This window comes from Paenibacillus spongiae, assembly GCF_024734895.1.
GTDB lineage: Bacteria > Bacillota > Bacilli > Paenibacillales > Paenibacillaceae > Paenibacillus_Z > Paenibacillus_Z spongiae.
The window spans coordinates 696200-753870 of the sequence record NZ_CP091430.1 but is presented as its reverse complement, the minus strand read 5'-3'; the positions used below and the strand labels follow the sequence as shown (position 1 = coordinate 753870).

The window sequence follows — 57671 nt, the reverse complement described above, 5'->3', positions numbered from 1 at the left end:
CGATATACTCTATCTCCTCATGAAACCGATGATGACTAGTGTTTAAAATGACGAACGCCCGTAACCACCATCGCAATATTGTTCGCATTCGCTACGGCAATCGACTCTTCGTCTTTAATGGAGCCGCCCGGCTGGATAACGGCCGTGATGCCTGCTTTTGCCGCCAGCTCCAGCGTATCGCCCATTGGGAAGAACGCATCGGAAGCGAGCACGGCGCCGCGCGCTTTCTCGCCGGCCTGCTTGATCGCGATGTTGGCCGCGCCGACGCGGTTCATCTGGCCCGCGCCTACGCCGACGGTCATATTGTCCGCCGCGAGCAGAATCGCGTTCGACTTCACGTGCTTCACGACCTTCCAGCCGAACAGAAGCTGCTTCAGCTCTTCCTCGGTCGGCTTGCGGTTCGTCACGACCTTGAGGTCATCCATGGAGAGGCTGTGCACGTCGCTCTCTTGCACGACCATCCCGCCTTCTACCGTGGTGATGTTCCATTCCGGCTTGCGTTCCTTCGCGGATTGGATCGTGCCGAGCTTCAGCAGACGGATATTCTTCTTCTTCGTCAGAATGTCCATTGCGTCCTGCGTAAAGTCCGGCGCGATAATGATCTCCAGGAAGATTTCGCTCAGCAATTGAGCCGTCTCCGCGCCGATTGTACGGTTCGCCGCGACGATTCCGCCGAAGATCGAGGTCGGGTCGGCTTGGTAAGCCTTTTGATACGCTTCATGAATGTCGGCGCCGATGCCCACTCCGCAAGGATTCATATGCTTCACGGCAACGACAGCCGGCTCTTCGAATTCCTTCACGATGGCAAGAGCCGCATTCGCGTCGTTAATGTTATTGTAGGACAGCTCCTTGCCATGCAGCTGCTCGGCTGTCGTGATGTTGCCTTGAGCCGCCAGCGGCTTGCGGTAGAACGCGGCCTTCTGGTGCGGATTCTCGCCATAGCGAAGGTCCTGCACCTTCTCATAGGTGACGGTATAGCTCTCCGGAAGCGGGTCGCCCTGCAGCTTGGAGAGATAGTCTCCGATCAGCGCGTCATAAGCGCCCGTATGGCGGAATACTTTGGCCGCGAGGCGTTTGCGCGTCTCAAGCGTCGTGTCGCCAGCGCCTTTCACTTCTTCAAGCACGCCGGCATAATCGGCGGCATCGACCACGACCGTAACGAACGCATGGTTCTTCGCTGCCGAGCGAAGCATCGTCGGCCCGCCAATATCGATGTTCTCGATCGCGTCCTCATACGATACATCCGGCTTCGCAATCGTCGCCGCGAATGGATACAAATTCACGACCACCAGGTCGATGTAATCGAGGCCGAGCTCCTTCATCGACTGCTGATGCTTCTCGTCGTCGCGAACGGCAAGCAAGCCGCTGTGAACGGCAGGATGCAGCGTTTTGACGCGGCCGTCGAGAATTTCCGGGAAGCCCGTCACGTCCGAGATGCCGACAACGGGAACGCCTTCCTTCTCCAGCAGGCTTGCCGTCCCGCCCGTCGAAATAATTTGCACGCCAAGTCCCGCAAGCGCCCGTGAAAACTCAACAATGCCTGTTTTGTCCGACACACTGATTAATGCTCTGCGAATAGCCACAACAAAGTCCCTCCTATTAGTTGAAAAATACCCTCTACATGCTTCCGCGAAGCTAATGGTCCAGCGGCTTTCGCGCCTGTCCGGCGCCACTAAATTGCATTACTAGATAGCCCGCCGGTTCCTGCTATAATGTCGTCACCGTCACATGACGGCCATCGAGCGATACCGCGCCCGATGCAATCCGTTGAACGACCCAAGGGAACACCTCTTGCTCTACCGCATGAATGCGAAGCGCAAGCGTCGCTTCCGTGTCGCCGTCCAACACCTCAACCGTACGCTGGGCAATGATCGGCCCCGTGTCCATGCCGCCATCGACGAAATGAACGGTAACGCCCGTCACTTTCACCCCGTAGTCCAATGCCTGCTTGATACCGCCGACGCCCGGAAAAGCCGGCAGCAGCGCCGGATGGATGTTGATCATCCGCCCCGCGAACGCATCGACCATAACCGGCGTCAAGATACGCATGTATCCGGCCAGCACGACCAGCCCGATGCCGCGCTTCTGCAGCTCCGCCAGTATCTCCCGCTCATAGTCTTCTCGGGACGCGTACTCCTTCGGCCGGAAGAGAAACGTGTCCACGCCGGCCCGCTTGGCGCGTTCCACGACGGGCGCCTCCGGCTTGTCACAAACAAGAAGCTCGAGGCTTGCGCCCTCGAGCCGGTCTTGTTGTGCCGCATCCGCCAATGCCTGGAAGTTCGTGCCTTGCCCCGAGGCGAATACCGCGATTCGAAGCCCTGCCATTACACGTCCGCTCCGGTAAACGTCACGATACGGCTTCCTTCGGTCACCGTACCGATCCGGTACGCGTCCTCGCCAAGCTCGCGCGCCACGCGCAGCGCTTCGTCCGCCTGCTCCGCAGGTACGACGACGACCATGCCGACGCCCATATTGAAGGTCGTGAACATGTCGCGGTTCGTGATGGAGCCCTTCTCCTGCATCAGGTTGAAGATCGGCTGAATCGGCCATGAGCCGTATTCGATTTCAACATTGACGCCTTCAGGCAGAACGCGCGGAATATTCTCGATAAAGCCGCCGCCCGTAATATGCGCCATGCCCTTCACTTGTACCTGCTTGATCAGCTCAAGCACCGATTTCACATAGATACGCGTCGGCTCCAGCACGACATCGCCCAGCTTCTTCCCGTCAAGCTCGGATAATACGTCATCCAGGCTGTAGCCCGATTGCTCAAGCAGCAGACGACGCACAAGCGAGAAGCCGTTGCTGTGAATGCCGCTGGACGCGAGGCCGATTACCGCATCGCCTGCGGCGATCGACTTGCCGTCGATAATATTCTTCTTATCGACAATGCCCACCGTGAAGCCTGCGATATCGTACTCGTCGCCGCTATACATGCCCGGCATCTCCGCCGTTTCGCCGCCGATCAAGGCGCAGCCGGATTGCAGGCAGCCATCCGAGATGCCCTTGACGATCGCTTCGATCTTCTCCGGAACGACCTTCCCGCACGCGAGATAATCCAGGAAGAAGAGCGGCTCTGCGCCCTGGACAATGATATCGTTCACGCACATCGCCACAGCATCGATGCCAATCGTGTCATGCTTATCCATGGCAAACGCGATTTTCAGCTTCGTGCCGACACCGTCGGTGCCGGAGACAAGAACCGGTTCCTCGTACTTGTCCTTGTTCAGTCCGAACAACCCGCCGAATCCGCCAAGATCGGTGAGCACTTCAGGACGGAACGTCTTCTTCACGTGCTTCTTCATCCGTTCGACCGCTTCGTTGCCCGCCGCGATATCGACACCGGCTTGTTTGTACGCTTCTGCCACTGTGGTCACTCCTTAATAGTTGTTGCGGGTATCGCCGATCTCCTTGAAGATCAAGCGATGCTTGCATCGCAAGCGTTCACCCGCTTATTTGATCCCGTGAAGGGTTAATGTTCTAAATTTAACTTCCCGATGTACTGCGCCAGAGCCATAGCTCCCGGCCAACCGGGTCTTTCACACCGTGCAAAGCTCCGAGCATGCGGTGCTGCGTCGCATGATGTTCCCGCTCCTAGCAGCTGCAGCTCTTGTCCGAGCTGAAATCGACCGGCGTCGGGTAGTCGTTGTCGAAGCAGGCCATGCACATGCCGCGGTTGAATTGACCTTCGTTGCCGCCGACCGACTCGATCAAGCCTTGATGCGTCAAGAAGGACAACGAGTCCGCATTGATCGCCTGGCGGATCTCCTCCACGGTCTTCTGGGAGGCGATCAGCTCCTTGCGGTCCGGCGTATCGATGCCGTAATAGCAAGGGTTCATGAATGGAGGCGATGTTATGCGAACATGCACCTCTGTCGCACCAGCCTCGCGCAGCAGGTTGACGATTCGCAGAGAGGTCGTGCCGCGCACGATCGAATCGTCGATCATGACGACACGCTTGCCCTCGACCACCTTGCGGACGGCCGACAGCTTCATCTTGACCCCTTTTTCGCGAAGCTCCTGCGACGGTTGAATGAAGGTGCGTCCCGTATATTTATTTTTGATGAGGCCCAGCTCGTATGGAATGCCCGTTTGCTCGGCGTATCCGATCGCGGCCGAGATGCTCGAATCCGGCACGCCCGTTACGACGTCGGCGTCGACGAACGCTTCCAGCGCCATCCGCTGCCCCATCCGTTTGCGTGAAGCATGAAGATTAATTCCATTAATATCGCTGTCCGGACGCGCAAAATAAATATATTCCATCGCGCATGTCGCGCGGCGCTCAAGCTCCACGAACCGGTCTTGGCGCAGGCCGTCCCGGTCCAGCACGAGCATCTCGCCCGGCTGAACGTCGCGCTCATAAATAGCGCCGACCGTTTCCAGCGCGCAAGTCTCGGAAGCGAAGACATAACCATTGCCGAGCTTGCCCATGACGAGCGGCCGAAGTCCGTGCGAATCGGAAGCGACGAGCAGCTTGTCGTTGGTCATGATGAGGAACGCAAAGCCGCCGACAAGACGCTGAAGCGCATCCTTGGCCGCCTCGACGAAATCCTTGCTCGAACGCGCGATCAAATGCGCAATCACTTCCGTATCGCTCGTCGTCTGGAAGATCGAGCCCAAGTTCTCCAGCTCTTCGCGGATACCCGGCGCGTTCACGATGTTGCCGTTCGTCGCGATAGCGAGGTCGCCGGCGCGGTATTTGAATACGAGCGGCTGTGCATTCGCAAGCTTGCTCTCTCCCGCGGTCGAGTATCGAACGTGACCGATCGCCATATTGCCCGCCAGTGTGTCCAGCTTATCCTGGTCAAAAACCTCTTTCACAAGGCCCATGTTGCGATGGTAGTTGAATGTGCCTTCCTGTTCCAAATCAACGGTGCAAATTCCCGCGCTTTCCTCGCCCCGGTGCTGGAGCGCATGCAAGCCATAGTACGCGAGCGTCGAGGCGTGCGGGATGTTGTACACCCCGAACACGCCGCACTCTTCACGCAGCTTGTCGAATATATCGTCGCGCCCTATTCCCTCGTTATAATGAGAACCTGTCCACAGCTTCGGAAGCTGCATCACTTCATCAGACATGGAATCGCATCCTTCCAAACCTTCTCCAGTTGTTCAACCGGCGCTGCAATGCCCGGTTTGCCGTTGATGTTAAGGGTCAATGCGCTGCCGCGTACGACGCCGATCTCCGCGTTCGGTACGCCCTTCTCCGTCAGCAATGCCGTCAATTTCGCCGCTTGCTCCGGTTTGGCCGACAGCAGAATCCGCGATTGCGATTCGCTGAACAGCGCCGCGTCGGCGCGAAGCGAGGTCGTCACATTGACGTCCGCGCCCTGCTTGCCGCTGATGCACGATTCTGCAAGCGCCACGGCAAGGCCGCCTTCGGATAGGTCATGCGCGGAAGCGACAAGACCTTGGCGAATTGCTTCCAGCACTCCGTCCAGCAGCTTCTTCTCCGCTGCGAGCTCGATCTGCGGCGGACGCCCTTCCGACTTGCCCTGCAGCACGTACTGCAGCTCGCTGCCGCCCAACTCGTTCTTCGTTTCGCCGAGCAGAATGATAACGTCGCCTTCGGATTTGAAGCCTTGCGTCGTAATATGGTCCACGTCTTGCACGAGTCCGACCATGCCGATAACCGGCGTCGGATAAATCGCGCCTTTCGCATTCTCGTTATACAGGGATACGTTGCCGCCGATAACCGGCGTTTCCAGCACGCGGCAAGCATCGGAAATGCCGTCGGCGGCCTTCTCGATCTGCCAGAATACTTCCGGCTTCTCCGGGCTGCCGAAGTTCAAGTTATCCGTAATGGCCAGCGGCTCGGCGCCCGAGCATACGATGTTGCGCGCCGCTTCCGCGACGGCAATGCGTCCGCCCACTTCCGGATCGAGGTAAACATAGCGCCCATTACAGTCGGTCGTCATCGCCAGCGCCTTGCGCGTGCCGCGGATTGTGACGACAGCTGCGTCGGATCCGGGTTGAACGGCTGTGCTCGTGCGCACCATATAGTCATACTGATTGTATACCCATTCCTTGCTCGCTACTGTCGGAGAGGCAAGCACCTTCTTGAGCGCGTCCGTCAAATCGGTCACTTCGGCATAAGCCGTTGTATCGATTGCGCCGTTCACCGCATAGTAAGCAGGCTCTTGGGACGGCTTGTTATAGACCGGACACTCGTCAACGAGCGCTTGAACCGGCATGTCAGCCACTTCCTCGCCTTTATGGAACAGGCGGAGACGGCCGTCGTCCGTCACTTTGCCGACCTTCGCGCAGATGATGCCCCAGCGGTCGAAAATCTCTTTCGCCTGCGCTTCATGCTGCGGCTCGACGACGAAGAGCATGCGCTCCTGCGACTCCGACAGCATCATTTCGTAAGGGGTCATGCCTTCCTCGCGCTGCGGCACCTCATCCAGGTACAGCTCAAGGCCGTTGCCTGCTTTGGATGCCATCTCCGCACTGGAGCAGGTCAGACCCGCGGCGCCCATATCTTGAATGCCGAGTACGATACCCGAGTTAATGAGCTCCAGCGTCGCTTCCATCACAAGCTTCTCCATGAACGGATCGCCCACTTGAACCGCCGTACGCTTCTCCTCCGATTCCTCGGACAGCTCGACGGATGCGAAGGTCGCCCCGTGGATGCCGTCGCGGCCCGTTGCAGGACCGACATAGAAGACCGGGTTGCCGACGCCCTTCGCGACGCCGCGCTGGATCTTGTCATGATCGATGAGACCTACGCACATCGCGTTCACGAGCGGGTTGCCTTCATAGCTCTCGTCGAACATCACTTCGCCCGCTACCGTCGGGATCCCGATACAGTTGCCATAGCCGGCGATACCGCTCACCACATTCTCGAACAAATATTTCACGCGCGCATTCTCCAGGCTGCCGAAGCGCAGGCTGTTAAGCAGCGCCACCGGACGGGCGCCCATGGAGAAGATGTCGCGGATAATGCCGCCCACACCCGTTGCGGCGCCTTGATACGGCTCAACCGCGGACGGATGGTTATGCGATTCGATCTTGAACACGACGGCTTGATTGTCGCCGATATCGACGATTCCCGCGCCTTCGCCCGGTCCCATGAGAACCTTCGGTCCCGTGATCGGGAACTTCTTCAGGATCGGCTTGGAGTTCTTGTACGAGCAGTGCTCGGACCACATGACGCTGAATACGCCGATTTCCGTGTAGTTGGGTTTGCGGCCGAGAAATCCGCAGATAAGCTCATATTCATAATCGGTTACGCCGAATTGCGTGTAGATTTTCTGGTCCGCAATTTGCTCCGCCGTCGGTTCTTTAGCCGTTAACTGCTGCGCCATGCTGTTCCCTCCATGCGTTCAAAATCGATGTAAACATCCGTTTGCCGTCTTCCGAGCCAAGCAGCTGATCAATTGCGCGCTCCGGATGCGGCATCATGCCGACGACGTTGCCGCGCTCATTGCAAATGCCCGCGATATCCTCGAGCGACCCGTTCGGATTCGCTCCCGCTTTATAACGGAACACGATTTGGTTGTTCGCCTTCAGCTGCGCCAAGGTGGCGTCGTCGCAGAAGTAGTTGCCTTCGCCGTGCGCGATCGGAATGTCGATGATCTCGCCTTGGCTGTATTGATTCGTAAACGCCGTATTGTTGTTGACCACTTCCAGCAGCGCGCTGTGGCAGCGGAATTTCATGCTATTGTTACGAAGCAGGGCGCCAGGCAGCAGGCCCGCTTCCGTCAAGATTTGGAACCCGTTGCAGATGCCGAGGACGAACTTGCCCTGCTCGGCTGCTTTGACCACTTCGTTCATAACCGGAGCGAAGCGCGCGATTGCGCCGCAGCGCAGGTAGTCGCCATAAGAGAATCCGCCGGGAACGAGAATGGCGTCATACTCGGACAGATCGGTTGCCGTGTGCCATACATAGTCGACCGGCTGGCCGATTGTGTCTTCCACAGCCTTGTAGCAGTCAATGTCGCAGTTGGAGCCGGGGAACACGATTACCGCGAATTTCATCGCCTTAACCCTCCAGTTCAAAACGGTAGTCTTCGATGACCGTGTTGGCCAGCAGCTTCTCGCACATCGCTTTCAGACGGGATTCGGCTTCCGCGCGGTCCGTCGTGTCCAGCTCAAGCTCGAGGTATTTGCCGATGCGCACTTTGCCGACTTCGTCAAAGCCCATCGAGTGCAGCGCGCCTTGTACGGCGCTGCCTTGCGGATCAAGCACGTTTTGTTTGATCGTTACGTAAACCGTTGCTTTCATGGGGGGTCGCCTCCTAATAGTTAGGGCTGGATGCTCAAAGCCGCTTACAGCGACTTGCCTGTCAGCCGTTCGTAGATATTCAGATAGTTGTTTGTCGTTGCGTTGACAACCGAATCCGGAAGAGGGTCCGGCTTGCTGTTCTGATCCCAATCGGAATTCAGCAGATAGGCACGTACCGGCTCTTTGTCCATGCTGTCGATTTCGATATCGTAAGCGTATTTATCCTTCGCCCAGAACCGCGAGGAGTCCGGCGTGAAAATTTCATCGATAAGAATGACTTTACCGTCTATAAGTCCGAACTCGAATTTGCAATCCGCCAGTATAATGCCCCGTTCTTCACAATAACCATGCGCAAATTCATACAGCTTCAAGCTATGATCGCGAAGCTCTTCAGCCAGCTCGGCTCCGATCAGCTCCTGCATCCGCTCGAATGGTATATCCTCGTCATGTCCGACATCGTTCTTCGCGGCCGGCGTAAACAGCGGCTTCTCGAACCGTTCGTTCTTGCGAAGGCCCGCCGGAAGCTCAATGCCGTTGATTGCCGATGTTTTCACATATTGTCGCCATCCGCCGCCCGTAATATAGCCGCGTACGACGCATTCAATATCGATCCGCTGCGCCTTCTTCGTGACCATGATGCGGTTGCGAAGCAGCTCGGGATCCGTGACGACATCGCTCAGCTTGTCGACATCGGTATGAATAACGTGGTTCGTAAGAATGGAAGCCGTCTGCTCGAACCAGAATGCGGATAGCCGGTTGAGCACATTCCCCTTCTGGGGAACCGCCGGATCAAGCACGTAGTCGAACGCGCTGATGCGGTCGGTGACGACGATCAAATAATGCTCGCCGAGATCATACAGCTCGCGCACCTTGCCCTTGTACAGCAGCGGCGCCTTCACAACATCCACAGCGGTGGATAACGCTTGTTCTGTCATCATCATTCGCTCCTTCGCACCGGCCCCGCGCGCCCGATCAGGCGGCAGGACCGATACCTTCATATCGAATCGGCTGCCGCTCCTAAATCAGTTCCAACCGTTTGAAGATCGTTTCCACATGCTTCAGATGCCAAGCCGGGTTGAATGCATCGTCGATTTCTTCGCTGGACAGCATGTCCGTAATTTCCTTCGTCTCGCCGATGATGTCGCGGAACTGGCGCTGCTCTTCCCATGCCTGCATCGCGCGCGGCTGTACCGTATCGTAAGCCTGCTCCCGGCTGAAGCCCTTGTCGATCAGCTTCGTCATGATGCGTCCGGAGAACGGCACGCCATAAGTCGCCTTCATATTCCGCTTCATATTCTCCGGGAATACCTGCAGATTCTTGATGATGTTGCCCAGACGGTTCAGCATATAGTTGAGCAGCATCGTCGCATCCGGCAAGATGACGCGTTCCACGGAAGAGTGGCTGATATCGCGTTCATGCCACAGCGTAACGTTCTCGTAAGCCGAGACCATGTGGCCGCGGATGACGCGCGCCAGGCCGGAGATGTTCTCGCAGCCGATCGGATTGCGTTTGTGCGGCATTGCGGACGAGCCCTTCTGTCCTTTGGCGAACGGCTCCTCGACCTCGCGGAATTCACTCTTCTGCAAAGCGCGGATCTCCGTCGCGAACTTGTCGAGCGAGGTCGCAACCAATGCCAGTGTAGCCATATACTCCGCATGGCGGTCGCGCTGCAGCGTCTGAGTCGAGATTGGCGCCGGCGTGATGCCCAGCTTGCGGCACGTAAACTCTTCGATTGCCGGATCGATATTCGCGTAGGTGCCGACCGCGCCGGACATTTTGCCGAATTGCACGCCGTTTGCCGCATGGCGGAAGCGCTCCAGGTTGCGCTTCATCTCTTCGTACCACAGCGCCAGCTTCAGACCGAACGTCGTCGGCTCCGCATGAACGCCATGGGTGCGGCCCATCATGGCCGTGTCCTTGTAAGCAACCGCTTGTCCGCGAAGGATTTCAATGAAGTTCTCGATATCCTTGTCCAGAATTTCGTTCGCTTGACGAAGCAGGTAACCGAGTGCGGTATCGACGACATCCGTCGATGTCAGTCCGTAATGCACCCATTTGCGCTCCGGGCCGACCGTCTCGGATACGGCACGCGTGAACGCGATTACGTCATGACGCGTTTCCTGCTCGATTTCGTAGATGCGGTCAATATCGAAGGATGCGCCTTTGCGCAGCGCCTCCACATCCTCCCGGGGAATAACGCCCAGCTCCGCCCACGCTTCGCAAGCGCAAAGCTCAACCTCCAGCCAAGCCTTGAATTTATTCTCTTCCGTCCAGATCGCTCTCATCTCAGGTCTGCTGTAACGTTCCAACATGCTTATTTCAACCCTTCCATATATTCGTCTCGGAGATCCAGGCAAGCGCAGCTTCCGTATCCGCGGCAAGCACGTTTACATGCCCCATCTTCCGTTTATGTTTCGCTTCATGCTTTCCATATAAATGAACCTTCGCCGCGACGCCGAGCCGCTGCGCCGCCTCATCCGTGTCCGGCAAGCGCGCAAGCAGCGGTTCCATATGCTCGCCAAGCACATTGACCATCACGACAGGCGTCATGAGCGATGTGTCGCCGAGCGGCAGGCCGCAAACCGCACGCACATGCTGCTCGAACTGCGAGGTTCTGCAGGCTTCCATCGTGTAATGCCCGCTGTTATGCGGCCTTGGCGCCAGCTCGTTAACGAACAGTTCCCCGCCCTCGGTCAAGAACAGCTCCACGGCGATCAGGCCGACAACGCCAAGCCCTTCCGCAATTCGCGCCGCGAGCGCTTCGGCATCGCGCTGCAGAGCCGCTTCGATTCTCGCCGGAACGATGGACAGGTGCAGGATGTTGTCCACATGAATATTCTCAGCCGCCGGAAAAGTACGAATTTCGCCTTGCGGATTTCTTGCCGCGATGACGGATAATTCTTTCTCGAACCGGATAAACTGCTCCAGCACCAGCTCTGTCCGCGCTCGGCTCAGCGTTTCATAAGCTTCCTCGATCTCGGCTTCGCTGCGTATGACCCACTGCCCCTTGCCGTCATAACCGCCGGTTGCGGTCTTCAGCACACTCGGCAGACCGAACCGCCGAACCGCCTCGCGCAGCTCCTCCACATTGCGAATTTCAGCATAGGGCGCGACCTGCACGCCTGCAGCTTCAATCGCGCGCTTCTCGCGCAGACGATGCTGCGTGGTATACAGCAGCTCGCTGCCCTGAGGCACATAGGATTCGTTCATGAGCATGGCAGCGACGCCAGCGTCGACATTCTCGAATTCGTAGGTGATGACATCCGCCCGCTTCGCCAGTTCGCGCGCTGCCTCGCGGTCGTCATAAGCGGCGACGATCTGCTCCGCTACTTGTCCGCAAGGCGCATCCGATGTCGGATCGAGCGTGACGAAACGATAGCCCATTGCGCTGCCAGCGTTAGCCAGCATCCGGCCGAGCTGACCGCCGCCGAGGATGCCAACCGTAGAACCCGGCAGAATAACTTTCGCCTTGTTCGCGTTGCCGGATTCATTCGTAACGGGGACGCATCCGTCGATACCGCAGCTTTCGCCTTCCATCCCGCCAATGAGATCGTTCAGAGGTATGAGGCCTCCGCCAAGTTTGCCGGATTCACTCATAGCGTCTCACTGCTTTCCAGCACTTCCCGCTGAATTCGGTCGCGCCGCGCTTGCACGCGCGCCTGCACGTCCGGATCGAATGCGCCCAGCATCTGCGCAGCGAGCAATCCTGCATTCGTCCCTCCGGCATTGCCGATCGCCACGGTTGCCACAGGAATGCCGCCCGGCATCTGCACGATCGATAGAAGCGAATCGAGTCCGTTCAGATTGGACGACTTTACGGGAACGCCAATAACCGGCAGAATCGTTTTTGCAGCGACCATGCCGGGCAGATGAGCGGCTCCGCCCGCTCCCGCGATAATGACCTTCAAACCGCGGGCTGCGGCGCTTTCCGCGTATTCAAACATCAGGTCCGGCGTGCGATGCGCCGAGACGACCTTCTTCTCATACGGAATTTGCAGTTCGTCCAGAACGTCGCAGGCCAATTTCATCGTTTCCCAATCCGATTTGCTGCCCATGATGACGCCCACTTTCGCTGACATGCACCTAACCCACTTTCGTATCTAAATTGTTTGTATTCACGATAGAAATAAAAAATGTCCGGCTTCAGCCTTCGATAGCGAATGACTGCGGCTGGACACGAACAAAAGGGGAACATTGACGCCTAAAGACAGGCGAAGGCTGCCCCGCTAAGGGACAACCTGAATTTCCCACTTTCACGCTCGTAGTCCGAAAATTTAAGGTTTTCGGGTAGAGACTTTCGGGCCATATTCCCGAACTTATACGAGATTAGCAGCACGAGACGGATCACGTCTCAGGCTTCTCTAGTTTACCGAATCGGTCAGGAAACTGTCAACCTTAAATACGAACATTAATTCAGTAAACTTTTATAAAAGTTCGCTTTTGCGTCACATGGAATCCTCCTATAGCCGAACATGCCTGCTTCTTAAGGCGAATGTCTGTAATGACGGGAGGAATGCTTGCAATTTCCGTTATTCTTATGACCATTAGCTTGCTCGCTGGATTCCAACTCCATACAAGTTATTTGACAAGTTCGGACAAGTCCCCGCTGAAGGGGTGGCTGCCGGGGCCGGCGTGGATGACGCTTCTGGTGTATACGTGCGGCTCTGTATGACCCGAAAACGCGGAAAACGGACTAATAGGTTCGCCCGTCACTTCGATGCGCCGCTGTAACGCCGTTTTTCGGTCTTACAGCTTTAAGTTCCGACGGAGCTGGTCGAGTCTCCGGCGCTGATCGGTCAGAAAACACAACATCTGTCTCCCGCGCCGGTCCGGGCAGATGGGCCGCGCCAGCCGCGGTACGCTGAGATAGCTGCTGCCCCTTTTACCATACATCGTAACGCGTCCGATAACCGCACCATCTCCCGCGCCCGAATATCAGCAAATAAAAAACAGCGCCGGTCCAAGCGCTGTTCTTATCTCTCTATTAGCCCGCGCCAAGCATCCCGTAACGCAGGACGATCAGAATCGCGAGAATCCACATTAACCAGTGGACTTTATATTTGCCCTTCTCGGACAGATTTCCAAGCGTTGCCAGGATCACGTAAGCCACAATACCGAATGAAATCCCGTTCGCGATATTGTAAGTGAAAGGCATGAACGCAACGACGAAGAAGGAAGGAATGGCATAAACCATATCGGTAAAGTCGATTTCCTTGACCGATTGCATCATGAGCACGCCGACGATGATTAACGCGGCAGCAGTAGCCGAACCCGGAATAAGGGAGATCAGCGGCCACAGGAACAGCGCCACCAGGAATCCGACACCTGTCGTAACGGCCGTCAGACCCGTACGTCCGCCTTGGGCAATACCCGCGGAGCTTTCAACGTAAGCCGTCACCGTACTCGTACCGAGCATAGCGCCGCCGCTGACGCCGATCGCATCGACCATCATGGCTTTACCGATTTTTTTCTTGCCTTTTTCCGGATCCTTCATGTATCCGGCACGTGTCGCCGTTCCGACGAGCGTACCGAACGTGTCGAACAACTCGACGAAGGTGAAGGTCAGAATAACCGAGATCAGACCGACTTCGAAGACGCCGGCAAAGTCGAAGTCCCAGAAGTTCAGCTTGGAGAAGTCCGGTAACCACGACTGTCCGGAGAGACCCGCGCTAACATTAACGTCGCCGGTAATAATCGCGATCAGCGTCGTGCCCAGGATCCCGAACAGAATAGCGCCCGGAACACGAAGGACCATCATTACCGAAATAAGCAGCAGGCCGATCAGCGTCAAGTATACGCTTGGGCTGGTGACATCGCCCATGTGGAATACCGTTTCGAAGCCTAATACATTGGTGAACACGCCCTTGGGAATGTCCGTCACCGTATTCTCGACCGCAACGGTAAGAACGCCGCTTGTTTTAAGCCCGATGATCGTAATGAACAGGCCGATCCCGACCGTGATCGCATGCTTCAGGCTGTCCGGAATTGCCGTAATCAGCATTTGGCGGACTTGGGTAAGCGTCAGAATGATAAAGATGATACCGGAGAAGAAAACGGCCGTCAGCGCCATTTCCGGAGATATCGTACCGTTAGAAGCCAAAACCGTTGCTGCAAAGTAGGCGTTAAGACCCATGCCTGGAGCAAGCGCAACCGGAAAGTTAACGAACAGCCCCATCAGAATGGTGAAAATGCCCCCCGCGAGCGCAGTAGCCAGGAAGACCGAGTAAACGTCCAGACCCGCGCTGCCCAGCAAGCCGGGGTTGACAGCCAATATATACGCCATCGTCATGAAAGTCGTCAGGCCTGCCATAATCTCTGTTCTTACATTTGTTCCGTGTTCCTTCAAACGAAAGAAACCGTCCATTTTTTAATGCCCTCCCCAAAAAATGTGTAGAACAAATAAAAAACCTAAGATTTATATGCTGATAGCAGCATATGTCCTCCTAGGTTCCGCGCAAAACAGGAAAAATATACACAGCGGACCGGTGCCATGGATATTTCCTGCTTTTCGTAGCCAGATCATTACGGTGACCTCGTAGAGACTCCCAGGCCGATTCCCGGGATTATACGAAAATATGCAATTGTGTTCTTTGTTCTTATTCCTACTCATCTTAAAAAGAATGGGACAAATCTGTCAACAACAATTTGTTGGTTTCTGTCGACAAATCGATCTACAAATCTTGCAAACCCGTTCCCTGCCCAGCAATGCCGCGGCTGTGGGAATTACAGCCAATCCACAACCGTTAGCTGCCCGTTCAGCGCCGATTATAAGCATAAAAAAAGCACCTCTTCCTTATCCATACAGGTTAAGAAAGAGGTGCCTGATCATCGGTCTATTTCAAAAGGTACTTATTCCCACTCGATCGTAGCCGGCGGCTTCGACGTGACATCGTAGACAATCCGGTTGACGTTGTCGACCTCATTCACGATTCGAACGGAGATCTTCTCCAGGATATCCCATGGAATACGGGCCCAATCGGCCGTCATGCCATCGATGGACGTAACGGCACGGATGCCGACTGTGTAGGAATACGTGCGGGCATCGCCCATAACGCCGACGCTCTTCATATTCGGCAGCGCCGTGAAGTACTGCCAAATTTCTCGGTCCAGTCCGGCTTTAATGATCTCGTCGCGAAGAATAGCATCCGAATCGCGGACAATCTTCAGCTTCTCTTCGGTCACTTCGCCAAGGACGCGGATCGCAAGACCCGGACCCGGGAACGGCTGACGCCAGACGATTGCATCCGGCAAGCCGCACTCTTCGCCGACTTTGCGCACTTCGTCCTTAAACAGCGCCTTCAGCGGTTCAACGAGCTTGAATTGAATGTCTTCCGGCAGCCCGCCCACATTGTGGTGGGATTTGATGGTTTGTGCGGTTGCGGTGCCGCTCTCGACGATATCGGTATACAACGTGCCTTGAGCAAGGAACTCAAAGTCGTCGAACTTCGCGGATTCTTCTTGGAAAACGTAGATGAACTCGTTGCCGATGATCTTCCGTTTTTGCTCCGGATCGTCCACGCCCTTCAGCTTGCCCAGGAAGCGCTCGCTGGCGTCGATCTTCACGACCTTCATGTCGAATTTGCCGACGAAGGTTTCCATTACGCCTTCGGCCTCGTCTTTGCGCAGCAGGCCATGGTCGATGAACATGCACGTCAGCTGATCTCCGATCGCTTTGTGCAGCAGAATCGCCACGACGGACGAATCCACGCCGCCGGACAAGGCGCAGAGCACTTTGCTGCTGCCGACCTGCTCGCGAATGTCGCGAATCGTGTCCTCGATGAACGTCTCCATGCTCCAATTTCCTTCGCAGCCGCAGATGTTGTACAGGAAATTGCGGATCATTTCGTTCCCCTGGATGGAGTGGCGCACTTCCGGATGGAACTGAACGGCAAACAGCTTGCGCTCCGGATGACTCATCGCCGCGATCGGAGCATGGTCGGTCGAAGCGTCGACGCGGAAGCCCGTTGGAAGCTCGACGACGTGGTCGCCATGGCTCATCCACACCGTTTGACGGTTCTCCAGTTCATGAACCAGGTGAGAACCCGGGTTGAATTCCACTTCAGCTTTGCCGTACTCGCGCTTGCCCGCGCGTTCAACCTTGCCTTGCAGCTGATGGGACATGAGCTGCATGCCGTAACAAATACCGAAGATTGGCAGACCCAGTTCATAGATGGCCGGGTCAACGAGCGGTGAATTCTCCTCGTACACACTTGCCGGACCTCCCGAGAACACGATGCCTTTCGGCTGCAGTTCGCGGATCCGTTCCGCCGGCGTGTTGTATGGCAGAAGTTCGCTGTATACGCCCAAATCCCGGATGCGTCTTGCAATTAACTGGTTGTATTGTCCGCCGAAATCGAGGACAACGATCATTTCATTTGGCTTATTCATGTAGTGCCGAGCCTCCCTCAAATCATTGGATTAATTATAATAACAGCGTTTGGGACAGTCAAGGCGGAAGAGCACCAGCCGCTTAAGCCTGTCCCGAATCCTCGGCAAATCGGTTGAAAACGATGGGCACGCCTTAAAAAGAAAGCCCCTTCCCAAAATTTGGGCGGAGCTTTCGGATGGCTAATTCGCGGATTTGGCGTCTTGGCGGCGAACGGCTTCCATCAGCCGGCTCAGCTGCTCCCTCGAAGGCCGTTCCGGCCAATCCGCGCCAAAGCGGGCCTGCTCCTCCCATCGCACGAATTCGGCGATCGGTTCCAAGGCTTGCGGCGGCAGCTGCAGCGCCGCAGCGTACTCGCGCGCGGTGCGGCCCGGCGGCCGCGGGCCGCACCGCTTGTGCAGCTCGCGCCAGAGCCGGTCCGCGAGCGCAAGGAACTGCCCGCGGGCCTCGGCGTGCCGGCCCGCGTCAAGCGCGCTGCCGTACCGGCGCAGCGCGATCGCGAACGCCGCGCGTTCGCGGCTGCGCCATGCCGCTGCCGCAAGCAGCGCAGCGGCTGCGGCGCCCGCGGCCAGCCCGGCCACGGCCCACGGCCGTGCCGCGGCTGCGCCGCTGGCACTGCGCGCGAGGGCATGCGCATCTCGCGCAGCAGCTTCGGCGGCCCGCACCGCGGCCGCCTGCAGCTGTGCCGCAGCGCGCCCGGCGAAGCCTAGGGCGCGCGCGGTTCCCGCGGCGGCGCCATCGCCCGCCGCGGCAGGCCCGCGGGGCGCGGCGCCTTCGCTGCCGGCGCCGCCCTCGCCGCGGGCAGAGCCGGCACCGGCATCGCCCGGTGCCGCGAAGCCCGGGGTCGGCTCGAACGGCACCCAGCCGATCCCCGCAAAATAAACCTCCACCCATGCGTGCGCATCGCTTGCACGCACGGTGTAGGTCTTGGCGGCCGATCCGTCCGTCGAAGCCGCCGCAAGCGCCCCGCCTGCCGCATTCGCCCACGCTCCGGCCGCACCTTCCGCCGCGTCTTTCCCGGCTGTGCGGACCTCGCCGCCAATGAAGCCGGGCGGCAAGGCAGCCAAGCTTGCGCCAGGCCCCTCAAGCATCGCTAACGGCTGAGACGATTCCGCATCGCCCGATCCGGAATCGGCGTCGTGCTCGACCGCGCCCGGAGCGAAGCCTTTCACATATCGTGCCGGAATGCCCTGCGTGCGCAGGAGGACGACCATCGACGTCGCAAAATGGACACAGTAGCCCTGATGCTGTTCAAACAGAAAATGATCGACGAAGTCCGCCCCTTCCGGGGGCTCCTCGGTTTGACTGAGCGTATAGGTAAAACCGTTCCGCAAGTAAGCTTCGATCCCCTTCGCCGTATCGTAGCGCCCTTTGCCGGCACTGTCGGCAATTCGAGACGCCAGCTCTCTTACACGCACCGGCAGCGCAGCAGGAAGCTGCGTATAGAGCGCGGCAATCGCCTCCGGGTCCTCGTATTGCCCGGCCTTCCGCAGCAAGTCCGGATCGGTGGGAGGCAGATTGGCAGCTATTGTATACTGCTTAATCACTTCATCGGGCTTGGACGCAAATAACGCATCCGTCATCTCGTCCTTCCGGTACCGGTCCAGACGGTTCCACGAGCCTTCCGCGAACAGCTCCGTTACCGCCGCATCCGCTCCGGCAGCCAGGATCGGCCAACCGCTGCCGGGCCGCAAGGCCGTAACCGTATGAAGCAAGGTGCGTCCCTCGGGACGGACTGCAGCTCCGTCCTTCTGCTCTCGAGCTTGGCCGTCACCCGCATTTCCCTCTTTAATCTGCCCCATTCCTCCGGCGCTTTCTTCAGCATTCTCCGATTTTGCAGCTGTACCCGGTTCCAGCTTCTCCGCTTGTTCCGCCCGCTCCTCCGGATTCGCGTCCAAGGCCGCAATCAGACGCTCCTCTATACGCCGTCCTTCCTGAAGCCAGCCGCGCCCATCGTAGACGTCCCTGCTGTCCCCGCGCAAATAGATCGGCTCGCCGCTTCGCACCGTGAACAACGGCGTATCATCCGGTTCAATCGGTCCCCCGAGGACGGAATCGTCAAATCCGTAGCCGGTCCAGCCTGCCCCTCCCCGCTTCTCATCGCCCGAGCGCAAGGCATCCAGACTCCGTTCGCGCAAAATCGTCGTGACGGTATCCCCAGTAAGGTTGTTACCAGCCCAATCCACCGCCGACAACGCCCATGGCGCCGGTCCATCCGACGCCGGCTTGCCGAAGGAAGCCGCCGCCCCGATTGCAAGCAGGACGACCGTCGTCCAAGCCGCGCCGCTCCACCATCCGATAGGCCACCCCGCCTTGAAGCGGCGCACCGTGCTTGCCGCAGCTTCCTCTCCGCTTAACCGGTCCAGCCTCGGAATGAGCAGAAGAGCGTTCAGGAGCAAGCCTTCGGCTAGTGCCCGGACAAGACCGGCGAACACCTCGATGCCGAGAAAGCTGTGCAGCAGGAGCAGGTAGAGCGCCGTCAACGCGGTTAAGCCAAGACCCCACTGCCTCATCCATACCAAGGACTGGATCGCGACCGCCATCATTCCAAGACCGGCGATTAGCAGAAGCGTTCTCGACTCGCCGCCCAGCATCAGCTGCCCTTCCATCAGGCGCATGATATCAAGCTGCACCGCATCCGCAAGACGGAACAGCGCATCCAGCATCGACGGCGAGTGAGAGCTGTAGATATATGCCGCGGAGCCAATGCAAATCGCGCTGTTCAGCAGCAAAGAAACCCAAAGCGGCGGCATCCGCAGCCCGACCGCCAGAAAGCCTCCTACCGCAACCAAGATCGGGCCGATCGAATATAGCTCCGTGTACGCGGTCAATTGATTGAGCGGCAGCAGCCATTCGATAATAAGCCCGAATAACAGCAGCGTCGTAATGAAGCGGCGCGTCCTATTCTCGAAAAATACCGGCAACTCGTTATCTGGATGATCGGCCTTGGATGCCGCATCCGGCGCTGCAGTCTGGCTTCCGCCATCTTTGCCGTTCCCAGCGGCTGCCGGCTGTCCTGCCCGATTATTGGACCATGAAGCCATCGCGCTCTCCTCCCTCCATAACGACCGGCTGTCGCATGTAATCCGCCGGCATCGGCAGGATCGACAGGCGGCAGTCGGCATTCTGCAGACTGCTTCTCCATATCTGTTCCCTGGCTGCCGGATCGGACCATTCACACCCTAGCCAGAGATACAATGCGCCGCCGCGGACAGCTGCAAGCCTGGCCGCCTGCCGGATCGCTTCCACGCGATCGATTGCGGCTGCGTCCGCTGCCGTGAATGCATCGCTATTTGTCTCTGCTTTAGCCCTTGATCCTAACCCTGCATCTGCACCTGTCCCTACCTTAGCCCTTGATCCTGAACCTGAACCTGCGCCTGTCGCTGCCTTAGCCCCTGATCCCGACCCTGAACCTGCACCTGTCGCTCCTTCAGTCCCCGCACCTGTTACCGTTCCTCCCGCCGGCTCCCCGTCTTCCTCTGCCGTAATGCAGATAATGTCGGCTCCGCGCGGCAGCTTCGCCATTATTTCACGCAGCCGCTCCGATAGCGGCATGACGTCTTCCGCACGTATTCGCGCCAATTCTTCCAATGCCCGGCGCAGCTGGGCAGGGTCGTCCGCGCGCACATGCAGCCGTATTCCGCTATACAGAACCGTCACACTGCGGCCCGCCCTGACAGCATAATGAATAGCCATAGCCGCGCGTCCGACCGATGCATCGAACAGTCGGCCATCCCTTCCGTACGCCGCAAGGGAAGTGTCGAGCAGTATGACCGATTCGCCCGGCTGCCCGGGCTGCTCGACCCGGGTTTGCATGCCAAGTCCCCTCGCCATTGCCCGCCAGTTAATCCGCCGCAGCGGATCGCCGGGGACGTACGTCCTGGAATCCGGTCCGCTCCCGGCCTGCAGAACCGGAAGGGCTGCCGATAACGGCGAAGACGCAGCTATTCTTGCCTGGGAATGACCCAGCGGCATGGGGCCCGGCGCAGCGCCAGGCATCGAAACCACGCGCTCGCCTTCCGGCGGCTTCGGAAGCACCACCGCTTGCCCCGGACAAGGCACGGTGAATGTGCGCACGGTCATGCCCAGCAGATCCCCCACCTCGATCCGGACGGGCTGAAAGGCAAGCACGCCGCGCCGCAAGTCCGTTACCGTATACGTAATGGTTCTGCTGCGGGCTAACCAAGGGATATATACCGTTCGGAACGGGATCGAAATTGTGCGGTCGCGATCATGGGCCACATTCGCGAGTTCCTCGCGAACGGATACCCACATGAACGGAAGCGGACGGCTGGAAAGAAGCTTAAGCCGGATACGCATTTCTCCTCCATCCTCGTATGCCGTTTGCTCGATTTGCTCGCGGTGCACGGTCCATGTACCGGCGAGCGCATATGGCAATACCCAGCCGATAAATGCAGCCGCGCTTGTCACGGAGAAGAGCAGCCATTCCGCAGCGCCGCTCCGCGCATTCAAGGCAAAGCCGCATCCAATTGCCGCCGCCAGCAGCAGCAATCTTGCGAAGTGCCGGCTTCGCAATCCCGCTGCCGGGGATCCGGGCAGGCCGGAAGCAAGCACGCCGAAGCCTCCGCTCCCGTCGGCTCTCGCAGCCGCACCGTTCGCAGCAAGGCTTCCGTTCTGCGATCCCCTGCCATTTTGCCCGGCTATATACGGTCCTCCGATTATCGCTTTCCGTTTCTTCACCGTCTTCGCCCGCTCTCCGCATTAGGAGTCGGAACCGGCACTTCCGCGACGAGACGCCTCAGCACGATAATCGTATTGGCACCGCCGGCGGCGGCTTCGTCATGCAGCATGAGTCTATGCGCAAGCACAGGTTCCACAGTCGCCTTCAGGTCGTCGGGCAGTATGAACCGTCGACCGTCCAAGTAAGCCGTCGCTTGCGCCGCTCTTATCCAATCTCGTGTCGCCCGTGGGCTTGCGCCGAGCGACAGCTCGGGTGCCGTGCGTGTGATCCCGGCAATATGCACCGCATAGGCGAGCAGCTCCGGATGCACATGCACCGACTGCGCATCACGCTGCATGCGCATCCATTCTTCGGGAACAATGACCGGCTTCAGCTGCTCCGGCTGCGGTCTCGGCGGTATATTCTCCAGCATCTGCACCTCGTATTCGGGAGCCGGATATCCGATCGACAGCCGCATCAGAAACCGGTCCAGCTGCGCCTCCGGCAGCGGGTAGGTCCCATCGTCGCGGAGCGGGTTCTGGGTAGCGATGAGCATGAATGGCATCGGCAGCCGCATCGTCTGGCCGTCGGCCGTTACGCTTCGCTCCTCCATCGCTTCGAGAAGCGCCGACTGCGTGCGCGGCGGCGTCCGGTTAATCTCGTCGGCCAGCACGACATTGGCCATCAGCGGCCCTTGCCGGAAGACCAGCTCCCCCCGCTTGGCGTCCCATACTAGACCGCCGACGACGTCGGCCGGGAGCAGGTCCGACGTAAACTGGATTCGCTTGAACTCCCCGCCCATCACGCGCGCGATCGCCCGCGCCAGCATCGTCTTGCCGACGCCGGGCACATCCTCCAGCAGCACATGCCCGCCCGACAGCAGCGCGGCGAACGATTGCTTCACGACCTCCGTCTTGCCCAGCAATACCGTATTCACCCTCGCCATCATAAGAACCAGCAGCTTGGCCGAAGCTTCGGGCCAGCCGTCCGTCTCCCGGCGTTCGTCCTCCATTTCATTCAACCATGGTTGCGGAATCATCCTATCACGCATCCTTCCTCTACTGTTCCTGCTATATCTATCAGTTTCGCCAGCTGCGACCCTATTTACACCTGCTAGATTGCAGAAGTCGGCTGCGTATTGGCAAGGAGTATTCCTTACCGTTCACGGTGTCCGCTCATGCCAAAGAGCGCCAGGCTATACCCCTCTGGCGCTCCATATGAACCGTATGATGGATCTGCGAATGTGCATTCTTTCTCTTATCAGGTACAAAAAAGAGGCGCCCCGCCTGATCACGAGCCATTACAGCCCATTATTCATGCAGGACATCCTCTATTAAAGCTTCGCATTCAGCTACTTCTTCGTCTTGCCAGCAGGCTCGCAAGCGGCTTGCAGAACCTCCTGCACATGCCCCTTCACCCGTATATTGCGCCATTCGCGGATCAGCTTGCCTTTCTCGTCGATGAGAAACGTAGAGCGCACAAGCCCCATATACTCCCGACCATACAGCTTTTTCATCTGCCAGACGCCGTATAGCTCGCACACCTTATGCTCCGTATCCGCCAGCAGCTCGAAGGGGAGCCCGTACTTCTCGATAAAACGGTCATGCGTCTCCGCCGTGTCGATGCTGATGCCGAGAACGACCGTGCTGCAGCCTTCGAAATCCGCATGCGCATCGCGAAAATCACATGACTCCTGCGTACAGGCCGGCGTCAAATCCTTCGGATAAAAGAACAGCACCACCTTGCGCCCCAGATAGTCGCTCAGCTTAACCTCGCGCCCTCCGGACGCGGGCAGCGTAAAGTCCGGCGCCTTTTTTCCTACGAATGCTTTCGGCTTTATTGTCGCCATTCACACCTCTCCCTTTCACTTCCACTTGCTGCTTTTGCCAAGCAGCACCCGCGTTCCCCTCTTCTAGGAGCCCGCTCCGCGGTACCGTTTTATACCCCGGTTCCAGACGAACAACCCGATTGACAGCACGACAATCCCGACGAGCGGCGTGAGCAGCGCCAGCGATGACAGCCCATCCTCGTTCCGGTCGAGAAAATAAGAAGCGGGAATGACCCCGACGAATGCGAACGGCAAGATCCACGTCAGCAGAAACCGGATCGTCTTGTTATAAATATTGACCGGATACCGGCCGTAGTTCTGAATATTGTACATGAGCGGCAGAATGCCGGTCGGCGCGTCCGAATAGAACGAGATCGCCGTCAAGGCCGTATACAAGCCAGCATAGATCAGTACTGCGCCAATGACGAAAATAACGAGCATGAGCGCATCCAGCGCTTCGAACGGCAAGCCTAGCGACGACCAGCTCACCGCCATAATAATCCCGCCGACAACCGAGCCGAAGAGCGAGGGCGGATCCATATTTTCGAGCAAAATCTGGTAAAGATTATAGGCCGGACGCGTCAGCACGCGGTCCATCTCGCCCTTCACAATATAACGTTCGCTGAAGTTCCACAGGTTGAAGAAGGTTCCGAATATGCCGTACGGGACCATGAAGAACCCGTATACGAACACAACCTCCGCCTCCGACCAGCCGCCAAGAGTTGGCGTATGCCGGAAGACGATGAGGATGAAGATCAGGTTCAATGCTTGAAACATCAGATCCGACAGCACTTCGATCCAGAAGTCGAGCCGGTAAGTGAGCCGCGTCTTGGCATAGTTTTTCATATATTCCCAGCAAAGGGACGCATAGAACATCATGTTTGGTTAACCCCCCTGCACGAACAGCCGGTAACGCGCCTGCCGCCATACCCATGCGATTGGAATGATCAGCGCGAGAAACCATACGACTTGGAGTCCAAGCACGCGGAAAGCCTCTTCGCCCGCCGTTCTGCCCGTGAACACGGAGCTCGGCAAATAGGTGATCGCTTGGAACGGAAGCCATTTCATCGTCGCCTCGAGCCAGCCCGGGAAGAACGAGATCGGAATAATGACCCCCGAGAACAGATCCACCAGGACGCGCTTCATGCGCAGCATGCCTTCATTATTCTCGACGAAGAACGCGAACAGTCCGGCCAGCATATTGAGCTGGGTATTGATCAGAAAACTCAGCACGAGCATGACGAGATATAGCACCCACACGCCCGGATCGGTCGGCAGATGAACCGGAAACAGCAGGCAGACGATAATCATCCCCGGTACCATGAACAGCAGCAGACGGAAGAGACCTTCCCCTAAGCCCTGCATTAATTTCACGAACAGGTATGAATACGGACGGATAAATTGAATGGCGACGCTGCCGTCCCGGATTTCGTTGGCAATTTCCCGGTCAAGGTTGTTGAAGTAGAACGCGCGCGCCATCCACGATACCGCGACGTAGGTTGTCATCTGCGCGAGCGTGAACCCGCCGAGCTCCGTCTGCGTGCCATAGATCGCCTTCCACAGGAAATAATAGGCGCCGATATTGATTGCATATATCGCAATTCCGCTGTAATAATTGACCCGGTACGCCAGCATCGTGAGAAAACGTATGCGAATGAAATCCAAATATGCGCTAGCCATGATGCACCGGCTCCTTGTCCGCATGTTCGGATGGCTGCGCCAGCTTCTCGGTCGCTTCCTTCGACGCCGTTCCCGATTGGTAAATTTCACGGACGATCTCGTCCGTATTCGTCTCGATGATCTTGATATCGCGGATATCCGCCCCGCCGCCGACAACCCTTGCGAGCGCATCCGATACATTGACCGCATGAGGGAGCCACATGGAAGCCGTCAGTTCATCGTCCAACGCCCATGCAACGCCGGCCAAATCTTCCGTTAAGCCGCGCAGCGCATCAAGATCCGGCCGTTCCCCGAATTGAAAGCGGATCTCCCGCCCCTTGCTCCACCTGGACTTCAGCTCATCCAGACCTCCGTCATATATAATGCGGCCGTCATCCAGCATAATAACGCGTGAACAAAGCGCTTCAATATCCTGCAGGTCATGCGTCGTAAGCAGAATCGTCGTGCCCTGCTCCTTGTTAATCTTTTTGAGAAAGTCGCGGATCTCCGTCTTCACCATAATATCAAGACCGATGGTCGGCTCGTCCAGAAAAAGAATCGACGGATTATGCAGCAGGGAAGCGACCAGCTCGCAGCGCATCCGTTGGCCTAGGCTAAGCTTGCGCACGGGGCGGTTCAGCAGCTCGGACAGCTGCAGCCGTTCGACAAGCTCATCAAGCCGCTTCTTGAATTCCGCCTCCGGCACCCGGTACACCTTGCGCAGAAGCTGGAACGATTCGATGACGCCGATGTCCCACCACAGCTGGCTTCGCTGGCCGAAGACAACGCCGATTCCACGCACGAACTTCTCCCGTTCTTTGTGGGGAATGAAGCCGTTTACCCTTATATGGCCGGATGTCGGAACGAGAATGCCGGTCAGCATCTTGATCGTCGTTGATTTCCCCGCGCCGTTCTCGCCGATGTATCCGCATATTTCCCCCTGCGGAATTTGGAACGAAATATCTTTGACCGCTGTAATCTGGTTGTACTCGCGCTTGAACAAATCCTTGAGCGCACCGCCCAAACCTTCACGGTTTTTCTGCACCGAAAACTGTTTGCGTAAGTCCTTTACGTCGATGGCTAGCATATGACGTCACATCCTTTCTGTGAGGACGACATTTCCTGGGAAATATCTGTCTCATTCGCTTCTAGTAGATAAAACTTGCGCCAATACGACTTCCCATTTTATAATTTTATGATATGTAATACTACAACAGTTTTAAATTGGCGTAAATGTCGCTTCTTTTTGGTCAGGCTTTTGAATAAGAGATTACTAAAAGCAAACGAATGGGAGGAGCAGCATGTCTCGGGTTGAAGAGCATAAGCTTAAGAAAGAAAGCAGACGGAAGAAACCGTGGAAATATACACTGCTCGGTCTTGGCGTCGTTGTTCTGATTATAGCCGGATACGCCATCTACCAGGCTGTCGGGGTCTATAACGGGCTCGATAGCTTAAGCAAACCGAAGGATAAAATTCCGATCGGCGAGTTTAAGGAAGACGAAAGCTTGAAGCCTATCGAATGGGAAGGCACTGAACGGGTCAATATCCTGCTGATGGGCGGCGATAACCGCGGCTTGAAGGAGAATGACCAGGCCCGCTCCGATTCCATGCTGGTTGCCTCCTTCGATCCCGTTACGAAGAAAGCGCATCTGCTGTCCGTGCTGCGCGATACGTTCGTGCCGATCGAGGGGCATGGCGAAGGGCGGATTAATACGGCGCTCGCGCTTGGCGGACCTAACCTCGCGATGAAGACCATCGGCGACATGACCGGACTCGATATCCAATATTATGTGTATACCGATTTCGAAGGATTCAAATCGCTGGTCGATGCCATCGGCGGCGTCGATTTTTATGTCGAGAAGAACATGAATTACAAGGACAACGCCGACGGCAACCGTTACGACATCCATCTTAAGAAAGGGCAGCAGCACCTTGACGGCGATAAGGCGCTGCAGTATGTCCGGTTCCGTCACGATGCGATGAGCGATTTCACCCGCACCGAGCGGCAGCGCAACCTGCTGTCGGCCGTCGCGGATAAGCTGAAGTCCGGCTGGAACATCGTCCGGATGAAGGAAATTCTGGAGAGCGTGTCGCCTTACATCAAGACGAACCTTGAAGTAACGGACATGCTCGAGCTGGCTACACTCGGCGTGAAGAGCCATATGGCCGGCTCCGCGCAGGTTCCGCCGATGAACCTCATCGGCGACAAGAAAGTGGGCGATGCCGCCGTACTCAGCGTGCGCAATGATGAGAGGCTGCGCGAATTTGTCCAGGATGAGCTTGCGAAGGACAGCACCATGCCCGCCACTGCCAACACCGAAGATAAGAATGCAAGCGAAGGCAGCAAGAGCAGCGGCAATACCGGCAGCGCAAGCAGCAACAGCAATTAAGCGGCTTAAGAAATAAGGGGGACCCGTGTTCGGCAGCGAACGGGGCTCCCCCTCTTTCGTTGCCCGCCGCTTTATAATCATATCAAATACCTGGTATACCGTGGAGAATCATCGTCTCATTAACTGCCTGGCATTCCGGGGAGAACTTTCATCTCATCAAATACCTTGCTTTTCGGAGGATAGCTTTCATCTCATCGAATACCTGGCATTCCGGAGGAGAACTTTCATCTCATCAAATTCCTGGCATTCCGGAGGAGAACTTTCATCTCATCAAATTCCTGGCGTTCCGAGGGAGAACTCTCATCTCATCAAATACCTGGCGTATCGAGGACTACTTCAGCCCATCAGCTATACGTCGCAGCACCTCGGCAAATTTATTTAGCCCGCGACACTTCGGTGATCTTTTTAGCCTCGTCAATTATCCGCCGTACTGCGGCAAACAATAGAAAGGGGATTTACCATGTCCATTCAACGTCCACGTTCCGAGCAGCTGTATGGTGAAGCGCTGCAGCATATTGTCGGAGGCGTCAACAGCCCGTCCCGCTCGTTCAAGGCGGTCGGCGGAGGCGCGCCCGTCTTTATGAAGAGCGCCAAGGGCGCGCATTTCTACGATGTCGACGGCAACCGTTACATCGATTATCTATGTGCCTATGGCCCGATCATTACCGGGCATGCACATCCTCATATTACAGCGGCGATCACGCAAGCCGCGGAGAACGGCACGCTATACGGCACGCCGACAGAGCTCGAAATCGAGCTGGCCCGCATGCTGAAGGCGGCCATTCCGTCCATGGACAAGGTCCGCTTCGTCAACTCCGGCACGGAAGCGGTCATGACGACCATTCGCGTCGCCCGCGCCTATACGAAGCGCAACAAGATCATTAAGTTTGCCGGCTGTTACCACGGCCACTCGGATCTCGTTCTCGTCGCTGCCGGTTCCGGTCCGTCTACGCTCGGCATCCCGGACAGCGCCGGTATTCCGGTCAGCATTGCCAGCGAAGTGATTACCGTCCCGTTTAACGACATTAACGGGCTTCAGCTTGCGCTTGAGCGTTGGGGAGACGACGTCGCGGCCGTCATGGTGGAGCCGATCGTCGGCAACTTCGGCATGGTTATGCCGAAGCCCGGTTTTCTGGAGGAGCTTTGCCGCCTAACCCGTCAAGCCGGAGCGCTCGTCATCTACGACGAGGTCATCAGCGGCTTCCGTTTCCATTACGGCAGTTCACAAACTTATGGCGCGTTCCCGGACAAGCAGGCGATCGAGCCGGATCTGACCGCCCTCGGCAAAATTATAGGAGGCGGCCTTCCGATCGGCGCCTACGGCGGGCGCAAAGCGATCATGGAGCAGGTCGCACCGCTTGGTCCCGCCTATCAGGCAGGTACGATGGCCGGCAACCCGGCTTCGATCTCTGCGGGCATTGCCTGCCTCGAGGTACTGCAGGAACCCGGCGTGTACGAGCGTATGGACGCGCTTGCGGTACAGCTGACGGATGCCCTGCGGCAATCGGCAGACCGTTACGGCATTCCGCTGGCGATCAATCGGATTCGCGGTTCCTTCTCGGCTCATTTCTGCGATCATCCCGTAACGAACTACGACGAAGCTCAAGATACCGATGGCGAGCAATTCGCCCGCTTCTTCCGCCTCATGCTGGATCAGGGCGTTTGTCTCGCCCCTTCCAAATACGAGGCTTGGTTCCTGACTACCGCCCACACGGAGTCGGATATCGAACAGACGATTGCTGCAGCAGAATACGCGCTGAAGACGATGGCGCAATCGCGGTAATCGAGCAGGATCAGGGCTTGCTGCTCATGGCAGAGCTTCGGCCGGATTAAGAACGATATACCCTTGTAATCGAAGACACGGATTGCGCAGGGAGACGAAATTGCCTTCGTCCCTCGATGCAATTCGTGTCTTTATTATTACAGTTCGTCGGTTTATATTTACATGCCTTATCTGTTGGAGTATTTTTAGATGAAAAATATACCAAGCAGGGAGAGGTTTATCATGAGCGGACCAATGACGTATGGGGTTGCCAACTGGTGTTAATTCAATGGTAACCGCAATTATTATGGCTGACGTATGTGTCCTATTTGCAATCGGCTTGCTCCACGTCTACTGGGCATTCGGCGGAAAATGGGGGATCAATGCCGTTATTCCCCAACAGGACGGCCGGCGTGCCTTTACTCCAGGTGCCGGAATCACGCTGCTTATTGCCCTATTGGTCTTCTCGGCAGGAATTCTTCTTCTCCTCCGGTCCAATTTCGTCGGTAATGTGGAACAATCCTTCGTTGCCCGCATAGGCGTCACAGTGTGTGCCGTTGTGTTTGCAATGCGAGTTATCGGCGATTTTCGTTATTTCGGTATTTTCAAGAAGAAGAGTGCGACAACGTTCTCCACTTTGGATACCTATCTTTATGTGCCGCTCTGCGCCATTTTGTCATTGGGTTTTGTCCTCGCGATCGTATACGGGGGCTAGGAAGATTCGCGCGCTGTAACCGCCAAGTTGGATCTTACAGCGCGCCGCGGACTCGCTTGGCGAGCTGTAACGCCGTTTTTGGGATTTACAGCAGCGGCTGGATCACTACGTGTCAGCCGAGGACTAAAAAAGATGCGCCCCCGTTACTCTACAGGAGCGCATCCTTTGCTGCATAAAATATATTTGCTGTCAGTAGCATGCCGAATCGCAGCGCAAGCTTCTCGCCGTTAACTCCAGCCTCTCGCTAATTCCTTGTCACAGCTAGCCCTTGCAATACGCTTCGTCGGGATTCAACCAGCTGCCCCCGCTTTATCCAGCTCGCCAATCATCTCGTCGTGGATCAGACCATTGGTCGCTACGACGTTACGCACGCCGAGATCGTATGGGGCTCCCTTCGTGTCGGTGACGGTTCCGCCCGACTCCTTCACAAGCAGCGCGCCCGCGGCCAAGTCCCAGGCATTGAGGCCAATTTCCCAGAAGCCGTTCAGCCGGCCTGCGGCAACATAGGCCATATGCAGGGCAGCCGATCCGCCCGACCGGATATTGCGCACCTTCGGTACCATGGCATTCAGCCCCTTCATATTCATCGGCCGGGCATAATGCGGGTCAGCCGGGAAGCCGGTGGCCACCAGGCTGTCGCTCAATGCCTTCTCTTGCGCCACTTCCATCCTGCGGCCATGCACGTAAGCACCTTTCCCTTTCTCCGCGACGAACAGCTCGTCTCTTATCGGATCGTACACAACCCCTACGATGACTTCTCCCTTATGCGCCAGCGCGATTGAGACGGAGAAGAACGGGAAGCCATGCACGAAATTGGTCGTCCCGTCCACTGGATCCACGATCCATAGATATTCCTCGTCCCGCACCCGGTGCAGCGCTTTCTCAGAAGCCTCCGGTCCCGGCTCTACCCCCTCTTCACCCAGAAACGAATGATTTGGAAAATGCGTATGGACGAGATTGCGGATCATCGTTTCCGAGCCCTTGTCCACTTCCGTAACTAAATCCTGTGCTGAATATTTCAATGAGAGACTCGTATAATTACCCAATTTCGTTTTGATCCATTCGCCCGCTTTAGCGGCGCAGTTAATGGCCACGGCGGTAAAGCTCTTGCTTCCGACCGCGAAATTCGATTGCTGATCGTTCACGGCTATCACACTACTTTCCTATGAGTTCAGTTTAGATGCCTTACTACTATACGCTGCCTGCCTTACAAAGTTTCGCCCAAATGTACGAGCCCTGCCGTCACAAGCGGGCGAATCCCTCGATGATCAACTGCACGGCCAACAGAACGAGCGTGACTCTCAGAAGCCATAGTACCTTCTTGCCGGTCATACGGCTTGCTATATACGCGCCGAGCTTCCCGCCAATCCAAGCCCCCGGCACAAGCGCCAGCACGAGCCAATAATCCGTCTCGCCGAGCCATGCGTGAACACCGCTTCCCAATATGGACGATAAGAAAATAACGAACATCGACGTCGCTGTCGCCAGATGCGGCGGAAACCGGAAGAGGAGCACCATGACGGGCACGAACAGCGAGCCGCCGCCAATTCCGAATAATCCGGATATCAACCCGACGCCAAGACCGACGGCCAGGGCGGGCAATACCGCATATCCGTAGGTATGCGTGATGCCATTGGCATCCGTGAATGTCCGCTGTACCGGCCACTGCCTGACAATCGGCTTCATATAGTCGCGCGCGATAAGCAGGGCTGCCATCAACAGCATGAACACGCCGAATACCAATTGAAAGACGCCGTTCTTCAGACTGCCGGTTAAGGCCGAACCTACCATGGCTGCCGGACCGCTCGTAATAAAGAGCATCCAGCCGCTCTTGAAGTCGACCCTCTTCTGCTTCGCATACGTCAATGTGGAAGCCAGCGCCGTTACGATGAGCACGGCGAGCGAGGTTCCGACCGCAGTCGCGTGATCGATCTCCGCCCCCGTCAGCTGCGGGCCGAGCAGCATGAGCGCCGGCACGATGATAATACCGCCGCCAAGACCGACAATACTTCCGAACACGGCCGCAACCAGCCCCAGAAGAATCAGCAGTACAAGCTCTATCACAACGTCCCTTCTTTCCTCTGACACTTTCATTATGTCCATTATTTAACTCGTGAATCGTTCATGGAATGGATTGTCGCAGCCGTTAACGATTTTTATAACCAGTACCGACGCAAAACATGTCTTCCTCGATGGATGCAAGCTGGACGAATCCGGCTATGCCATTGTTATGCGCACAAACAGGCCGGTCGGCAGAAACAAACTTTCACCCTCTATCATTAAGGCCCTACAACAAATTATCGCATTCGATAACGGTTCTGCCAACACTTCCCGTTAAAAAACGAGAGACCGCTTTCCGGTGCGGCCGGAAAGCGGTCGGTCATCTCTTATGGTCTATATGCCTACGATGTTATAACCGTTATCGCAATAGATGATCTCGCCCGTAATGCCGCGGGAGAGATGGCTCAGCAAGAACATGGCCGTATCGCCGACTTCTGAAACATCCGTTGCGCGGCGCATCGGCGCCTTCGCTTCCACCTGATGCAGAATCGAGTTGAAGTCCTTGATGCCTTTAGCCGCAAGCGTCCGAAGCGGACCGGCAGATACCGCGTTCACGCGGATGTTGAATTGTCCAAGATCGGCCGCCAGGTAGCGGACCGATGCTTCCAGAGCCGCTTTGGCAACGCCCATGACGTTGTAGTTCGGAAGCGCGCGTTCCGCACCGAGGTACGTCATCGTCATAATGCTGCCGCCTTCCGTCATCAGCGGGTAGAGGCGCTGTGCAACCGCCGTAAGCGAGTAGGCGCTAATATCATGCGCAAGCGCGAAGCCTGCGCGCGACGAATCGACATACATGCCGCTCAGTTCCTCCGACTTGGCAAAGGCGATACTGTGCACAAGCCCGTGAAGCACGCCGAAGTGCTCCTTTACTTGCGCAGCAAGCGCTTCGATTTCCTCATCGACCGTTACGTTGCATTGCAGCAGGATAGAGCCCGGAATCGTATCGGCCAGCTTGCGTACACGTTCTTCAACCCGTTCGTTCTCGTATGTAAAAGCAAGCTTCGCGCCTTGAGCAGCCAACGACTGCGCAATCGCCCATGCAATACTGCGGTCGTTCGCGACACCCATAACAATCACATTCTTACCATTCATCAGTCCGTTCATAACGTAAAATCCCCCTCTCCCTGATGGGAAATATAGTTCGATCTGTTACCAAAAATACTTCATTTCGCGCAGAATATCAAGCTTGTCCGCGCAATTTAGAACACTTCGACGGTCGCACCGTCGATGACACGAACGCCTTCGCCGGCCTTTTCGAGCGAGCGCATATCTTCCATAAGCAGCATCAGCGCCGCATCCTTTCGTTTAGCCTCCAGCATGCAGTCGAGACGATCGGCCGAGCCCGCCACCTCGCGCAGGAACCGGACCACCGGCCCGGCGTCGACATTGTCGGCATGACCTCTCGGATCCTTCTCGTTCTTGGGGCTGGATATATGGAGCTTAGGCGCCAGCCGGCCATCGAATGAGGCCTTGCCTTCCCCGTCATACTGGGGATTCCAAGTACGCATTATTCGCGGCCACAGGTCTCCATATAGCGCCGCATCGCTTTCTTCGCCATCATTCACGGCATGGTGATGGATGTCCAGTACCATAGGCGTACCTACCGCCTCTGACGCCTCCAACGTCTCGCGCGCCGTGAACGTCTTGTCATCGTTCTCGAGCGTAACATGGCTGCGGATGCGGTCCGTCAAGGAGCCGAACTGCCGCACGAACCGCTCTGCCGAGCTCCTCTTGTCACCATAAGCTCCACCGATATGGATATTGCATTTGGCCTGCTCGTCCAGCCCCATCGCGTCCAGCATCTGCAGATGGTATGCCAAATCCTGCTTGGACTTGTCGAGCACTTCCGGCCGCGGCGTACTGAATACGCAGAAATGATCCGGGTGGAATGAAACCCGCATTCCGCTTGCCTTCACGAACTTACCGATCTCGGCAAAGCCGTCCGCGAGCGCGGGCCAAGGCTGCCAATCCGCTAACGCTTCATGCGTAACCAGCGGTATGAGCTTGGAAGAGAAACGGTATACCTTAATGTCATGCGCGATGCAATGGCGCAGCAATCGCAATGTGTTATGTAAATTCTCTTCGGAGATCCGCTCCAGCTTCCGCAGCGCTGCTTCCCGGTCAGCCAGCTTAGAGAAGCTGGCGAACGTCATCGTTCTGGAAGGCGACGCATTCTCCAGCATCATGGTCATCGCGACGAAGCCGAAGCGGACGATCATTCCTTATCCCCGAAAAACATCTCGTGCGCCAGCGCAGTCTGTATCCGCGCTTCTTCCTCCGTCAGCTTCCGCACAAGCTCCATCTCAACGGATGTGATCTCGCTGCCTTGAAAATTGATTTCGGCGATCGATGCCGAAATGCGGACGATAGCGGCCGCTTCATTCTCCGGCGTATACGCAATCACCTTCTGACCGGTCGGATACACGCGGAAGCCGCTCTTGACCATTTTGCACTTCCCGTACTCCATCAGCTCGTAAAACTCTTGCGCGGACTTGAACTTGCAGACCGAATTAAACTCCGTTTGAAATCCCATTTCTCCAGCCTCCGTTTCATCAGCCTTATCGTTCTAACGGTGAAGCTTGTCCTGCCTGCTTAGAAACCTTGAACCCTCGGACGGCGGTTCAATCGATGCCATCAAAGACATGTATAGAAGGACTCCTGTCACCGCAGTCAAGCAGCCTTACGGCCATTAAGCAGCGCAATGTCTACGCAGGCTCGAGTCCCTTTGTTCCCGGATTCCATCCGTTTACACGATCATTCAAGGACGGGGAAATCCGGGAACATTAGCAATGCGGAAGAATTAGATTCCGCCTGCACTGCGTTTTTCATCCCATATTGATCCTATAATTCGTTATAAGTGCGGTCTATTCTTTGCCGCCGAAATCGATCCGCTGCTTCTCCGCGTGGCGGTTAACGGCCAGATCGATGAGCGTGTCCAGCAGCTCGGCGTATGGAATGCCGGTTTCCTTCCACATTAGCGGATACATGCTGTACGGGGTAAAGCCCGGCATTGTATTCACTTCATTAATGAAGAGCCGCCCATCCTCCTTGCGAAGGAAGAAGTCGACCCGGGACAACCCTGAACCGTCAATCGCCTGGAATGCGCGAAGCGCCATGTCGCGCACCGCTTCCGCCGTCTCTTGCGGAATATTCGCCGGTATGTGCATCGTGGACTTGCCGTCCGTATATTTGGCTTTATAATCGTAGAATTCATTCGTTGAAGCAATCTCGCCCGGTATGGAAGCGCGCGGCTCGTCATTGCCCAGCACGCTCACTTCGATTTCCCGCGCATCGATGAATTCTTCCACGATGACCTTGCGGTCGAAGCGAAGCGCGTAATCGATCGCGGCGATCAGCTCCTCGCGGCTGCCCGCTTTGGAAATCCCGACGCTGGAGCCCAGATTAGCCGGTTTGATGAAACATGGATAGCCGAGCGCCACTTCAATCTCCATAATAAAAAAGGCGGGATCCTTCTCCCATTGCGTCCGGTTAAAATACCGGAAGATGCACTGCGGCAATCCTTCCTGTGCGAACACCTTCTTCATCATAATCTTGTCCATACCGACGGACGAAGCGAGTACGCCGGCGCCTACGTAAGGAATGTTCGCCATCTCCAGCATACCTTGAATGGTTCCGTCTTCCCCGAACGTGCCGTGCAGCAGCGGGAAAACCACGTCGATCGGCTCCACATCGGACCTGCCGGATAGCCCCGCGAATAAAGGCATTAAAGCATCCGTCCCGGATATTGTACGATCACCTGCAAGGCGGAGCGTCTCCACTTCGGCCGGCGGCGCAAGCAGCGTCCCTCCTGAGCGCCATTCTCCTGCCTTTGTAATATAGAAAGGTATAATTTCGTATTTGTCATAATTAAATGCTTTCATGACCGCTAATGCGGTTTGCAACGAAACTTCGTGTTCGCCCGAGCGCCCTCCATAAACGAGCCCCACGCGCACTTTCTCACCCATGGCTAATCCTCCGGTTACGTATAATTTCCCACGATAGATGGCTTACAATGCATTCTTATTACAATTCGTCCGCAATATGAAAAAGGCGGTACCGCGTTTGCTCCGTCCAAGCATAAGAGTCCCGATAATCCCAATAACGGTGGCGGCTGGCAACGGTATTCGCATTCACGAGCGGCATTCCGGCCGAATCAAAGGCAGTGACGACCGTGCTATGCTGGTAACGGCCATCGCCCCCCCAGTCATAGACGATAATATCGCCGAGGGCAAGCTCTTCCGGCGAGTCCACCACGGTTGCCCGCAGCCCTTCGCGCCTGTTCGCCGCCAGATAAAGGTGCAGCGCATTCGATACAGCCCAGCTGTACGACCACTGCTCGCGGCCGCCGCTGCGCCCCCGATACCACCAGCCCGCAGCCCTTTTACCAGTATAATTCATCGGCGCTTGCCCTGCAAAGAGGCACTGGGATACATAGTTCGTGCAGTTGACGTCGAAATTCTCGTATGCCGGATTAGGCTCGTTCCACCACCGGTCGGCATAGGCTGCTGCCAAATCGCGCCGGTAACGGATACCTTGGCGCTGTTGTTTAAAATGAGGCATCATGTCAACATTTATAAAGGGGACCGAGGCCATGTTGTAGTTTTCTTCCGAATGGTCGTCGGGCGAATACAGCGTCTCTTGCTGCAAGCCGTAGCGAGGGCGGCGTTCGAGGACCAGCGGCTCGATTCGCACAATCCGGTAAACGCCCTCGTCCGAAGCCAGCCAGAGACGTTCGCGTTCGCACCTTTCCTCCAAATAGGTGCGCCCATGCTGCTCCATGGTTCTTGCAACGTGCAGCTCCAGGAGGACCGAGACCTCCGAGCCCGAGCTCGACTCGCTAATGCGCAGAAGCCCTGCGCGAGTTTCGCTCTTCGATGGCGTCACCCCCCGCATCAGCTCTGCTTCGCGCATCCGCTCCAAGCGGTTGCCAAGGCGGGACAGGTGGTCTCGATCTTTGACAAGCTCGCTCAAGGCAGGGGTATAACGGTCGATCTCCGTTTGATTGTACAGCTTCACATATTCGCGTACCGTGGCTTTCCAGCCTTCCGGCGCAGCCTCCGCATCACGGCTTATACTCCGGCCAGCAGCGGCGGCGCTCCGGTTAGAGGCGACAGCGTTTCGGCTTCCAGACCTTTTGACTTTATTTCCCGTTCGCGGCATGACGATTCCTCCCTGCAGGACTAATGAGCGGGTAAGTTGGTTCATTATATGAGGCTTTGGGCAAAATCATGAGGAATGTTCGAAATCCGCTAAATACCATCGTCAAAGCGTACAAAAACGGTTATTTCGGCTTTACGAAAGCACTGAAAAAGCGCTATACTAAGAGTAGTCGCTTTTATGAAATTGTGTTTCATACAGTGAAACGAACTACTTCTTGAAACACGAATGGGGGAATGCTTGAAAGCGGGCTCTACACTCGCTCACTCATCAAGCAGCTCCCAATCTGGCCCCTGTTCTTAGGGGTCGCAAAAACTTGGCCCATGCTTACGAAGTCAGTTTTTCGCTCGCTTCGAAGTATGCCAAGGCAGTATCGCAAAAAACTTGGCTTATGCTTCCGAAGTAAGTTTTTCGCTCGCTTCGAAGTATGCCAAGGCAGTTCGCAAAAAACTTGGTCCATGCTTCCGAAGTAAGTTTTTCGCTCGCTTCGAAGTATGCCAAGGCAGTATCGCAAAAAACTTGGTCCATGCTTCCGAAGTAAGTTTTTCGCTCGCTTCGAAGTACGCCAAGGCAGTGTCGCAAAAAACTTTTAGGAGGCGTCATCCAACCATGACAACACACCAAAACGAGTACTCCGTCCGTTCGTCGCTTGAAGTGGGCGGCAAGTCATACGCGTACTACCGTTTGCAAGGGCTGGAAGAGCAAGGACTCGGACAGATCTCCAAGCTGCCTTTCTCCATTAAGGTGCTGCTGGAAGCTGCGATCCGCCAATTCGACGGCCGCGCAATTACATCCGAGCACGTCAAGCAGCTCACTAACTGGGCGGAAGGCCGCGAAGATAAAGAAATTCCGTTCATCCCGGCGCGTATCGTCCTTCAGGACTTCACCGGCGTACCGGTCGTCGTCGACCTCGCCGCTATGCGCGACACCGTTAAGAAATCGGGCGGCGATCCAAAACAAATCAACCCGCTCGTACCGGTCGATCTGGTTATCGACCACTCCGTTATGGTCGATGCGTTCGGCACGCCGGAAGCACTCGAATATAACATGAACGTTGAGTTCGAGCGCAACGAAGAGCGTTACCGTTTCCTCCGCTGGGCCCAAACGGCGTTCGATAATTTCCGCGCCGTACCACCGGCAACAGGTATCGTTCACCAAGTAAACCTGGAGTACCTGGCATCTGTCGCAGCGACGAAAACCGCAAACGGCGAAACGGTCGTTTATCCGGATTCCCTCGTCGGTACGGACTCGCATACGACGATGATCAACGGTCTTGGCGTAGTCGGCTGGGGCGTTGGCGGTATCGAAGCTGAAGCCGGCATGCTCGGCCAACCGCTTTATTTCGTAACGCCGGAAGTTATCGGCTTCCGCCTGACCGGCAGCCTGGCTGAAGGCGCAACGGCAACCGACCTGGCGCTGACCGTTACGCAAATTCTCCGCAAAAAAGGCGTTGTCGGCAAATTCGTCGAGTTCTTCGGCCCAGGCCTCTCCAACATCGGTCTGGAAGACCGCGCCACTGTTGCGAACATGGCACCTGAATACGGCGCAACGATCGGATTTTTCCCCGTTGATGCCGAGGCGCTTGACTTCCTTCGTGCAACCGGCCGTACAGAAGAGCAAATCGAGCTTGTTGAAGCTTACTATAAAGCGCAAGGCATGTTCCGCACCGATGACACGCCTGAGCCGGTCTTCACCGATATCGTGGAGCTTGACTTGTCGACGATCGTTCCTTCCCTTGCCGGACCGAAGCGTCCACAGGACCGCGTCGAGCTGACGGCGATGAAGGAATCCTTCAACGACATCATCCGCACGCCGATCGAGAAAGGCGGCTACGGGCTGTCCGACAGCAAAATCGAGCAAATGATCGATGTGAAGCATCCGAACGGTTCCGTCAGCAAAATGGGTACGGGTGCGGTCGTAATCGCAGCTATCACGAGCTGTACGAACACTTCCAATCCGAGCGTTATGATCGGCGCCGGCCTCGTCGCGAAGAAAGCGGTCGAGCTTGGCCTGAAGAAGCCGGCTTACGTGAAGAGCTCGCTGACTCCGGGTTCGCTCGTCGTTACCGAGTATTTGAAGAAAGCGGGACTGCTGGAATCGCTTGAAGCGCTTGGCTTCCACGTTGCCGGCTACGGCTGCGCGACATGTATCGGCAACTCCGGTCCGCTTCCGGACGAAGTGAGCAAAGCGATTGCCGATGAAGATATGACGGTAGCTGCCGTTCTGTCCGGTAACCGTAACTTCGAAGGACGCGTTCACGCCCAAGTGAAGGCGAACTACCTTGCATCTCCGCCGCTCGTCGTCGCTTATGCGCTTGCGGGCACGGTCAATATCGATCTGACGAACGACCCGATCGGCTATGACAGCAACAACAAGCCGGTCTTCCTGAAAGACATCTGGCCAACGAACAAAGAAATCCGCGACGCAGTGCGCGATGCCGTTAATGCTGATATGTTCCGTGCGAAATACGAGAATGTCTTCACGCAGAACGAGCGTTGGAACGCCATTGATGTGCCGAAGGGCGAAATCTACGAGTGGGATGCAAACTCCACTTACATCCAGAACCCGCCTTTCTTCGAGAGCATCAACGACGGCATCAGCGATATGGCCGATATCAAAGACTCGAACGTGCTTGCCCTGCTGGGCGATTCCGTAACGACGGACCACATCTCGCCAGCCGGCAACATCAAGACGGACAGCCCTGCGGGCGAGTACCTGCTTGAGCATGGCGTCGATAAGAAGGACTTCAACTCGTACGGCTCCCGCCGCGGTAACCATGAAGTCATGATGCGCGGCACATTCGCCAACATCCGGATCCGCAACCAAGTGGCTCCAGGCACGGAGGGCGGCGTAACGACTTACCTGCCGACGGATGAAGTGATGTCGATCTATGATGCATCGATGAAGTATCAGCAGAATGACACGAACCTCATCGTTCTGGCAGGCAAAGAGTACGGTACGGGCAGCTCCCGCGACTGGGCGGCCAAAGGCACGTTCCTGCTCGGCGTCAAAGCCGTCATTGCGGAAAGCTTCGAGCGTATTCACCGCTCCAACCTCGTGGGCATGGGCGTTCTGCCGCTCCAGTTCCAAGACGGTCAAAGCTGGAAGACGCTGAACATTACCGGCCGCGAGAAATTCGATATCGTGGGTCTGACGAACGATGTGCAGCCAGGACAAACGGTACAAGTCGTCGCCACACGCGAAGACGGCACGACGTTTGAATTCCCGGTTCGCGTCCGCCTCGACTCCTCTGTCGACATCGACTACTACCGTAACAGCGGTATTCTGCAGACGGTTCTCCGTCAGATGATCGCCGCTAACGCTTAAACTTAGATAACTCAAAAAACGTCTGCACGCCATCATGGCGCTGCAGACGTTTTTTTATCCCCTGCTATTCCTGCCGTACCCTATGGAGGACCGTTCCTCTCGTCGTCCAACGGGCAATCAGCCGCTCCCCCTCCACAATAATCCTGTTCACGTCCCATCTAAGCGTGACAGGGACATCATACAGGTCGAATTCCGTCAATGATTTCGGACGGAAGACCCTCTATTAAAAACAATCTCGACTCTTCGCAAGACATATTCCATCCCTCTCGTTTCTATGTTCTCCTGTTAATATAGAACAGAATTCGACGGTTATAATTAACTGCCTGCTAATGTCCGATCAACATCACGATAGAATTGAAAAAACCAGAACCGCACTCGTCAGCCGAGTCGTGCGGTTCTGGTCCGGATTTACGGGGAGGACCCGCGCATACGTTATTTCAGCATGGTGCCCAGTCTCCGGGCGCTCTCCATGATCGCCGGTACATGCTCGCGCATAACCTCCAGTGTCAGCCGGTTAGCAGGCCCCGAGACGGACAGCGCCGCGACCAGTTTGTTCGACCGGCTGAAGACCGGAGCGGCGACAGCAGCTGCACCGGCTTCGCGTTCTTCTATGCTCGTCGCGTAGCCGAGTGACCGAATCTCGTCCAGCTGCTCCCGGAACAGTCTCCGGTCGATGGATGCCGGCCATGTCGGATCAGCCAGAAGCAGCTCTTGCTTCTGCTGTTCGTCGAAGGCGATAAGCACTTTGCTCGATGCGCCCACATACAGCGGCAGCCGCACGCCAATCGGCGCAACCCGGCGCACCGCTTGATTGCTCTGCACCGCTTGGATGCGGATCCGTTCGCTATTGTCGCGAATATACAAGCTTACCGTCTCTCCCAACAGATCGCGCAGCTTCTCCATCTCCGGCAGGCCGAGAACGGCAGGGTCATCCGCCCCCGACATATTCGCGGACAACTCCCATATACGTAATCCGAGCCGATAGCGGTCGGACAGCTCATCTCTTGTTACGAAGCCCTTATCTTCAAGCGTCGCCAGCATCCGGTGCACCGTGCTCTTGTGCAATCCGACTTTGTCCGCCAGCTCCGTCATTGCCCATTCGTTCCTGACTGTGAAGCAAAGCAGCAGATCAAGCGCCCGCTCGACAGCGCGTACGGTCGGTTTGCCATCATCGCCCATGCTCAACCACCATCCCGATTAGTTTCACGCAATGAAACCTTGTTACACCTAGTATACCAAATGAGAACTATTATCGTAAAGTAAATGCTCCATGCTGCGTCATATTTTACAGCAGTATTACAGGTCATTAACATTATCTCGACTATCATTGACAGGCCAGCCTGCAACCCATACGATAGGAGTATAGAACTATTTGAAGCGCTTACATTCAATTTGGCTAATAGGGGGACTCCATCATGAGCACGATCACCGCACCACTGCTGCCTGTCGGCGGGAGCTCCACTCCCGGTTTACTGCCTTCCCCTCAGCCTTCTCCGCAGCCAGTGGACAATCGGTTTGCAAGCTCGCGCCGCAAGCACGCGGCTATCGCGGTTCTATCCGCATTCACGGCGATGCTGCTGTTTGCAGGACTAGCGTTCCACGGGTATGTCGCCTGGGTCATCGCCCATCCTTATGTCTCGCCGCTTACATCCAATCCTATGCTGGCCAAAGGGCTGGAATATACCGATGTTGCCTTTCCGAGCAAGAGCGGGAAAACAACCGTTCACGGCTGGTATATACCCGCATATGAAATGAATGGCCCCAAGCCTTTACGCTCGGCCGCCGCTACAGCCGATATGAAGAATACGCAGCACGCGGCCGCTACAGCCGCACTTTCCCAAGCGCCGTCCAAGCGCACGGTTGTCTTCAGCCACGGATATGGCGCCAATCGCGAAGAAACATGGGTCCCAATGTATGAGCTTGCCGGACTGCTGAACCGTCTTCATTATAACGTCCTCATGTTCGATTATGGATATGCGTCGAAGGCAGATCCTTCGCCGGCCACCGGGGGGCTTGAAGAATCGAAGCAGCTGCTCGCAGCTGTCGATTATGCCAGCTCGCAAGGAGCGGAAGAGCTTATTGTATGGGGCTTCTCGATGGGTGCCGGCACAGCGCTGCAAGCCGCGCTGCAAACCGACCAAATCGATGCGATGATTCTCGATAGCTTGTTCCTGCCAAGTCCCGAATCGCTATACAGCAACATTCGTCAAGTTGTAGACCTGCCGCGGTACCCTTCGCTGCCGTTGATCGAATGGATGCTTCCTTTCTGGACGGGTACGACATTCAATCACATTCCTGCCCAGCAGGTGCTGGAGACCGCCTATTCCATTCCAACGTTCATTATACACGGGACGGAAGATGCCAAGGCTCCCGTCGATACCGCCAAGCATATCGCATCCGGGCAATTCAACCCGCTCTCGCGGGAATGGATCGTCCAGGGCGGCAAGCACGAGCTGCTGTTCCAAGCCCATCCGAAGGAATATATCCAGCGTGCGGCCCTTTTTCTTAGTCAAGTGAACGCCTCGCGAAAGTCGGACGTCTAACCGGCTGATTGCACGACATAGCGCCCAAGCTGCCCGAATAGATCTAATAGAGGATGCTCTTCGGCAAACGTTTATAGGTATGAAGCCGTCCGGACTCCGGGCGGCTTTTTGGCATGTATGCAAGCTGCCAGTCCGCCGAGGCTCCGACCGTTGATTTATGGAAAGGAGGCTTACTACGACTTGTTACTCGTATACGGGTCCTACATGCCGATCAGAATCTTGGAGGAAATTCGTTTCTGGAAGATGCAGGAGAAGGAGCATACCGTCGTCATTCGGCAGATCGTCCCCAATCTGGAGCTGCCCTATGCGGCCATGCTGCAAGCTTGGGAGCCCGTCTTCGCTCGAACGGAACAGATGGCCGATCAACTGATCCAGAAGGCGCTGCCCCATCCTGCGGCGCTGCCGCCGGGTTTCCAGGCTCAGACCGACGCCCTGCTGCAAGCGGCCGCGAAGCAGTCCCGAACGTTCGCAGAGCAGCTTACAGCGCTTCTCACGGTCAGCCCTGCCGTGGCCGGCAGTCCGATAGGGGTTACGGTCGTCAAGCATATTATCCGGGAGTCCGAATACTTTCTTAACGCACTTGCCACTTTGCTTGAGCCAAGACCTCAGGAGCATGAAAATGAAAATGATGCCGCATCAGTCGATGCGCAGCAGTCAGACGAGACGGAGGAAGCAGGATTCCGCCGGGGGATAGCGGAAGAGGATGAAGGCAGCAGCAGAAGCGATGACAGCGGTCGCGCTCCGGTCCAGTCCGTGCCTATTGGCGGCCATACCCTGCCGCCGCTTCCGTATTCTTATGATGCGCTTGAGCCATATATCGACACGATGACGATGCGGATTCATCACGACAAGCATCATCAGAGTTATGTCGATGGTCTGAACAAGGCCGAGAAGGAGCTTGAGAAAGCGCGAAAGACGGGTAACTTCGATCTGGTAAAGCATTGGGAACGGGAACTGGCCTTCAACGGTGCCGGCCATTACTTGCATACGTTATTCTGGAATGTCATGTCGCCTAAGGGCGGAGGAGCTGCAGTCGGACCGTTGGCCCAGCAAATTCAGAAGGATTTCGGAAGCTACGAAGCGTTCAAGAAGCAATTCAGTCAAGCGGCGGAGAAGGTCGAAGGCGGCGGCTGGGCCATCCTCGTCTGGAGCCCGCGGAGCCGCCGGCTGGAAATATTGACGGCCGAGAAGCATCAGAATTTATCGCAATGGGACGTTGTTCCGATACTTCCTCTAGATGTGTGGGAGCATGCTTACTACTTGAAGCACCAGAATAAGCGACCCGAATATATTACCAATTGGTGGAATGTAGTCAACTGGCCTTATGCGAATGAGCGCTTCCAGGAAGCAAGCAAGCTGGTCTGGGCGCCATATTAAATCCATAAAAAAGCATTTAAAAATTGCATAAATTTAACCTCATACACGATTTCCAGTCCAAATTTTAAATGCTATACATCTCAAGATAGATTACAGGCTAAAATTGCAAAATAACAACTTAGTTTCGGAAACTGTTCATTGTATGAAAGACTCTATTGAAACCCTTATTTCACAATGATTAATCCAGCAATAAACCCTGATATGAACATAAAGTTTTTTCACATTTTAAATCACATTAATAAGTCAGCGGCATTAACTAAACCGGGCGTGCGACATGCATTTCAAGCTTATCGATTCTTCACCATATTAACCTACACATGCACATAAGCACAGCCTGCTTGGGGGAGGTCGCCTTGGTTATCCGTTGAAAGCGGCCGGGTAAGGAAACGAACACAAGAGACGCAAAAAGACCGCCGCTCCGTATTTGAGGAACAGCGGTCTTATCGTTATCTCTACTGCTTCAACAGGGCGAGGAACTCCGAACGGAGCGCCGCGCTCTTGCGGAACTCGCCGCGAACGGCCGATGTCACGGTCTTGCTACCCGGCTTCTTCACACCGCGGGCGCACATGCAGAGATGCTCGCCTTCAACGACAACCATCACGCCATGCGGAACCAGCACTTCGTCCAGAATATCCGCGATTTGCGACGTTATGCGCTCCTGTACCTGCAGCCGGCGCGTGATCGCTTCAACCAGACGCGCCAGCTTGCTCAAGCCGGCGATTTTCCCGCTCGGAATATAACCGATATGCGCTCTGCCGAAGAATGGCGCCATATGATGCTCGCACTGGCTGTAATATACGATATCCTTCACGATGACAAGCTCTTCATGCTGTTCATCGAAGGTTACGCCCAGCACATCGCGCGGATCAACGTCGTAGCCGGCGAAGATCTCTTCATACATCCGGGTTACGCGTGCCGGCGTTTCCAGCAGGCCTTCCCGTCCGGCGTCTTCCCCGATCAGCCTTAAGATCTCTTTTACGTGATGCTCGATTTGTTCGCGATTATCCGAAACGATTGAATTGACGTAATCTTTCTTGCCCGCCATTCCCTTCGCCCCCTTCTCTACGTACCAGCACGCACGCGAAAGTTACTTGCGTCCGCCTGGCCTGTTATTTTTCATCATATGCTGCGCTTTTTGCAGCTGCTGTTTATTCATATTGTAGCCCATTTGCTTTGCCATTTTTTGCAGCATATCCGGATCACTCTGCATCCGTTCCAACTGTTTGCGCAAATAGAAAACGCCGATGAAGAAGCCGCCGACGCCCCCCAAGATAAGCGTAACAATCGAAAGGATAACTGCCCACGTAACACTCATTTACCGATCACCATACCTTACTGTAATTGTTCAAACATGCACCTTATCATAGCATGTCCATGGCCCGCGTCGCAATCGGTTCCATACACTTTAAAACCCTGTTCTTGAGTCTCCAAAATACATTGATTCAGTACCTCCAAGCTACCCAAGGCCCGGAAGTTTCCCTTCCGATCAGCTCCAGGCCTTCGGATAGATCCAGCCTTCTTATGCTTGTCAGCTGCCAGCTTAAGCCTGAGGCTTCGCTTTCTTGCCGAGGACCGCCTCGGAATGAAGGGCCTTCTCGATCGCTTCCAGGACACGTGCATCCTCTTCACGCCCGGCTGCGTCCTTCAATACGGCCGCTGCCTCTTCTCCTCCGATGCGGCCAAGCGACCATGCGGCGGTCGCACGCAGCTCGAAGCGAGGATCCTTCTTCAAGACTTCCGTTAAGGCAGGAATACCACTCGGGTCCTTAAAGTTGCCCAGCCCGATGACAGCATTGCGTTGGATTGGCTTTCTCCCGCGCCAAGCCGACGAGCTGTCCCCGTACATTTCCTTGAACGAGCGATTGCCCATGGAAAGCAGCGGAATCAGCAGCGGCTTCACCTTCTCCGGATCCGGCTGCAGCTCCGGTTGATGCGTCCAGTTCTTCCCTTTATTCTCCGGGCACACCACCTGACAGGTGTCGCAGCCGTATAACCGGTTGCCGATCTTGCGCATCATCTCATCGGAGACAGTACCCTTCGTCTGGGTGATGAATGAAATACACCGCTGTGCATCGAGCTGCCCAGGGCCGACCAAGGCCCCTGTCGGGCAAGCATCGATACACGCGGTGCAGTCGCCGCAGCCTTCCGTTACCGGCTTATCCGGCGGCAGCGGAAGGTTCGTTATCATCTCGCCGAGGTACACCCAAGATCCCCACTCCGGCGTAATAATCGAACAATTTTTGGCGCTCCAGCCGATCCCCGCGCGCTCCGCCACCGCACGGTCTACGAGAGCGCCGGTATCCACCATGCTCTCGGCACGAAAGTCCGGGACGCGCTCGCGCAGCCACTCCTCCAGACGTGTGAGCCGGTTGCGCAGTACCGCATGGTAATCCTTTCCCCACGCAGAACGCGACAGAATCCCCCGTCTCTCCCCGGATATGGATTTCGGCGCATCCTGCAGCTTGGATGGATAGGCAATCGCAATCGCAATGATGGATTGCGGATTATCGAACAGCAGTGAAGGCTCCGTCCGCTTATCGAGATCCGGCTCCTCGAAGCCGGATTCATGCCCAAGCTCGCGGTGACGCACCAGCCGCTGCTTCATTGCTGTGAAAGGATCCGCAGAAGCAACGCCGATCTTATCGATACCGAGACTTTCCGCAGCAGCTTTCATCTCCGCTTTCAGTTTCTCCCAAGCTCGTCCGTTGTCCATGCGCGCACCCTCCTTAACGTTTTGTCACGAACTTACAGCGTCTTGATCGCTTCGCGCGCAAGCTCGTCGCAGCGGTTGTTCCATTCATTATCGCTATGGCCCTTTACCTTGACGTAGTCCACTTTATGCTTTTGCATAAGTGCCCAGAGCGCCTGCCATAAGTCTTGATTCTCCACAGGCTGGCCTTTGCTGTTCTTCCATCCGTTGCGCAGCCAGCCGCGAATCCAGTTTTGCTGAAAGCAGTTGACGACATAGGCGGAATCGCTATGAACCGTTGCTTTGCATGGTTCCTTCAGCAGCTGCAGCGCTTCGATCACGGCCCTGATTTCCATCCGGTTATTCGTCGTTGCCGCATCTGCGCCGGATATTTCTTTCTTATGTCCACCGTAGAACAGTACCGCTCCGTAACCGCCCGGTCCCGGATTGCCTGAGCATGCTCCGTCTGTATAGATCACAACTTCCTTCAAGCTTCAAAACCTCCACCCGCTAGATTGCATTCAGTTTGGCGATAGGCCATAAGATGAAATCGGCCCGTCCGCGTATCAAATCCTCCGACACGGCGCCGAATGACCGGCTGTCGAGGCTGGCCCGGGCATGCCGGTTGTCGCCCATGACGAAATACATCCCTTCATCGACCTTGTAGGGTCCGAAGTCCAGATCTTCGATCTCCGTATCCGTATACGGCTCAACGATCAGCTCGCCGTTGCGGTACAGCTGGCCTTCGCGAATTTCAATCGTATCGCCAGGTACGCCAATCACTCGCTTGACCAAATATTCCTTCTTCTCCAGCCGATTCGTAGGATCCTTTAGAATGACAACCTCCCCGCGATCCGGTCCGCCGATCAAATACGAAAATTTATTAACGAACAGCCACTCGCCCTCATAAAGCGTCGGCTCCATCGATTGCCCTTCTACCGTCGACAAATTGAATACGAAGAAATGAAGCAGCAGCACCACCGTGAGCGCAATCGAGAGGGTCCTTACCCAATCCCACAGCTCAGAGGCCCATCTCGCAGCCGGCCGTCTTTGCTTGTCCGGCTTATCGGGGATTGGCGCTTCGGGCTTAGGCGCTCCCCCTGAACGCCTGCGAGGTCCCATTGAAGCATGTTCAGCATCTTGCAGTGAATCCGATAACTTGGTCATAAGAGTTCACATCCCGCTCATATGTTTGTGCCATGCCTCGTAATAATATGCGACCGCTTCCTGTTCGAAAGGTGACTGCTTGCGCTCGATCCGCGCCAACAACGAGTCTAATCCTTCTTTCACCTTCTGCTGTACGTCAGCGGAGTAATGATATAAGGCTTTATGATGTTCATACTCCTCCTGATCGACGACATGGGCCTTTCCTCCGTAAGGCAGGATCACATCCAAATCGTAATCGATGTAAGTCAGTATATCTTCCCCGAAGAAGAGCGGAGAAGCCACATTGCAATAATAGCGCGTTCCGTGATCCTCCATGAGACCCACAATATTATACCATTGACCCGGAATGAAGAATGAAACTGCAGGAACGCGGCTGATCCACTGCTTCCCGTCCGATTCCTGAATCGGGGTTTGCTCGTTGATGAGGACACGCATGGATTGGGCGGCGTGCTCCGGCAGGAGCAGCTCGTCCGGCACCAGCCAGTTCTCAAGCCACATCCGGTGCAAATGGCCATCATGCTTGAAGCTTTTTATAACACAAGGACGAAAATCTTCCATACGCAAGCCGTGCTCCCACTGAAGATTATGACTCATACTAATAAGAAAAGCACATCCGTCCGCCAAAATCAATGGCGACCCGGACATGCTTCATAAAAAAACGCGCTATGGATCTCTTAGCCGGCGACGATACTAAGCTTCTGAAACGACCGAAAAAAGTCGTTCGCCGCATAACCAAGCGATTCATAAAGGGAGAGAATCGGCTCATTATGCTCGTCTGCCGTAATCATAATTTTCGAAACCTTCCGCTGCTCAAACCGCTGCTTCAGCGAACGGATCAACGCTTTGCCGATACCCTGCCGTTGATAGCCAGGATGAACCGCCACACGATAGTAATAGCCTTTGTTGTCATCGATCGTACCGATAATCATCCCGACGATCTCATCTTTAGCCACTGCGACCAATACTAGCTCACTGTCCCAAGACAGTTGGCGGGCAAAGGCCTCCATTGTCTGCTCATAGCACTCTTCTGATAAAACAGTTTCTAAAAGTTGCGTTACAGGCCGGTAGTCGGACAGCTGGAAGGAACGAACGTGCATGATTCAAACCCCTCAATCGCAGTATCATATTTTTTAGATAAACCTAATAATACGACAAATTGAATCGAATTCCTTCTAAAATCTTAAAAAAACCTTAAAAAATTCGAATAATCGCTAGAATGCTTCTGAAAACGCTTTATTATAAACGCTTTCATGTCGAATCCTGCATCCAATGGTTTCTTTCCCCATGGGTTAGCCAGGCACAGCGCCCTAAAATTGCACCTTTCCTTCGCTCTTCGTACATTCATCGATATTCCGCTGCTATTATTCTATAAGATCTATGAGGGATAATAAACCTGTCTTCTCTCCTATTCTATTCCGCTTAAAAGAAAAAAGCACAGCCTCGTGCGCTGTGCTTCCTGCTCTACAATAAATTAACGCTGCGCTGTGGCGATAGCGATTGCCCGGTCGGAATGATCTTTCGATCGCTGTACCTTATTATTAGGAACGTAAACTGCGCTCGCTATCATACAAATCCGAATTTGCCGAGTTATACTGACGGAACGTATCATATGCGTATCGATCCCGCCGGCTGTCTGCGTCGACCATGACGAGAATACGGCCGTTTCTCACATATTCATCGTACCGCTCGGCCTCATCCTGCGGGATGCCCATGCCGATAAGTCCGCCGACCAATCCTCCCGTCCACGCGCCTACAGCAGCTCCGGTGATCGTTGCAGCGATCGGCCCTGCAGCGAGGATCGGTCCGATACCCGGTATCGCCAGTGCGCCAATGCCAGCAAGCAGTCCCGTTACTCCGCCTAGAACGCCCCCGGTAGTCAATCCGGCCGCCAAACCCTCGGCCGTTTTTGTCTCCGTCGTCTCCGTCACCTCTTCAGCCTCATCCTTGTCTTTGGCTATGACGGATATCTCATCTGATAGATAGCCCTGCCGCTTTAAACCTTCTATAGCGTCAATTGCACCCTGGTACGTATCAAATACGCCTACGATTTTTTGTATTTCGCTCATGATCATTACCTCCTTGGTTTATCTTCATCACAGTCCTCTCAAGTGCGATTCCCTTATTGTAAGGCCCGCCCTGAAGAATTCTGCGCTATGCGTCCGACGTTTCGGGGGAACGTTCACGCTCAGCCCGATAAAGAACAAGCACAGCACAGCTTCAGACATGATGCTCCATTGAGAGGTCAAGCTTGCTATCCTTTACCACAGGTTCCGAACCCTGAATCGTCGGTGCGCAGGCGAATGCATAGATGATTAGACAAGCCGTCGAACGTTTAATAATATAGAAACATCACATATGAATAAAAGGACAGATGTGCGGATAATCTAGTTCGGTAGCCGGGACCGCTTCGACTTTCCAAACATTAATGTTGATTTATTATCAAAAAACAGAGATAATGGTATTGAATCTTACATATCACTTAGGAGGTTGTTAATGATGGCACATCAATTACCAGCTTTGCCTTATCCAAACAATGCGCTTGAGCCGCATATCGATGCAACAACGATGGAAATTCACCACGACCGTCACCATAATACGTACGTAACGAACCTGAATGCTGCACTGGAGTCCGCTCCTGAGCTGCAAGACAAGTCGATCGAAGCGTTGATCGCGGATCTGAATAGCGTTCCTGAAGCAATCCGTACAGCCGTTCGCAACAATGGCGGCGGCCACGCGAACCACAGCCTGTTCTGGGAAACAATCGGCCCGAACGCAGGCGGCGCACCTTCCGGCGCACTTGCTGCGGCAATCGACAGCGAGCTTGGCGGCTTCGAGCAGTTCAAAGCCGATTTCGCTAAAGCGGCTACGACTCGTTTCGGCAGCGGCTGGGCGTTCCTTGCGCTGAACAACGGCAAACTGAAGGTATACAGCCTGCCTAACCAAGACAACCCGATCATGGAAGGCGACACGCCTCTGCTTGGTCTGGACGTATGGGAGCATGCTTACTACCTGAAATATCAAAACAAACGTCCTGACTACATTGCAGCATTCTGGAATGTTGTAAACTGGGACGAAGTTGGCAAGCGTTACGATGCGGCGAAGTAATTGCTGCTAGAAGACAGGCCCAGGTCGATATCGACCTGGGCCTGTTTTGTTATATGGCATGAGCGTTCAATTTCATCGTAATAACCACGCAATCCGCAATACATCCATAAGACATCAACCTCCTGACCAAATAAAGCGAAATCTAAGTCAATAAGCGGAATAAGGGAGTCGCCACCGGGTCCTATTCGATTTTCAACCCAAAAAAGCGCTCCTCTCAGCCGGATCGCCGGCTTCGAAGAGCGCTTCTTAACCTATTCTTTACTTAATGAATCGATCGTAAACTGTACGCCTTTATTGCCGGCGCCAATTCTTCCTCTTACCGCTTATAGACAAGCGGGTTGAGCGGACTGACGGCAACGTCGCCCCCCTTGCAGCCTGGAAGCCAGCCGGCGAGGTCATTGCGCCTTGCATTGCTGTCCGGTTCGGCGACCCGTGTTCCATCCGCATAATAAATGATCGTCATCACTTTGCGGGCAAGATCCGTCGGATTGCCCGGAGCGCTATGAAGCGTCCAGCCGGCATGGAACGTGGCGTCTCCGGCGGCCATAGCGCCGTAATTCACCTGCGGAATGTTCTTTCCTTGGATATATTCTCCCAACGTTCTATGAGATTCGTCGGAGATTTCAACTTTACTGATAAAGCCCTTATGATAGGAGCCGGAGGCGAACGTCATCGTTCCCACTTCTTCAGGAACCGGAACGAGCGGCATCCACATCGTAATCGTCTTATTGCCCTCGAGCGGCCAGTAGATTTGGTCCTGATGCCACGGCGTATGTCCGCCGCCCGGTTCTTTAAACAACGCCTGATCGTGATAAATCCGTACGCCGTCCACGCCCATCAGATCTGCAGCAATATTGGCGAACCGCTTCGCCAATACGTACCGCGCCACCTGCTCGCTCATCTTCCACAGATTGCCGACCTGAATGAAGGCTTTACCGTACGTATCCCGTTCCGATATCGGCTTGTCATGGTAGTTCTTTTGCATGACTAGGTCGCTGATAATCGGTCCGTATTGATCGACCTCATCCTGCGACATCACATTACGCAGGAAGATGTGGCCATCCTTCTGGTAGCTATCGATCTGCTCAGGGGTCAGCTTATATTCGTTTTCCATCAATGGCAACGATTCCAAATTAACGCTCATTCGAATTTCCTCCTTAATCGGCTGGATCAGACAAATTTGTTGAATTCATCTGACAAAATCCGCCTCTAGTCCATCATCATGAAACATGATATAGCTAGTATACTCGCTAAATAGACCTTCTGCCTTTGTCTAAACTTATTTGTAAATTTGTCAAAAACAACTGCCAATTTATAATGACCTCTGCTTTCCGCGAGCGGGTATGGATGTAAGTAACATTAAGAAAGCGGCACCGCTTCCCTGCGGCAGATGGCCGATTCCGTTCGTTAAAGGGACGTCACGATTTGAACATGGGCGGCGGCATGACGCGGTTTGCGTTGACGCTTCCAAAAATTGCGGTTGAGTATCAATGAAAATTGATGATCATGGTTATGTTTGTTTTGATGGCCGCGTGGCAGTTACAGCCTCGTGAAGAAGGATTGCCGGCGAAAAATTCGCTATACACCGGATAGGCATATGCCGCATAAACTGGATCGAGACGCTTACCCATCTGCTACGATAAAGGAGATTGTGCGCATGTGGTTTGATCCATACAATGCCGGCATTCCGGGAGGCTATGCCGGAACACCGACAGCAAGAGCTGGTGGCGATTGCGGCTGCGGCGGACCTCGCGGCATGATGCCGGGGCCGGGGCCGATGCCGGGGCCGGGGCCGATGCCAGGACCGGGGCCGATGCCGGGACCGGGGCCGATGCCGGGACCGGGGCCAATGCCGGGACCGGGGCCGATGCCGGGACCGGGGCCAATGCCGGGACCGGGGCCATTCCCGCCGGGGCCAGGACCGTTCCCGCCGGGGCCAGGACCGTTCCCGCCGGGGCCAGGACCGTTTCCGCCGGGGCCAGGACCGTTTCCGCCGGGGCCAGGACCGTTTCCGCCGGGGCCAGGACCGTTTCCGCCGGGGCCAGGGCCGTTTCCACCGTTCCCGTTCCCGCCGTTCCCACCATTCCCATTCCCGCCATTCCCGTTCCCGCCATTCCCTGGACCGGGGCCGTTCCCTGGTTTCATTACAATCGTCATAAACGGCGGTCCATTCTTTCCGTGGGTGACCAACACGTACACGACTAGATTTTTCCCCGGCATCACGATCTACCAGGCGCTTGCCTCTACAGGCGTCGTTCGCTTTGGACCAAGCGGTCAGATCGTAGCCGTAAACGGTGTGGTTATCGCCGGAAGCGTCAGTTACATCCTGAGGCTCAACGGCAGGCCAATTCCGGCTTCCTTGCTTAACTTCCCGCTTCAGCCCGGCGATGCCGTGTCATTGCAATTGACGGTTTCCGCCGTTCCGCGGGAAGATCAGGATCAGGGGCAGGCGTTTCTGTTGGCTGAAGGTCAGGAAACCTACGAAATGCAGCCCTTTGCCAATGACAATAACGGGCAAGATGAGGAGCAAGCCGAAGAGCAGCGCGAAGACCAGACGCAAGATTAACACGATGAATCATTAAAGGCATTGCACAAATAAGGTCCGGCAGCAGAACTAGCGCTTCTGCTGCCGGACCTTATGCGTTATAAAATGATTTATTATAGCATGCCTGCTTGTTCTTTAATCGCCTTCAGCCGTTTCATGACGTCATTGGCGCCCCGTCCGAAATAATCATGCAGCGCATTGTATTCCGCGTACAATTTATTGTACACGGCAACATTGGCAGGAATCGGTTTGAACGTCTCTTCCTGAACGCGGGCCATCCGCTGCGCAGCCTCGACAATAGTATCATATCCTCCGGCGGATGCCCCGGCAGCGACAGCCCCAAACATAGCAGCCCCTAGCGCAGGCGTCTGCTTGGACGCTGCAATCTTAATCTCGCGATTGGTCACATCCGCGTAAATTTGCATCAGAAGACGATTCTTCTGCGGCAATCCGCCGCAGGCGTACAGCTCCTCGACAGCAACGCCGCTGCCGTGGAAGGCCTCGATGATCTTCCGCGTTCCGAATGCGGTCGCTTCCAGCAGCGCACGGTACATCTCATGGGGCTTCGTCAGGAGCGTAAGACCGACGAACAGACCGGTCAGATCGGTATCCACCAGCACGGAACGATTCCCGTTCCACCAATCAAGCGCGAGAACGCCGGATTCGCCCGGCTTCAGCTCGGCAGCATACTTCTCCAGCCACTCATGCACACTCACGCCTTCTTGCTTGGCCGCTTCCGCAGCGTAGGCCGGTACAGACTCGTCCACAAACCAGGCAAAAATATCTCCGACAGCGGACTGGCCCGCTTCATAACCGAAATACCCCGGAACGATGCCATCCTCCACCACGCCGCACATGCCCTCGACTGTTTTCTCCTCGCTGCTCAGCAGCAGATGACAAATCGACGTTCCCATCGCCATGACCAGCTTGCCCGGCGTAACGACGCCGACCGCCGGAACGGCTGCGTGCGCGTCTACATTGCCTACGGCGATTGCGGTTCCTGCCTTCAATCCCATACGCTCGGCCATTGCGGCCGTCAGCCCGCCCGCTTTGGTGCCCAGCGGCAGCACGTCGCCGCGCAGCTTCGTTTCCGTCAGCTGCTCAAGACGCGGGTCCAGTTCCTTGAAGAAATCCGCGCTCGGATATCCCTCCTGCTTATGCCAGATGGACTTATAACCGGCTGTGCAGCTGTTGCGTACGATGTTTCCCGTCATTTGGCCGATAACCCAATCAGCCGCTTCGACGAATTTATCCGCAGCCGTATAGATCTCCGGCGCTTCGTTCAGGATTTGCCATGCCTTGGCGATCATCCATTCCGAGGAGATTTTGCCGCCGTACCGAACTAGAAATTGCTCGCCCCGCCGGGCGGCGATTTCGTTGATCAGGTTTGCCTCGTCCTGAGCGGCATGGTGCTTCCACAGCTTCACCCAACTATGCGGATTATCCGAGAAGGCTTGATCCCAGCAAAGGGGCCGCCCGGCTTCGTCGACCGGCAGCATCGTGCATGCCGTGAAATCAATCCCCAGACCAATCACCTCATCCGGCTGAATGCCGGCCGCTTTCATGACAGCTGGCACAGACGTCTCCAGAACCTCGATATAGTCGGTCGGGTGCTGCAAAGCCCAGTCGAGCTCCAGTTTGTATCCGCTTACAGGAAGCTTCTCATCCATTACGCCATGGCGATATGGGGTCACATGCTCTGCGATCTCCGCGCCATCCGACAGTCTGACAAGCACCGCGCGCCCCGATTCCGTTCCATAATCGACACCGATTGCAAACTTGCTGCTCATCCGCTTCTTCCCCCTAATAGTTTTTATGACCGAAACCTATAAGTTCAAATAAATATGCTGCAGTGTCCAGTTACTTTTGACCGTAATAGGCATTCTTCCCATGCTTCCGCAAGTAATGCCGATCGAGCAGGCTCCTATCCATCGGCTGAACGTCCGCATTAAGCTGGAACGTATGCAGAGCCATCTTGGCGACTTCTTCCAGGACGACTGCATTGTGAACCGCATGATGCGGATCCTTGCCCCAGCAGAACGGCGCATGGCTGTATACGAGCACCCCGGGAACCTGGTTCGGATCGATGCCGCGTTGTTCGAAGGTTTCAATAATGACATGGCCGGTTTCGAGCTCATAATCCCCGTTAATTTCCTCTTTCGTCATCGGACGCGTGCACGGAACCTCGCCATAATAATAGTCGGCATGAGTCGTTCCCAGTGCCGGAACGGCACGTCCCGCCTGGGCCCAGCTGGTCGCCCAAGGGGAGTGGGTATGTACGATTCCGCCGATCTCTGCAAAAGCGCGGTAAAGCGCCGCGTGCGTCGGCGTGTCCGAAGACGGGCGAAGACCGCCTTCAACTACATGGCCGTCCATATCCACAACGACCATTTGGTCCGGCCTGAGCTCCTCGTAAGGCACGCCGCTCGGCTTGATCACAATATAGCCGCTCTCCCGGTCGATACCGCTTACATTTCCCCATGTAAACGTTACCATTCCGTATCTGGGCAGGTCCATATTGGCCTCCCATACCGAGCGCTTTAGTTCCTCCAACATCCTGATCGATCCTCCCATGAAGAAATGATCTTTCTAGTGCAAGTATATATGAAGCGCTCCGGCTATGTAACGTTCAAGACAAAAGAAACGACGAATACTTTGCCGCCGCGTTGAAATTGTCCCCATATCTTATACATGCCGCTTGCCGGGAACGTCGTGGCGAATGCCGCCTCTGGTCCGGTCCCTTGATCGTCCAGCGGATGAACATGCAAATAGTGCTGTGCCTTGCTGTCCATAATGACGACATGGCCGATAGCGCCCAGATAAGGCTGCAGGTCCCGAATCGGCTGCTCCTCGCCGGCGTCCTCCTTGAACGAGAACGTCATCACCGCTTCCTCCCCGGCTTTCGGCTGATGATGAAAGGCCAGATTTACGCGAACCCCTTCCTCCGCCTGTTCGAGCTCCCGATCTGCGGCCAATGCGGGCTCCAGCGGAGCTTCGCCCTTTACCTGAACCCAGCTGCTGCTTGTCGTCGCGCCGATATCGGACGGAATATAATCGGCGGTCAGCTTATAGTCGCCCCCAGACGGGAACGTCACCCGGGTCTCGAACACGCCGCCGGCCGCCTCCACAGGATGCAGGTGCATAAATTCCGACAAGCCCCGGCTCACGACGATAAGATGCAGCTTCTTCTCATGTCCGATATCCAGCTTATCTACCAGTTTCCCTTCGCCGCTGACGATGGCGATCCGAAGAAGCGCCTCTTCGCCCGCCTTGGGCTTGCCGCCGATCCATGTCCAGACCGCTTTAACCTTCCGGGCTTCATCCGCTGCCTGACCGGAACCTGATCCGCTTGGCTCGTCAGAAGCCGGCATCGGGGCAGCACCATGATGACTGTGGCCGCCTTCGTGATGGCCGGCGGCTTCGTCTGCCGCACCGTCATTCGTGTCGTTCGAGATGGATTGAATGGAGCTGCCAACGCCGCCCATGCCGCAGCCCGAATGGCCGGTTAGGATAAGAACCGGTACGATGGCGATCAGCAGCATTCGGGTCATCGCTTTAATCCGTTTCATCGTAATGTTGAATGCCTCGCTTTCAACATATTATGGACAGCCAGGAAGATGGAACGATTGATTGAGCACAACTCGATGCACAGGCAAAATGTTCTACAATCGCCGGTTTACTTGGATCAGAGCAAGGTTGCTATCATTTTCGTCTATAGGCTTGTCGTTCGGCTCGCTTGCTTCCCGCCGGTCTGCAGCTTCTGGAGTAAATAGTGATGTACGTCCTCCGACAAATCGTCCCGCTCCAATGCCAGATCGATCGTAGCCTGGACAAAGCCAAGCTTGTCGCCCACATCATACCGGCGGCCGTCGAAGCGGTAGGCTTGAAGCGGCGAGATCAAATTCAGACGCTGCAGGCTGTCGGTCAATTGAATTTCTCCGCCCTTGCCCGGCTCCGCGCGTTCCAGTAGATCGAATATCCCCGGCTCCAGGAGGTAGCGGCCGACAACGGCCAAATTCGAAGGCGCCTCTCCCGGCGCAGGCTTCTCGATCA

49 protein-coding genes and 2 riboswitches (1 of these 51 cut by a window edge) are annotated in these 57671 nt (G+C 55.8%); of the genes, 8 read left to right on the top strand and 41 right to left on the bottom strand.

The window, feature by feature from the left end; genetic code table 11:
- Window positions 1-35: 35 nt before the first annotated feature.
- The 20 genes from purH to L1F29_RS03260 all read right to left on the bottom strand — a co-directional run bounded on the left by purH (window position 36) and on the right by L1F29_RS03260 (window position 25866).
- Window positions 36-1583 (bottom strand): bifunctional phosphoribosylaminoimidazolecarboxamide formyltransferase/IMP cyclohydrolase, encoded by a 1548-nt coding sequence (gene purH, locus L1F29_RS03355; RefSeq protein ID WP_258386984.1) that lies wholly within the window; start codon window positions 1581-1583, stop codon window positions 36-38.
- A 124-nt stretch (window positions 1584-1707) separates the two neighbouring features.
- Complete coding sequence (gene purN, locus L1F29_RS03350; RefSeq protein ID WP_258386983.1) at window positions 1708-2325, bottom strand: phosphoribosylglycinamide formyltransferase; 618 nt, start codon at window positions 2323-2325, stop codon at window positions 1708-1710.
- The gene (gene purM / locus L1F29_RS03345) at window positions 2325-3368 is read right to left on the bottom strand and encodes a phosphoribosylformylglycinamidine cyclo-ligase (protein WP_258386982.1); all 1044 of its coding nucleotides are present in this window, start codon (window positions 3366-3368) and stop codon (window positions 2325-2327) included. The genes purN and purM overlap by 1 nt, the downstream gene beginning before the upstream one ends.
- Before the next feature lie 226 nt (window positions 3369-3594).
- Window positions 3595-5076, bottom strand: a complete 1482-nt coding sequence (gene purF, locus L1F29_RS03340; RefSeq protein WP_258386981.1) for an amidophosphoribosyltransferase — start codon at window positions 5074-5076, stop codon at window positions 3595-3597.
- Window positions 5061-7304, bottom strand: a complete 2244-nt coding sequence (gene purL / locus L1F29_RS03335; RefSeq protein WP_258386980.1) for a phosphoribosylformylglycinamidine synthase subunit PurL — start codon at window positions 7302-7304, stop codon at window positions 5061-5063. The genes purF and purL overlap by 16 nt, the downstream gene beginning before the upstream one ends.
- On the bottom strand, window positions 7282-7977 hold the full coding sequence (gene purQ / locus L1F29_RS03330; protein WP_258386979.1) for a phosphoribosylformylglycinamidine synthase subunit PurQ: 696 nt from the start codon (window positions 7975-7977) through the stop codon (window positions 7282-7284). Before purQ ends, purL begins: the two co-directional genes overlap by 23 nt.
- Before the next feature lie 4 nt (window positions 7978-7981).
- On the bottom strand, window positions 7982-8224 hold the full coding sequence (purS, locus tag L1F29_RS03325) for a phosphoribosylformylglycinamidine synthase subunit PurS (protein WP_258386978.1): 243 nt from the start codon (window positions 8222-8224) through the stop codon (window positions 7982-7984).
- 44 nt (window positions 8225-8268) lie between these two features.
- Window positions 8269-9159 (bottom strand): phosphoribosylaminoimidazolesuccinocarboxamide synthase, encoded by an 891-nt coding sequence (locus tag L1F29_RS03320; RefSeq protein ID WP_258389593.1) that lies wholly within the window; start codon window positions 9157-9159, stop codon window positions 8269-8271.
- Between the two features lie 82 nt (window positions 9160-9241).
- Window positions 9242-10537, bottom strand: coding sequence for an adenylosuccinate lyase (purB, locus tag L1F29_RS03315; RefSeq protein WP_258386977.1), 1296 nt, complete (start codon window positions 10535-10537; stop codon window positions 9242-9244).
- A gap of 7 nt (window positions 10538-10544) precedes the next feature.
- On the bottom strand, window positions 10545-11762 hold the full coding sequence (gene purK / locus L1F29_RS03310; protein WP_258389592.1) for a 5-(carboxyamino)imidazole ribonucleotide synthase: 1218 nt from the start codon (window positions 11760-11762) through the stop codon (window positions 10545-10547).
- Window positions 11763-11818: 56 nt separating this feature from the next.
- Window positions 11819-12304 carry a 5-(carboxyamino)imidazole ribonucleotide mutase gene (purE, locus tag L1F29_RS03305; protein ID WP_258386976.1) on the bottom strand — a complete coding sequence of 162 codons (486 nt, stop codon included), beginning with the start codon at window positions 12302-12304 and terminating at the stop codon, window positions 11819-11821.
- A 163-nt stretch (window positions 12305-12467) separates the two neighbouring features.
- A riboswitch (purine riboswitch) is annotated at window positions 12468-12569 on the bottom strand.
- Between the two features lie 640 nt (window positions 12570-13209).
- On the bottom strand, window positions 13210-14589 hold the full coding sequence (locus L1F29_RS03300) for an NCS2 family permease (protein WP_258386975.1): 1380 nt from the start codon (window positions 14587-14589) through the stop codon (window positions 13210-13212).
- A gap of 127 nt (window positions 14590-14716) precedes the next feature.
- Window positions 14717-14816, bottom strand: a riboswitch (purine riboswitch).
- A gap of 258 nt (window positions 14817-15074) precedes the next feature.
- Entirely contained in the window at window positions 15075-16613 is a 1539-nt protein-coding gene (gene guaA, locus L1F29_RS03295; RefSeq protein WP_258386974.1) for a glutamine-hydrolyzing GMP synthase, read from the bottom strand.
- Window positions 16614-16793: 180 nt separating this feature from the next.
- On the bottom strand, window positions 16794-19655 hold the full coding sequence (locus L1F29_RS03290) for a DUF4129 domain-containing transglutaminase family protein (RefSeq protein WP_258386973.1): 2862 nt from the start codon (window positions 19653-19655) through the stop codon (window positions 16794-16796).
- On the bottom strand, window positions 19636-21312 hold the full coding sequence (locus L1F29_RS03285; RefSeq protein WP_258386972.1) for a DUF58 domain-containing protein: 1677 nt from the start codon (window positions 21310-21312) through the stop codon (window positions 19636-19638). The genes L1F29_RS03290 and L1F29_RS03285 overlap by 20 nt, the downstream gene beginning before the upstream one ends.
- Window positions 21309-22331, bottom strand: a complete 1023-nt coding sequence (locus tag L1F29_RS03280) for an AAA family ATPase (protein WP_258386971.1) — start codon at window positions 22329-22331, stop codon at window positions 21309-21311. The genes L1F29_RS03285 and L1F29_RS03280 overlap by 4 nt, the downstream gene beginning before the upstream one ends.
- A 312-nt stretch (window positions 22332-22643) precedes the next feature.
- The gene (gene bcp, locus L1F29_RS03275; RefSeq protein WP_258386970.1) at window positions 22644-23141 is read right to left on the bottom strand and encodes a thioredoxin-dependent thiol peroxidase; all 498 of its coding nucleotides are present in this window, start codon (window positions 23139-23141) and stop codon (window positions 22644-22646) included.
- Window positions 23142-23204: 63 nt separating this feature from the next.
- Window positions 23205-23996 carry an ABC transporter permease gene (locus L1F29_RS03270; RefSeq protein ID WP_258389591.1) on the bottom strand — a complete coding sequence of 264 codons (792 nt, stop codon included), beginning with the start codon at window positions 23994-23996 and terminating at the stop codon, window positions 23205-23207.
- Between the two features lie 9 nt (window positions 23997-24005).
- Window positions 24006-24800 (bottom strand): ABC transporter permease, encoded by a 795-nt coding sequence (locus L1F29_RS03265; protein WP_258386969.1) that lies wholly within the window; start codon window positions 24798-24800, stop codon window positions 24006-24008.
- The gene (locus tag L1F29_RS03260) at window positions 24793-25866 is read right to left on the bottom strand and encodes an ABC transporter ATP-binding protein (protein WP_258386968.1); all 1074 of its coding nucleotides are present in this window, start codon (window positions 25864-25866) and stop codon (window positions 24793-24795) included. Before L1F29_RS03260 ends, L1F29_RS03265 begins: the two co-directional genes overlap by 8 nt.
- Before the next feature lie 214 nt (window positions 25867-26080).
- On the opposite strand from L1F29_RS03260, the gene L1F29_RS03255 reads away from it, so the two are divergent.
- The 3 genes from L1F29_RS03255 to L1F29_RS03245 all read left to right on the top strand — a co-directional run bounded on the left by L1F29_RS03255 (window position 26081) and on the right by L1F29_RS03245 (window position 29646).
- Entirely contained in the window at window positions 26081-27169 is a 1089-nt protein-coding gene (locus L1F29_RS03255; protein ID WP_258386967.1) for an LCP family protein, read from the top strand.
- Between the two features lie 460 nt (window positions 27170-27629).
- Window positions 27630-28952: a glutamate-1-semialdehyde 2,1-aminomutase gene (locus tag L1F29_RS03250; protein WP_258386966.1), complete on the top strand. Its 1323-nt coding sequence runs from the start codon at window positions 27630-27632 to the stop codon at window positions 28950-28952.
- 268 nt (window positions 28953-29220) lie between these two features.
- Entirely contained in the window at window positions 29221-29646 is a 426-nt protein-coding gene (locus tag L1F29_RS03245) for a DUF3995 domain-containing protein (RefSeq protein ID WP_258386965.1), read from the top strand.
- A 290-nt stretch (window positions 29647-29936) separates the two neighbouring features.
- Here the strand turns inward: L1F29_RS03245 and L1F29_RS03240 are convergent, their stop codons facing one another.
- The 7 genes from L1F29_RS03240 to L1F29_RS03210 all read right to left on the bottom strand — a co-directional run bounded on the left by L1F29_RS03240 (window position 29937) and on the right by L1F29_RS03210 (window position 36867).
- Window positions 29937-30797, bottom strand: a complete 861-nt coding sequence (locus L1F29_RS03240) for an inositol monophosphatase family protein (RefSeq protein WP_373876521.1) — start codon at window positions 30795-30797, stop codon at window positions 29937-29939.
- Window positions 30798-30888: 91 nt separating this feature from the next.
- Window positions 30889-31707 carry a sulfite exporter TauE/SafE family protein gene (locus tag L1F29_RS03235; protein ID WP_373876520.1) on the bottom strand — a complete coding sequence of 273 codons (819 nt, stop codon included), beginning with the start codon at window positions 31705-31707 and terminating at the stop codon, window positions 30889-30891.
- A 333-nt stretch (window positions 31708-32040) separates the two neighbouring features.
- Window positions 32041-32811 carry an enoyl-ACP reductase FabI gene (gene fabI, locus L1F29_RS03230; protein WP_258386964.1) on the bottom strand — a complete coding sequence of 257 codons (771 nt, stop codon included), beginning with the start codon at window positions 32809-32811 and terminating at the stop codon, window positions 32041-32043.
- Window positions 32812-32906: 95 nt separating this feature from the next.
- Window positions 32907-33926, bottom strand: coding sequence for a UV DNA damage repair endonuclease UvsE (gene uvsE / locus L1F29_RS03225; protein ID WP_258386963.1), 1020 nt, complete (start codon window positions 33924-33926; stop codon window positions 32907-32909).
- Entirely contained in the window at window positions 33923-34240 is a 318-nt protein-coding gene (locus tag L1F29_RS03220) for a hypothetical protein (RefSeq protein WP_258386962.1), read from the bottom strand. Before L1F29_RS03220 ends, uvsE begins: the two co-directional genes overlap by 4 nt.
- Before the next feature lie 331 nt (window positions 34241-34571).
- Window positions 34572-35672 carry a D-alanine--D-alanine ligase gene (locus tag L1F29_RS03215; RefSeq protein WP_258386961.1) on the bottom strand — a complete coding sequence of 367 codons (1101 nt, stop codon included), beginning with the start codon at window positions 35670-35672 and terminating at the stop codon, window positions 34572-34574.
- 58 nt (window positions 35673-35730) lie between these two features.
- Window positions 35731-36867 carry an amidase domain-containing protein gene (locus L1F29_RS03210; protein WP_258386960.1) on the bottom strand — a complete coding sequence of 379 codons (1137 nt, stop codon included), beginning with the start codon at window positions 36865-36867 and terminating at the stop codon, window positions 35731-35733.
- A 606-nt stretch (window positions 36868-37473) separates the two neighbouring features.
- On the opposite strand from L1F29_RS03210, the gene acnA reads away from it, so the two are divergent.
- Window positions 37474-40191: an aconitate hydratase AcnA gene (gene acnA, locus L1F29_RS03205; protein WP_258386959.1), complete on the top strand. Its 2718-nt coding sequence runs from the start codon at window positions 37474-37476 to the stop codon at window positions 40189-40191.
- 432 nt (window positions 40192-40623) lie between these two features.
- On the opposite strand, the gene L1F29_RS03200 is transcribed toward acnA, so the two are convergent.
- On the bottom strand, window positions 40624-41370 hold the full coding sequence (locus L1F29_RS03200) for an IclR family transcriptional regulator (protein ID WP_258386958.1): 747 nt from the start codon (window positions 41368-41370) through the stop codon (window positions 40624-40626).
- A 236-nt stretch (window positions 41371-41606) separates the two neighbouring features.
- Here L1F29_RS03200 and L1F29_RS03195 point away from each other — a divergent pair, with 236 nt between their 5' ends.
- Both L1F29_RS03195 and L1F29_RS03190 read left to right on the top strand, forming a co-directional pair.
- On the top strand, window positions 41607-42734 hold the full coding sequence (locus L1F29_RS03195; RefSeq protein ID WP_258386957.1) for an alpha/beta hydrolase: 1128 nt from the start codon (window positions 41607-41609) through the stop codon (window positions 42732-42734).
- Between the two features lie 180 nt (window positions 42735-42914).
- Window positions 42915-44111, top strand: coding sequence for a Fe-Mn family superoxide dismutase (locus tag L1F29_RS03190; protein WP_258386956.1), 1197 nt, complete (start codon window positions 42915-42917; stop codon window positions 44109-44111).
- A 452-nt stretch (window positions 44112-44563) separates the two neighbouring features.
- On the opposite strand, the gene folE is transcribed toward L1F29_RS03190, so the two are convergent.
- From folE to L1F29_RS03150, 8 genes are all read right to left on the bottom strand, one after another.
- Window positions 44564-45157 carry a GTP cyclohydrolase I FolE gene (folE, locus tag L1F29_RS03185; RefSeq protein ID WP_258386955.1) on the bottom strand — a complete coding sequence of 198 codons (594 nt, stop codon included), beginning with the start codon at window positions 45155-45157 and terminating at the stop codon, window positions 44564-44566.
- Window positions 45158-45199: 42 nt separating this feature from the next.
- Window positions 45200-45427: a YneF family protein gene (locus L1F29_RS03180; RefSeq protein WP_258386954.1), complete on the bottom strand. Its 228-nt coding sequence runs from the start codon at window positions 45425-45427 to the stop codon at window positions 45200-45202.
- A gap of 225 nt (window positions 45428-45652) precedes the next feature.
- A complete protein-coding gene (queG, locus tag L1F29_RS03175) occupies window positions 45653-46825 on the bottom strand; it encodes a tRNA epoxyqueuosine(34) reductase QueG (RefSeq protein ID WP_258386953.1) in 1173 nt (390 codons plus the stop codon).
- Window positions 46826-46857: 32 nt separating this feature from the next.
- Window positions 46858-47292, bottom strand: a complete 435-nt coding sequence (gene rnhA / locus L1F29_RS03170; protein WP_258386952.1) for a ribonuclease HI — start codon at window positions 47290-47292, stop codon at window positions 46858-46860.
- Between the two features lie 19 nt (window positions 47293-47311).
- Entirely contained in the window at window positions 47312-47968 is a 657-nt protein-coding gene (gene lepB, locus L1F29_RS03165; RefSeq protein ID WP_258386951.1) for a signal peptidase I, read from the bottom strand.
- 6 nt (window positions 47969-47974) lie between these two features.
- Window positions 47975-48526: a DUF402 domain-containing protein gene (locus L1F29_RS03160; protein WP_258386950.1), complete on the bottom strand. Its 552-nt coding sequence runs from the start codon at window positions 48524-48526 to the stop codon at window positions 47975-47977.
- A gap of 116 nt (window positions 48527-48642) precedes the next feature.
- Entirely contained in the window at window positions 48643-49065 is a 423-nt protein-coding gene (locus L1F29_RS03155) for a GNAT family N-acetyltransferase (protein WP_258386949.1), read from the bottom strand.
- A 441-nt stretch (window positions 49066-49506) separates the two neighbouring features.
- On the bottom strand, window positions 49507-50034 hold the full coding sequence (locus tag L1F29_RS03150; RefSeq protein ID WP_258386948.1) for a general stress protein: 528 nt from the start codon (window positions 50032-50034) through the stop codon (window positions 49507-49509).
- A gap of 430 nt (window positions 50035-50464) precedes the next feature.
- On the opposite strand from L1F29_RS03150, the gene L1F29_RS03145 reads away from it, so the two are divergent.
- Window positions 50465-51073, top strand: coding sequence for a superoxide dismutase (locus tag L1F29_RS03145; RefSeq protein WP_258386947.1), 609 nt, complete (start codon window positions 50465-50467; stop codon window positions 51071-51073).
- A gap of 316 nt (window positions 51074-51389) precedes the next feature.
- Here the strand turns inward: L1F29_RS03145 and L1F29_RS03140 are convergent, their stop codons facing one another.
- On the bottom strand, window positions 51390-52217 hold the full coding sequence (locus L1F29_RS03140; RefSeq protein WP_258386946.1) for a phytanoyl-CoA dioxygenase family protein: 828 nt from the start codon (window positions 52215-52217) through the stop codon (window positions 51390-51392).
- Between the two features lie 513 nt (window positions 52218-52730).
- On the opposite strand from L1F29_RS03140, the gene L1F29_RS03135 reads away from it, so the two are divergent.
- Entirely contained in the window at window positions 52731-53639 is a 909-nt protein-coding gene (locus L1F29_RS03135) for a hypothetical protein (RefSeq protein WP_258386945.1), read from the top strand.
- 92 nt (window positions 53640-53731) lie between these two features.
- Here the strand turns inward: L1F29_RS03135 and L1F29_RS03130 are convergent, their stop codons facing one another.
- From L1F29_RS03130 to galU, 4 genes are all read right to left on the bottom strand, one after another.
- Entirely contained in the window at window positions 53732-55408 is a 1677-nt protein-coding gene (locus L1F29_RS03130; RefSeq protein WP_258386944.1) for a ribulokinase, read from the bottom strand.
- A 70-nt stretch (window positions 55409-55478) separates the two neighbouring features.
- Window positions 55479-56174 carry an L-ribulose-5-phosphate 4-epimerase gene (gene araD, locus L1F29_RS03125; protein ID WP_309252375.1) on the bottom strand — a complete coding sequence of 232 codons (696 nt, stop codon included), beginning with the start codon at window positions 56172-56174 and terminating at the stop codon, window positions 55479-55481.
- Window positions 56175-56236: 62 nt separating this feature from the next.
- Entirely contained in the window at window positions 56237-57187 is a 951-nt protein-coding gene (locus L1F29_RS03120; protein ID WP_258386943.1) for a DUF8832 domain-containing protein, read from the bottom strand.
- A gap of 143 nt (window positions 57188-57330) precedes the next feature.
- A protein-coding gene (galU, locus tag L1F29_RS03115) for a UTP--glucose-1-phosphate uridylyltransferase GalU (RefSeq protein ID WP_309252405.1) crosses the window boundary here: on the bottom strand, window positions 57331-57671 show its final stretch. The gene runs 565 nt beyond the window's last position; 341 of the gene's 906 nt are visible here — the last part of the coding sequence; the start codon falls outside the window, past its right edge; it ends in the stop codon at window positions 57331-57333.

Coding starts and splice junctions, on each gene's coding strand:
- L1F29_RS03215 (WP_258386961.1), bottom strand. CDS start 35,672: ATGGGTGAGAAAGTGCGCGTGGGGCTCGTTTATGGAGGGCGCTCGGGC.
- L1F29_RS03150 (WP_258386948.1), bottom strand. CDS start 50,034: ATGAGCGAAATACAAAAAATCGTAGGCGTATTTGATACGTACCAGGGT.
- acnA (WP_258386959.1), top strand. CDS start 37,474: ATGACAACACACCAAAACGAGTACTCCGTCCGTTCGTCGCTTGAAGTG.
- L1F29_RS03265 (WP_258386969.1), bottom strand. CDS start 24,800: ATGGCTAGCGCATATTTGGATTTCATTCGCATACGTTTTCTCACGATG.
- L1F29_RS03180 (WP_258386954.1), bottom strand. CDS start 45,427: ATGAGTGTTACGTGGGCAGTTATCCTTTCGATTGTTACGCTTATCTTG.
- L1F29_RS03290 (WP_258386973.1), bottom strand. CDS start 19,655: ATGGCTTCATGGTCCAATAATCGGGCAGGACAGCCGGCAGCCGCTGGG.
- purN (WP_258386983.1), bottom strand. CDS start 2,325: ATGGCAGGGCTTCGAATCGCGGTATTCGCCTCGGGGCAAGGCACGAAC.
- L1F29_RS03130 (WP_258386944.1), bottom strand. CDS start 55,408: ATGAGCAGCAAGTTTGCAATCGGTGTCGATTATGGAACGGAATCGGGG.
- purQ (WP_258386979.1), bottom strand. CDS start 7,977: ATGAAATTCGCGGTAATCGTGTTCCCCGGCTCCAACTGCGACATTGAC.
- purK (WP_258389592.1), bottom strand. CDS start 11,762: ATGGAAGGCGAAAGCTGCGGTATCGACGGATGCGTCCCCGTTACGAAT.
- L1F29_RS03280 (WP_258386971.1), bottom strand. CDS start 22,331: ATGATTCCGCAACCATGGTTGAATGAAATGGAGGACGAACGCCGGGAG.
- L1F29_RS03210 (WP_258386960.1), bottom strand. CDS start 36,867: ATGCCGCGAACGGGAAATAAAGTCAAAAGGTCTGGAAGCCGAAACGCT.
- lepB (WP_258386951.1), bottom strand. CDS start 47,968: ATGACCAAGTTATCGGATTCACTGCAAGATGCTGAACATGCTTCAATG.
- L1F29_RS03220 (WP_258386962.1), bottom strand. CDS start 34,240: ATGGGATTTCAAACGGAGTTTAATTCGGTCTGCAAGTTCAAGTCCGCG.
- purF (WP_258386981.1), bottom strand. CDS start 5,076: ATGTCTGATGAAGTGATGCAGCTTCCGAAGCTGTGGACAGGTTCTCAT.
- fabI (WP_258386964.1), bottom strand. CDS start 32,811: ATGAACGGACTGATGAATGGTAAGAATGTGATTGTTATGGGTGTCGCG.
- L1F29_RS03200 (WP_258386958.1), bottom strand. CDS start 41,370: ATGGGCGATGATGGCAAACCGACCGTACGCGCTGTCGAGCGGGCGCTT.
- L1F29_RS03255 (WP_258386967.1), top strand. CDS start 26,081: ATGTCTCGGGTTGAAGAGCATAAGCTTAAGAAAGAAAGCAGACGGAAG.
- L1F29_RS03160 (WP_258386950.1), bottom strand. CDS start 48,526: ATGGAAGATTTTCGTCCTTGTGTTATAAAAAGCTTCAAGCATGATGGC.
- L1F29_RS03320 (WP_258389593.1), bottom strand. CDS start 9,159: ATGACAGAACAAGCGTTATCCACCGCTGTGGATGTTGTGAAGGCGCCG.
- purB (WP_258386977.1), bottom strand. CDS start 10,537: ATGTTGGAACGTTACAGCAGACCTGAGATGAGAGCGATCTGGACGGAA.
- L1F29_RS03155 (WP_258386949.1), bottom strand. CDS start 49,065: ATGCACGTTCGTTCCTTCCAGCTGTCCGACTACCGGCCTGTAACGCAA.
- purS (WP_258386978.1), bottom strand. CDS start 8,224: ATGAAAGCAACGGTTTACGTAACGATCAAACAAAACGTGCTTGATCCG.
- L1F29_RS03250 (WP_258386966.1), top strand. CDS start 27,630: ATGTCCATTCAACGTCCACGTTCCGAGCAGCTGTATGGTGAAGCGCTG.
- L1F29_RS03270 (WP_258389591.1), bottom strand. CDS start 23,996: ATGTTCTATGCGTCCCTTTGCTGGGAATATATGAAAAACTATGCCAAG.
- L1F29_RS03145 (WP_258386947.1), top strand. CDS start 50,465: ATGGCACATCAATTACCAGCTTTGCCTTATCCAAACAATGCGCTTGAG.
- L1F29_RS03140 (WP_258386946.1), bottom strand. CDS start 52,217: ATGAGCGTTAATTTGGAATCGTTGCCATTGATGGAAAACGAATATAAG.
- guaA (WP_258386974.1), bottom strand. CDS start 16,613: ATGAATAAGCCAAATGAAATGATCGTTGTCCTCGATTTCGGCGGACAA.
- L1F29_RS03195 (WP_258386957.1), top strand. CDS start 41,607: ATGAGCACGATCACCGCACCACTGCTGCCTGTCGGCGGGAGCTCCACT.
- purE (WP_258386976.1), bottom strand. CDS start 12,304: ATGTCAGCGAAAGTGGGCGTCATCATGGGCAGCAAATCGGATTGGGAA.
- queG (WP_258386953.1), bottom strand. CDS start 46,825: ATGGACAACGGACGAGCTTGGGAGAAACTGAAAGCGGAGATGAAAGCT.
- uvsE (WP_258386963.1), bottom strand. CDS start 33,926: ATGATCGTCCGCTTCGGCTTCGTCGCGATGACCATGATGCTGGAGAAT.
- L1F29_RS03260 (WP_258386968.1), bottom strand. CDS start 25,866: ATGCTAGCCATCGACGTAAAGGACTTACGCAAACAGTTTTCGGTGCAG.
- purL (WP_258386980.1), bottom strand. CDS start 7,304: ATGGCGCAGCAGTTAACGGCTAAAGAACCGACGGCGGAGCAAATTGCG.
- bcp (WP_258386970.1), bottom strand. CDS start 23,141: ATGGCGACAATAAAGCCGAAAGCATTCGTAGGAAAAAAGGCGCCGGAC.
- L1F29_RS03300 (WP_258386975.1), bottom strand. CDS start 14,589: ATGGACGGTTTCTTTCGTTTGAAGGAACACGGAACAAATGTAAGAACA.
- folE (WP_258386955.1), bottom strand. CDS start 45,157: ATGGCGGGCAAGAAAGATTACGTCAATTCAATCGTTTCGGATAATCGC.
- L1F29_RS03120 (WP_258386943.1), bottom strand. CDS start 57,187: ATGAAACGGATTAAAGCGATGACCCGAATGCTGCTGATCGCCATCGTA.
- araD (WP_309252375.1), bottom strand. CDS start 56,174: ATGTTGGAGGAACTAAAGCGCTCGGTATGGGAGGCCAATATGGACCTG.
- L1F29_RS03245 (WP_258386965.1), top strand. CDS start 29,221: ATGGTAACCGCAATTATTATGGCTGACGTATGTGTCCTATTTGCAATC.
- L1F29_RS03135 (WP_258386945.1), top strand. CDS start 52,731: ATGTGGTTTGATCCATACAATGCCGGCATTCCGGGAGGCTATGCCGGA.